This window comes from Pseudomonas sp. FW305-70 (assembly GCF_058783925.1).
Genome location: NZ_JBYSYZ010000033.1, coordinates 1 through 55,661 on the forward strand (window position 1 = coordinate 1; position 55,661 = coordinate 55,661).

Here is a 55,661-nt window from a genome sequence, read left to right on the forward strand (position 1 = left end):
CGCAGCGGACGGGACTCGAACCCGCGACCCCCGGCGTGACAGGCCGGTATTCTAACCGACTGAACTACCGCTGCGCGAAACGCTTGAAACGAATGGTGGGTGATGACGGGATCGAACCGCCGACATTCTGCTTGTAAGGCAGACGCTCTCCCAGCTGAGCTAATCACCCTTCGCTTCGGTGTGGCGCGCATTCTACGGAGCGACCCAACCTCTGGCAAGCACTTTTTTAAATAATTTTCTCAGGCCTTCCAAAGGCTTAGAGAAAGGTTGGCCTATGGCACGGCGAAGACAATAATGCCCCCCTTTGTATAAAGGAGAGACTCACCCCATGTGGTTCAAAAACCTGCTTATCTATCGCCTGACCCAAGATCTGCCTGTTGATGCCGAGGCGTTGGAAACTGCACTGGCCACCAAACTGGCGCGCCCATGTGCAAGCCAGGAGTTGACCACCTACGGTTTCGTCGCGCCATTCGGCAAAGGCGAAGATGCGCCACTGGTGCACGTCAGCGGTGACTTCCTGCTGGTGTCCGCGCGCAAGGAAGAACGTATTTTGCCAGGCAGCGTCGTGCGTGACGCGGTCAAGGAAAAGGTCGAAGAGATCGAAGCCGAGCAAATGCGCAAGGTCTACAAGAAGGAACGCGATCAGATCAAGGATGAAATCATCCAGGCCTTCCTGCCCCGCGCCTTTATCCGCCGCTCGTCAACCTTCGCCGCCATCGCGCCGAAACAGGGCCTGATCCTGGTCAACTCGGCCAGCCCGAAACGCGCCGAAGACTTGCTATCGACCTTGCGTGAAGTGATCGGCACGCTGCCGGTGCGTCCGCTGACCGTGAAAATGTCGCCGACCGCGACCATGACCGAGTGGGTCACCACGCAGAAAGCCGCGGACGATTTCTTTGTGCTGGACGAGTGCGAACTGCGCGACACCCACGAAGACGGCGGCATTGTGCGTTGCAAGCGCCAGGACCTGACCAGCGAAGAAATCCAGCTGCACCTGAGCACCGGCAAAGTGGTCACTCAACTGTCCCTGGCCTGGCAGGACAAACTGTCATTCGTCCTCGACGACAAAATGGTGGTCAAGCGCCTGAAGTTCGAAGACCTGCTGCAAGACCAGGCGGAACAGGACGGCGGCGACGAAGCCCTGGGCCAACTGGACGCCAGTTTCACCCTGATGATGCTGACCTTCGGCGACTTCCTGCCGGCGCTGGTTGAAGCGCTGGGTGGTGAAGAGACTCCGCAGGGGATCTAAAGGCTAGCGATCTCTTCTGTAGGAGCGAGCTTGCTCGCGATGGTGTGTCAGTCGCCCCTCTTTGTCTGACACACCATCGCGAGCAAGCTCGCTCCTACAGGGGTTTTGTAGCGTCACTTAAAACAAGGATCAGGCCATGCGCGCACTGGCTGCATTGAGTCGTTTTGTCGGCAACACCTTCGCCTACTGGGTACTGATTTTCGCTGTCGTGGCGTTCCTGCAACCGGCATGGTTCCTCGGCCTCAAAGGCGCCATCGTGCCACTGCTGGGGCTGGTGATGTTCGGCATGGGCCTGACCCTCAAGCTCGAAGACTTCGCCGAAGTCGCTCGCCATCCCTGGCGCGTGGCCCTGGGCGTGGTTGCCCATTTCGTGATCATGCCGGGCGTGGCGTGGTTGCTCTGCCAGGCGTTCCACTTGCCGCCGGAAATCGCCGTCGGTGTGATTCTGGTCGGCTGCTGCCCAAGCGGCACCTCGTCGAACGTGATGACCTGGCTGGCCCGTGGCGATCTGGCGCTGTCGGTGGCCATCGCAGCCGTCACCACCCTCCTCGCCCCCCTGCTGACGCCGGCGCTGATCTGGTTGCTGGCCTCGGCCTGGTTGCCGGTGTCGTTCATGGAGTTGTTCTGGTCGATCCTGCAAGTGGTGCTGTTGCCGATCGTGCTGGGCGTGGTTGCCCAACGGGTGCTCGGCGACAAGGTTCGCCACGCTGTGGACGTGTTGCCGCTGGTGTCGGTGGTCAGCATCGTGATCATTGTCACGGCAGTGGTGGCCGCCAGCCAGGCGAAGATTGCCGAGTCCGGCCTGCTGATCATGGCCGTGGTCATGCTGCACAACAGCTTTGGCTACCTGCTGGGTTACTTCACCGGGCGCCTGTTCAAGCTGCCTCTGGCCCAGCGCAAGTCCCTGGCCCTGGAAGTCGGCATGCAGAACTCCGGCTTGGGCGCCGCGTTGGCCAGTGCGCACTTCTCGCCGCTGGCGGCAGTGCCCAGTGCATTGTTCAGTGTCTGGCACAACATTTCCGGGGCATTGCTCTCGACGTACTTCCGCCGCATGAGTGAAAAGCAGGATCGGGAAATGACGGCGCAACAGGTCAGCGACTGACTGGAAAACTTGATCCCCGGGTTAATGCTGGGCACTATATTGCCCATCGCGAGGACGACCTCGCGGCTCGATCGAGTCATTAATCAGGGGACGACCCCGTCAGACGATGGAGGTCTTCATGTCCTGGATCATTCTGTTTTTCGCCGGCCTTTTCGAAGTGGGCTGGGCCGTCGGCCTCAAGTACACCGACGGTTTCACCCGCCCGCTCCCCACTGTATTGACCGTTGCGGCCATGGCTATCAGCCTTGGCCTGCTCGGCCTGGCAATGAAGGAATTGCCGCTGGGCACAGCCTATGCGATCTGGACCGGTGTCGGCGCCGTTGGCACAGTGATCGCCGGGATCATTCTGTTTGGCGAGTCGATGGCGCTGGTGCGGCTGGCGAGTGTGGCGTTGATCATTAGCGGGCTCGTTGGGCTCAAGGTCAGCGCTTAGGCCACTACCGCTTTCGCGAGCAAGCCCGCTCCCACATTCGATCGCATTCCAATGTGGGAGCGGGCTTGCTCGCGAAGAGGCCCGAACTGTCGCCGACTATTTAACTGCCCCGCGCAACGTCCCCACCAACTGCTGCAACCTGGCCGGCTCCGCCACCTCAACCGCCGGCCCGGCCACCAACGTCACCCGCGACCACAACCGGCGAAACAGCCCTTTATTCGGATCGCGACTGAAGAAACTCCCCCACAACCCCTGCAAGGCCAACGGAATCACCGGCACCGGTGTCTCCTCGAGAATCCGCGTCAAGCCGCCCTTGAACTCGTTGATCTCGCCATCGGCGGTCAATTTGCCCTCGGGGAAGATGCACACCAGTTCACCGTCCTTCAGATACCGGGCAATGCGCGTGAAAGCTTGTTCATATATCTGGATGTCCTCCTGGCGCCCGGCAATCGGAATCGTCCCCGCGGTACGGAAGATGAAGTTCAGTACCGGCAGGTTGTAGATCTTGTAATACATCACAAAGCGAATCGGCCGACGTACCGCGCCGCCAATCAGCAAGGCATCGACGAACGACACGTGATTGCACACCAGCAGCGCCGCGCCTTCGTCGGGGATCAGGTCCAGATTGCGGTGCTCCACGCGATACATGGAATGGCTGAGCAGCCAGATCATGAAACGCATGGTGAACTCGGGGACAATCCTGAAGATGTAGGCGTTGACACCGATGTTCAGCAACGACACGACCAGGAACAACTGTGGAATCGACAGCTTGACCACGCTCAGCAGGACGATCGAGACAATCGCCGACACCACCATGAACAGCGCGTTGAGGATGTTGTTGGCGGCAATCACCCGCGCCCGCTCGTTCTCCGCTGTGCGCGACTGGATCAGCGCGTACAGCGGCACAATGTAGAAACCGCCGAAGACGCCCAGGCCGAGGATGTCGAGCAACACCAGCCAGGTGTGGCCGAAACCGAGGATGTCGATCCAGCCATGGCCGGCGGTGCTGTCCGGAATTCCACCGGAATGCCACCACAGCAGCAGACCGAAGACGGTCAGGCCGAACGATCCGAACGGCACCAGGCCAATCTCCACTTTGCGTCCGGAAAGCTTCTCGCACAGCATCGAACCCAATGCGATGCCGACCGAGAACACCGTCAGAATCAGCGTCACCACGGTTTCGTCGCCGTGCATCCATTCCTTGGCATAAGCCGGGATCTGCGTCAGATAGATCGCCCCGACAAACCAGAACCATGAGTTGCCGACAATCGAGCGTGACACCGCCGGTGTTTGCCCCAGGCCCAGTTTCAATGTGGCCCAGGACTGGCTGAAAATGTTCCAGTTCAGGCGCATTTGCGGCGTGGCGGCCGCCGCCCGGGGAATGCTGCGGCTGGCCAGGTAGCCGAGCACGGCAATGCCGATGATCGCCGTGGATACCACCGGTGCGTAATGCGCCGAAGACATCATGATTCCGGCGCCAATGGTGCCGGCGAGGATCGCCAGGAAGGTGCCCATCTCCACCAGGCCGTTGCCACCGACCAGTTCTTCCTCACGCAGGGCCTGCGGCAGGATCGAATACTTCACCGGCCCGAACAGCGCCGAATGGGTGCCCATGGCGAACAGCGCCAGCAGCATCAACGACAGGTGATCGAACAGAAAACCGACGGCGCCGACCGCCATGATGGCAATTTCCCCAAGCTTGATCAGGCGGATCAACGCGTCCTTGGCGAACTTTTCCCCGAATTGCCCGGCCAGGGCCGAGAACAGGAAAAACGGCAGGATAAACAGCAGCGCACACAGGTTGACCCAGACAGAGCGGTCACCCTCGATGGTCAGCTTGTACAAAATCGCCAGGATCAACGACTGCTTGAACACATTGTCGTTGAATGCCCCAAGGGACTGGGTAATGAAGAACGGCAGGAAGCGCCGGGTACGCAACAAGGTGAACTGTGAGGGGTGACTCATCTTCCATGTGTCCCTGATTATGTAGAGAGTGGCCTGGATACTGTAATTGGAGTATCGAAACTCGATCCAGGCCACACCTTACCTAATCTTTGCCGGTTATTTCTTCAAACCGGCAATGCATGGCGAGACAAACAGTTCACCACGCCAGGCGCCCAGCACCGTGCGCTTGCCGACGATCAGCCACATCACCGCCAGCAACGCCACCAGCACACAACCAGACACACTGAAAAACGTCAGATTCAAGGTACTGGCCAGCTTCAACGTCGCCAGAGAATAGACGCCCAACGGGAAGGTGAAGCCCCACCAGCCCAGATTGAAGGGGATGCCGGCACGCAGGTAGCGCACAGTGATCAACAACGCCATCAGCATCCACCACAGGCCCAAGCCCCACAGGGTGATGCCAGCCACCAGGCCCAGTCCCGCCGCAATCTCACCGACTCCCGGCAAACCGTTGGCCGCGAAAATCAGCGGTGCATCGCCGCCCAGTACCAGCATGCCCAACGCGCCGGTGCCGATCGGGCCAAGGGCCAACCAGCTCGAGGCGGCCATGTTTTCATGGGGCAATTTATGCAGGGCCATGCGCAGCAACAGAATGGTCAGGATGCTGAAGGCCACCGGCAAGGAAAATGCCCAGAGTACATAGCTGGTCACCAGCACCACCAGTTGCGAGTGAGCGTCGGCCAAATGCGGCGCCAACAGGCCACCACTGGCGGCCGCCACTTCTGCCGCGACCACCGGCAACAACCAGACGGCGGTCATCTGGTCGATGCTGTGCTCCTGACGCGTGAACATCATGTAGGGAATCAGCACGCCGCAGGCCAGCGACATCGCCACATCCAGCCACCACAGCACTTCGGCGAGGTGAATCACACCGTCGCCCCAGCGCGGCAGTCCGAACACCAGGAAGCCGTTGATGATGGTTGCCAGGCCCATCGGGATGGTGCCGAAGAACATCGAGACCGTAGAGTGGCCGAAGATCCGTCGTGCCTCGTCGAAAAACAGCAGCCAACGCGCGGCGTACAACGCCGTAAACAGCAGGAACAACGCGATATTGAACAGCCACAGGGCTTCGGCAAAGGCGCGCAAGGCGGGCATGGCGACCGGCAATTGCGCCAGTGCCAGCGCCAGCACACCGGTGCCCATGGTGGCCGCGAACCAGTTGGGCGTGAACTGGCGGATCACTTCGCGTGGGTGCTGCAGGTGACTGAACGGTTTGATTCCGGGCTTGATGCTATTGGCGCATGTCATGGCGAACTCCTGTCCTCTCGTGAGGTGGAGTCCATGTTAGATCCGAATAGAATATCTATATAACGGGTAATATCTCTATATCTTATCGATATTACTTATATATGGTCAGACACTCCCCTCCGATTCGACCACCAATATCCGAGCCGGCCCTACCGGATGCGCCACATGCTCAGTACCGACCGAGGCATGAAAAATGTCACCGACTTCCAGCAACGCTTCCCGCTCCACCCCGTCTTCGCGATAAAGCATCCGCACCTGGCCATCGAGCACCACGAATACTTCCTCGCCGTCGTTGACGTGCCATTTGTAGGGTTGATCGGTCCAATGCAGCCGCGTGGTGATGCCGTTCATGCTGGCAATGTCCCGCGCGGCCCAGGCACGCTCGCCAGTGAACGATTTGCTGCGGATGATCTTCATGGTCCGATCCTTCGAGTGAGCTGAGAAGAGGCCAAGGCTAACCCGGATACAAGCGCTGGTGGAATGTGGCAAGGCCAGTCCAGACACTGCAAATCCCCCTGCGACACCCCGCCACGCCACGACCTTGGTCGACACTGACTAACGCTGGCGGTCGTGCGAGACTGTCTGTCCGGGCGGGAGGTCCGGGTGTCTTTGTCTGGAGTCCCCATGTCGCTGTCCACCGGGCTGATTGCCGTCGTCGCCCTGGCCTATATGGCCATCATGTTCGCCATCGCCTTCTATGGCGACCGTCGTAGCGCGCCCTTGCCGCCGCGTGTGCGCGCCTGGGTGTACAGCCTGTCGCTGGCGGTCTATTGCACCAGCTGGACGTTCTTCGGCGCCGTGGGCCAGGCCGCCGAACAGCTCTGGTCGTTCCTGCCGATCTACCTCGGGCCGATCCTGTTGCTGGTCGGCGCACCGTGGGTCCTGCAGAAAATGGTGATGATCAGCAAACAGGAGAACATCACCTCGATCGCCGACTTCATCGCCGCGCGCTATGGCAAATCCCAGTCGCTGGCGGTGGTGGTGGCACTGATTTGCCTGGTCGGCGTGCTGCCCTATATCGCGTTGCAGCTCAAAGGCATTGTGCTCGGCGTGAACCTGCTGATCGGTGCTGGCGCCGATGCCATGGGCACCCGGGCCCAGGACACGGCGCTGATCGTGTCGCTGGTGCTGGCGCTGTTCACCATCGTCTTCGGTACCCGCAACCTCGACGCCACGGAGCACCACCGGGGCATGGTGCTGGCCATTGCCTTCGAATCACTGGTCAAGCTGTTCGCGTTTCTCGCGGTCGGCGCGTTCGTGACCTACGGCCTGTACGACGGTTTCGACGACCTGTTCGACCAGGCCATGCTGGCGCCGCGTCTGGAACAGTACTGGAAGGAAACCATCAACTGGCCGTCAATGGTGGTGCAGACCGGTGTGGCGATGATGGCGATCATTTGCCTGCCACGGCAGTTCCACGTGACCGTTGTCGAGAACATCGATCCCCAGGATCTGCGCCTGGCCAAGTGGGTATTCCCGGCCTACCTCGCCCTGGCTGCATTGTTTGTCGTGCCGATCGCCCTGGCCGGCCAGATGCTGCTGCCCAGCTCGGTATTGCCGGACTCGTTCGTCATCAGCCTGCCCCTGGCGCAGGCGCATCCGGCGCTGGCCCTGCTGGCGTTTATCGGTGGCGCTTCGGCGGCCACCGGCATGGTGATCGTGGCCAGCGTGGCACTGTCGACCATGGTGTCCAACGACATGCTGCTGCCCTGGCTGCTGCGTCGCAACAACGCCGAGCGCCCGTTCGAAGTGTTCCGCCAGTGGATGTTGTCGGTGCGCCGCGTCAGCATCGTGGTCATTCTGCTGCTGGCCTATGTCAGTTATCGCCTGCTGGGCTCGACCGCCAGCCTGGCGACCATCGGCCAGATCGCCTTCGCCGCCGTGACCCAACTGGCCCCCGCCATGCTCGGTGCGCTGTACTGGAAACAGGCCAACCGCCGCGGCGTTTTCGCCGGCCTCGCCGCAGGTACCTTCCTGTGGTTCTACACCCTGATCCTGCCGATTGCCGCCCTCAGCCTCGGCCTTTCCTTGAGCTCATTCCCGGGGCTGGCCTGGTTGCACAGCAATCCACTGAACCTGCCGATCACCCCGCTGACCCAAGGCGTGGTGCTGTCGCTGGCTGGCAACTTCACGCTGTTCGCCTGGGTCTCGGTGCTGTCGCGCACCCGGGTTTCCGAGCACTGGCAGGCAGGCCGCTTCATCGGCCAGGAAATCAGTGCCCGCCCCAGCGCACGCTCGATGCTGGCGGTGCAGATCGACGACCTGCTGCAGCTGGCGGCGCGCTTCGTCGGCGAAGAACGCGCCCGTCAAAGCTTCATCCGCTTTGCCTATCGCCAGGGCAAAGGCTTCAACCCGAGCCAGAACGCTGACGGGGAATGGATCGCCCATACCGAACGCCTGCTGGCCGGTGTGCTGGGTGCCTCTTCGACCCGCGCGGTGGTAAAAGCCGCCATTGAGGGCCGGGAGATGCAATTGGAAGACGTCGTGCGCATCGCCGACGAAGCCTCGGAGGTGCTGCAATTCAACCGCGCCTTGCTGCAAGGCGCCATCGAGAACATCACCCAGGGCATCAGCGTGGTCGACCAGTCGCTGAAACTGGTGGCCTGGAACCGTCGCTACCTGGAGTTGTTCAACTACCCGGACGGCCTGATCAGTGTCGGTCGGCCGATCGCCGACATCATTCGCCACAATGCCGAGCGCGGCCTGTGCGGCCCCGGCGAAGCCGAAGTTCACGTCGCGCGTCGCCTTCACTGGATGCGCCAGGGCCGCGCGCATACCTCCGAGCGCCTGTTCCCCAACGGCCGGGTCATCGAGTTGATCGGCAACCCGATGCCGGGCGGCGGCTTCGTCATGAGTTTCACCGACATCACCGCATTCCGCGAAGCCGAACAGGCGCTGACCGAAGCCAACGAAGGCCTGGAGCAACGGGTCACCGAACGGACCCACGAACTGTCGCAGCTCAACGTCGCCCTGACCGAAGCCAAGGGCACCGCCGAGGCGGCCAACCAGTCCAAGACCCGCTTTCTCGCGGCCGTCAGCCATGACTTGATGCAACCGTTGAATGCGGCACGCCTGTTCTCCGCCGCCCTCTCCCATCAGCACGATGGACTCTCCGGCGAAGCGCAGAAACTGGTCGGACACCTGGACAGCTCGCTGCGCTCGGCCGAGGACCTGATCAGCGACCTTTTGGACATTTCCCGCCTGGAGAACCGCAAGATCAACCCGAATCGCCAGCCGTTCGCGCTCAACGAACTGTTCGACACCCTCGGTGCAGAGTTCAAGGTGCTGGCGCAGGAACAAGACCTGGAGTTCCGCGTTCGTGGCAGCACGCTGCGAGTCGACAGCGACATCAAGCTGCTGCGGCGAATTTTGCAGAACTTCCTGACCAATGCGTTTCGCTACGGCAAAGGGCCGGTACTACTGGGCGTTCGCCGGCACAAGGAAGCATTGAGTCTGGAAGTCTGGGACCGTGGGCCGGGTATTCCGGAAGATAAACAACAGGTGATTTTCGAAGAGTTCAAGCGCCTCGACAGCCACCAGACACGGGCCGAAAAAGGCCTCGGCCTGGGGCTGGCCATTGCCGACGGGCTATGTCGCGTGCTCGGTCATACCTTGCGCGTGCGCTCCTGGCCGGGACGTGGCAGCGTGTTCAGCGTCAGCGTACCGCTGGCCCGGGCACAAACCGCAGCGCCGGTCAAAGTCGCCGAGCTCAATGGCAAATTGCTCAATGGCGCACAGGTGCTGTGCATCGATAACGAGGACAGCATCCTGATCGGCATGAACAGCTTGCTCAGCCGCTGGGGTTGCCAGGTCTGGACCGCACGCAATCGCGAGGAATGCGCAACACTGCTGGGCGAAGGCATGCGCCCGCAATTGGCGCTGGTGGATTACCACCTCGATCATGGCGAAACCGGAACCGATCTGATGGCCTGGTTGCGCACGCAAATGGGCGAGCCGGTTCCTGGTGTGGTGATCAGCGCCGATGGCCGGCCGGAGACGGTCGACAAGGTGCATGCAGCAGGGCTGGATTACCTGGCCAAACCGGTGAAACCGGCGGCTTTGCGGGCGTTGTTGAGTCGGTATTTGCCGTTGTAACGCAGATTGACTCAAAACCCTGTGGCGAGGGAGCTTGCTCCCGCTGGGCTGCGCAGCAGCCCCAATACCATTCAATGAGTCTCATCAGGTTAAGCGCGCTGCCTGATGGACGACTGCTGCGCAGCCGGACGGGAGCAAGCTCCCTCGCCACAGGGTCCACGCTCGACCGGGGGTTACTCCGGCAATTCGACCAACCCATCGACATCGGTCATCGCCCGCTCCAGCAAATCCGCCGGCAGGCTCTTGCTCGCCCGTGCCCCCAGCAGCTTGAGTTGTTCACTGCGACTGACCAGGTTGCCACGCCCCTCTGTCAGCTTGTTGCGTGCCGAACTGTAAGCCTTGTCCAGTTGCTGCAGGCGATTGCCGACCTCGTCCAGATCCTGAATGAACAGCACGAACTTGTCGTACAGCCACCCGGCCCGCTCGGCGATTTCCCGGGCGTTCTGGCTCTGGCGCTCCTGTTTCCACAGGCTGTCGATGACACGCAGGGTCGCCAACAACGTGGTGGGGCTGACGATCACGATGTTGCGGTCGAATGCCTCCTGAAACAGCGTCGGCTCAGCCTGCAACGCAGCAGAGAACGCCGCCTCGATCGGCACGAAGAGCAACACGAAATCCAGGCTGTGCAAGCCATCGAGGCGCTTGTAATCCTTGCCGGCCAGGCCTTTGACGTGACTGCGCAATGAAAGCACATGCTGCTTGATGGCGATCTGGCCGATGGCCTCGTCCTCAGCCGCCACGTATTGCTGATAGGCCGTCAGGCTGACCTTGGAGTCGACCACCACCTGCTTGTCGCCCGGCAAGTAAATGATCACGTCCGGCTGGAAGCGTTCACCGTCCGGTCCCTTGAGATTGACCTGAGTCTGGTACTCGCGGCCCTTCTCCAGCCCGGCATGCTCGAGCACGCGCTCAAGGATCAGTTCGCCCCAATTGCCTTGGGTCTTCTGCCCTTTCAAGGCGCGGGTCAGGTTGGTGGCTTCGTCGCTCAAGCGCAAATTCAGCTGTTGCAGGCGCTCCAGTTCCTTGGCCAGGGAGAAACGCTCACGAGCTTCGTTCTGATAGCTTTCCTCGACGCGCTTTTCGAAGGACTGGATGCGCTCCTTGAGCGGATCGAGCAACTGTCCCAGGCGCTGCTGGCTGGTTTCGGCAAAACGCTGCTCGCGCTCATCGAAAATCTTCCCCGCCAGCTCGGCAAACTGCGCGCGCAATTCGTCCCGCGAACCTTGCAGGTCGTCAAGGCGTTGCTGATGGCTGTCCTGTTGCTCGCGCAATTCGGCGTTGAGCGACGCGGCCTGAGCATCCAGACGGCGCAGTTCGGCTTCCTTGCCAGCGCGTTCGATATTCCACGCATGGGCGGCGTCCCGGGCGTCGTCGCGCTCGATCTGCAGCAGTTCGACTTCACGACGCAGCGCAGCCAGATCAGCCTGCTTGGCGGAGTTGGCCTGGGTCAGATCAGCGATTTCATCGCGGCTGGATTCGAGTTGTGCATTCAAGCCGTCCTGCGCCAGTTGCGCCATGGCCAGGCGCTCCTGCAGCAGTGCAACGTCTGCCTGCGTGGTGCTGGCCCGACGCTGAAGTTGCCAGGCCAATACCAGCAACGGCAACCCTGCCGCTGCCAGACCCAGCAATACGCTGGTCAAGTCCATTGCCATAGCCACTCCTGCCATTCGGATAAAGCCTGAAGGTTAACCAAGGCGTCCGGTCTTGGACAGCTCAGTCTTCGATCAGCCCCAGTTCCTGTTGAGCGCGGCGATCGCCTGCCCGAGCGGCCTGACGCAGCAGCTCCTGACCGATACGGCGGTCCCGGGCATTCCCGCATTCACGGCACATCAACTGGCCAAGGCGACTTTGCGCAGCCACCACGCCCTCACGGGCCGGTTGCTTGAGCAGACGTCCGGCGATGTGTTTGACGTTAGGGTTTTCGCCCAGGTGCGGACTGTCCAGCAGCCACTCTGCCACGCGCATGGAAAAGCGCTTGGTAGGGGCAACAGAGGGTGGTGTGGAGGTAGAGGAAACAGGGGCTGAGCGAAACTTCATAAAGCACTGTGGGGCAGATCGGAAGGCGCGCAACTTTACTCTCTTTTTCTTACAGGTAAAGCTGAAAATGTCCCGGCACGCCCGTCCTAGAGCAAGCGCTCGGGACAATCCACAGAAGCTGTGGATAACTCAGTGGACAACCGTCTCTGAACCCGCTCAAAGCCCTGTGGAATGGGGTTCGCAGTCAAACTGACGATTTTTTCACCAGTAAAAAAAAGCGATGTTTTTCATTGACTTAAATTTTGGTTACAGGCAGCGATTGCGCTTGAACGTGAGATGACAGCGCAGTGACAGACGCTGCAACTAATGTGCACAAGTGCCTTTGCGACGGTTATATCAATGCACTTTTTCGGCGCGTTTTTTTGTCATGCCTGGGGATAAGCCCCGGCAAACCCGGTATTTAGGCAGCTGCGTTACTACCCACATCGATGACCGATGGTCGGATTTTGCTCTGCTACAGGGCGTATCAATTGGCGGCAGCGTCGCTTCATACGCTTATCTACAAGGCAAAACAGCCCGATCGAGCACCCGCTGGGAAATTCTTTTTGCTACCACACTTCCCTTGGCCGGTTCAATCCGTTAGTATCCGCGGCGTTAGTACCAAGCTGAAAGTCAATTCTGGTCGAACAAATCCCCCCGGTCAGCCTTCCCGAAGGAAGCCTCCACCGAACAAGCGGGATCGACCACCTCGATGGTTTCCAGGTAAATCTTGCGCCGACACAACCTTTGAATCGAAAGCGAAGGGTGTTGCTCCGCCTGCCTACTCTGCTCGAACCAACCTGCAAATTGATCAGGATCTTCACCCCGGGCCCAGAACCTTTGCCCTCGATGTGTTGCCTGCCCTCCTAAGTACCTACCTGCCAGCCCAAGCGCGCCAACTTATCAGCGCTTCAAACTGGCTGCTTTGTTCCAGTCGGGTTCTTCGTTCGATCAATGGTGATCGACGTTACTGGAACGTTTTAACGTTGCACGGTTCTTATCCGTGTCATTTGTAGGAACACCCAATAATGTCTACTCAAATCCACACTCAGGATGCCATTCGCACCCTAACCAACGCTTTTGCACCAATGAACTGCCTGATCATGGCCGCCCGCAAAGGCTGCTTCAGCTTCACCCTGGTCAACGAACACGGCATCGCTCGTCACAGCGAACGCCTGTACCCCGATCAATACTCCAGCGCCGAGCCGCTGCAGGCCGTGATCGAGCGTACCCGTCAGGCCCTGGTTGCCTGAAACGCCAGAAAGGCTGAAAAACCCGAAAGCCCTGCCCGAAAAGCAGGGCTTTTTATTGCCCGATGTTTCCCCGCACTCGAACCACGACTAAGCACGATCCGATATAAGGGTTATAACTGGTCGCTGGAAATATTTTAAAAACAGTCCTTTACAGCGCGAATATGACACTACACTTCAACTCAAGCGGCTTGACCCGCTTGCGGCGAGCCTGAACCGATTCACAGCTGCCAAGCCCCCTTCAGGTATCGCCGTCCAATTCATGCTTCGAGGGTTTTATGGGTATCGCTGCCAGCGAACTGTGCCGCTATGTGATTCGTCCGACATTGATCTACCTCGGACGCCATAGCGCTACTGCCGAATCCCTGCTGCTGGGCATTGCCGCCAGCCAGTCAGCCCTTGGTTCCGCCCTGCATGACCGCCGTGGGCACGGCCTGTACCGCATCGCCGAACCCCGCCACCAGGCACTTTGGGACCATTACCTGGCCCTTGATCCGGAGCGTGCAAGCCTGGTCCGCGGCCTGGCCAGCCAGCATGCATTTCTGAGCGGGCCGCACCTCGAGTTGACCGTCAACCTGCGTTACGCCACAGCCATCGCCTGGCTGCTGGTGGAAGAACAGAATACCCCCCTCCCCTCCCCTGATGATCTGTTGGGCATGGCCAGGATCTGGCGCCAGACATTTCACCCCCAGGGGCGTCTGCGTGATTTCACCAGTGCCTGGCAAACCTGTGTTTCACCCCTGAATCAGGTAGCCTGCTGATACTTCTGGATCCAAACATCGCGCAACATGTGGTGATTTTGGTCGGATTGTCCTACAAAACCGCTCTAAATCAAGGCATACCGCCTATGGCGCCGGGACGAAAATGTTGGTAATTTTCGCCCCGGTGATCACCAGGAGTTCTAATAATGAAAAAAGTAATGCTCAAAACCACCCTCAGTCTCGCCGTTGCCATGGCATCCACCCAGCTCTTTGCAAGTGGCTTTGCCCTGAACGAACAAAGCATCAGCGGGATGGGGACAGGTTTTGCCGGGCGATCTTCCTCTGCCGACGACGCATCCACCATTGCTGGCAACCCTGCCGGCATGTCCCGCATCAAGCGCGAACAAGTGACCGGCGGTGTTGCATTCATCGACGCGCACACTGACATCAGTGACGCCAGCTCCCGTCCGAACGGCGGTACCAACAAAGGTGACATGGTCCCTTTCATGGGCGTGCCGATGGGTTACTACGTCAAACCAATCGACGACCACTGGGCATTCGGTATCGGCGTGTACGCACCATTCGGCCTGGTCACCGACTACGAGAACAACTTTGCCGGCCGTTACTTCGGCAGCAAGAGTGAAGTTAGAATCGTCACCCTGCAACCGACTGTCAGCTACGCCTTCAACGACAAGGTCTCCATCGGTTTCGGCCCGACCATCAACCGCATCGACGGCACCCTGGAATCGAATCTGTCGATCACCCAGGCCGCGCCAGACGGCAAGGTCAAGATCGAAGGTGACGACACTGCGCTGGGCTACAACATCGGCGTTCTGGTTCAAGCCACCGACAGCACGCGTGTCGGCCTGACCTACCACTCGAAAGTGAAGTACAAGCTCGAAGGCAACACCAAGGTCAACTACGGCTTGCTGGGCCTGATCGGCCAGAACCCGAATCAGAAGTACGACGCTTCGCTGGACCTGACCACACCTGAATCGGTGGACTTCTCGGTCACTCACCAGCTCGACGACAAGTGGACTCTGTACGCAGGCAGCACCTGGACCCGCTGGAGCCGCCTGAAAGAAATCACCGTTGAAAACACAGGTGTTCCAGCCGTTCTGAATGGCCAGTTCGGTACCATCACCGAAGAACAGAACTGGCACGACACCTGGGCTCACGCCATCGGCGCGTCCTACCAGCTGAACAAGCAGTGGGTACTGCGTACCGGTCTGTCCGTTGACCAGGCACCGACCAACAACGTTGACCGTTCCCCTCGCATCCCGACGGGCGATCGCAAGATTTTCAGCGTGGGCGCCGGCTGGAGCCCGACCGACGACCTGACCATCGACCTGGCGTATTCGTACCTGCGCGAAGAATCGGTCAAGGTCAACAACAGCAACGACCGTGGCCAGAGCTACAACGCCAAGTATGAAAACTACGCGAACGGTTTCGGACTCGGTGCAACCTACCGCTTCTGATGACTCCCGGCGAGCCTGAACCACTCGCCATCGGAATCAAAAAAAGCCCCGCTCTCTTTATAGAGGCGGGGCTTTTCAGTGGGCATCGATCAGGGGGTCGAAGCGAGCGGTGGCGAGGCCAGGGCCTTTTCTACCGCGGCGATGAACTCGGGATCATCCGGCTTGGTCAGGCTGGAGAAACTGGCGATCACCTTGCCCTGGCGATCGACCACATACTTGTAGAAATTCCACTTCGGCGCACTGGTTTGACGGGCGAGGACTTTGAACAAGTGCGTTGCGTCTTCGCCGCGAACCTTCTGCGGCTCAGTCATGGTGAAGGTCACGCCGTAGTTGGCATAGCAGACTTTCGCAGTCTCGGCGCTGTCTTTGGACTCCTGCTTGAAGTCGTTTGACGGCACGCCGAGTATTTCCAGCCCTTGCCCTTTGTAGCGCTGATTGAGTGCCTCAAGGCCCTCGAACTGCGGTGCGAAGCCGCAGAAACTGGCGGTATTGACCACCACCAGCGGCTTGTCGGCGTAACGCTGGCACAGGTCGATGGACTCCTTGGCCCGCAACTTCGGCAGCGAGCCCTGCAGCACCTCCGGACAGTCAGCGGCCCAAGCCGGCCCGGACAACGCCATCAGCAACGCGGGAACAGCACACCAGCGCTTGAGCATCTCGAGCCTCCTTGATAATTCGTCAAAAGCGACGTTACTCGCCCTCGCCGCTCACTAGCAAGCCCCCATGCCCAACTGCATCAGCGCCAGCCCGCCCTGATGCCAGCCCCACCACGACAACGCCAGCACCAAGGCGCAGACGGCGGCTACAGCGATCCGGGGCCAAAGGCTGTTCATGTCGCACTCATCTGTGTTTGCAGGCGCGCCACCGGCCGTTCACGCACCGGCCAGTTGAGGGCAGCGGCCAACAGGCTCAAGAGAATTGCCACTTGCCAGATCAAGTCATAACTCCCGGTTCGGTCATACACCACCCCGCCCAGCCAGCCGCCCAGGAACGAACCGAGCTGGTGAAACAGGAAAACAATCCCGCCGAGCATGGACAGGTTTCGCACACCGAACAAGGTCGCCACCGTACCGTTGGTCAATGGCACCGTCGACAGCCACAGGAAGCCCATGGCCATGCCGAACAGGTAGGCCGTGGTGGTGGTCACCGGTGCCCACAGGAACAACGCAATGACCACCGCCCGCAGCAAATACAACCCCGTAAGCAAACGCGGCTTGGACATGCGCCCGCCGAGCCACCCGGCGGTATAGGTGCCGAAAATGTTGAACAGGCCGATCAGCGCCAGCACCGTGGTGCCAACCGTGGCCGGTAAATGCTGATCCACCAGATAGGCCGGCAAGTGCACACCGATGAACACCACCTGGAATCCGCAGACAAAAAAGCCGAACGCCAGCAGCCAGAATCCGGAATGCGAGCAGGCTTCGCGCAGTGCTTCGCCAAGGGTTTGTTCGTGGCCCAGGACGGGTAATGGCTTGTCCTTGAGCATGCTCACCAGCGGTACGATCAGCGCCACCAGCAAGCCCAGCGCGAGCAACGCTGCGGACCAGCCAAGCCATCCGATCAAACCAAGCGTACCGGGCAACATCGCGAACTGGCCGAACGAGCCGGCAGCACTGGCGATCCCCATGCCCATGCTGCGTTTTTCCGGTGGTACTGCGCGGCCGACCACCCCCAGAATCACCGAGAACGACGTCCCGGACAGCCCGATGCCGATCAGCAGGCCGGCGCTCAGGGACAGGGTCACTGCCGAGTCGGAGAGCCCCATGCAAATCAGCCCGGCCGCGTACAGGACGCCACCGATCAGCACCACTTTCGCCGCGCCGAAGCGATCGGCCAGCGCACCGGTGAATGGCTGGGCGAGGCCCCAGATCAGGTTCTGCAAGGCGATCGCGAAGGCAAAGACTTCACGACCCCAGCCGAACTCGGCACTCATCGGCGCCAGAAACAGCCCGAAGCCATGTCGAACCCCCAGAGACAACGCAAGGATCAGCGCACTCCCCAACAGAACCCAACCGCACGTACGCCACATCGATGTCATTGTTGTTCTCCGGTAGCGGGTATATACCCGCTTATGATCGGAAAAACCGGCGTCACGCCAGTTCGTCCAGCAGCTTCAATAAGGTTTCGCGCTTCTCGGCCCCCAGGCGATCGATCAAGCGCTGCTGTGCGGCCTCCCAGGCCGGCAAGGCAGCCTTGAGACGCTCTGCCCCGGCCTCGGTCAGCAGGACGATGCGGTTACGCATGTCTTCGCCCTCAACCAGTGTCACCAGGCCCTCCCCCTCCAGCACCCGCAAATTGCGTCCCAAGGTGCTGCGATCCAAGCCCATGGCCTCGGCCAGGGTTGAAATGCTCGGCTGATCCAGACGCTGCAGATTGCACAGCAAAGAATACTGCGCAACGTTGATCCCGAAGCCGTCGAGAGCGCCGTCGTAATGCCTGCTGACGCCACGGGCGGCGCGACGCAGGTTGATGCATAAACATTGGGAATCGAGCATGGTGCGTGTATATACCCGTGAGCGTGTTAAATCAAGTTACATGGTTTTTTCAGTGACTGAGCGGCGCCTGGTAGGCCGCCTTCGCGAGCAAGCCCGCTCCCACAGAGATTTTCGGTGTGCCCACTATTTTGCCAACAAAACAGAAACCCTGTGGGAGCGGGCTTGCCCGCGAAGGGGCCAGAACAGGTCACCATCACTGTGCTCAGACTAATGCCAATCCAACCAACACCCCTACCTCCAGCAACTCCAGCATTGCCCCTGCCGTATCGCCAGTCGTTCCACCGAGCCGCCGCAGCATCACCAGCCGCAACCAGACAAACCCGAGAACCGCCAACACCACCGCCAGCACACCACTCAAACCGGCAATCAGCACACAGGCCAGTGCACTGACCGCCAACACCTGCCTGCCCGCCGAGCGCGGAAGATGATCGGCCAATGCCTGCCCCAGGCCACCGGCACGCACATAGGGTGTGGTCAGAAACAAGCCGAGCAAGGCGCTGCGACCGATCAACGGCACGATGATCAATGCCAACGAATCCGGTTGCCCGATCAACGCCAGCAGCGCAGTGAACTTGAGCAACAACACCAGCACCAGCGTCACCACGGCGATCGGCCCGCTGCGCGGGTCTTTCATGATGGTCAGTGTACGCTCACGGTCGCCAAAACCGCCGAGCCAGGCGTCGGCGCTGTCCGCCAGGCCATCGAGATGCAACCCGCCGCTGAGCAGTACCCAGACGCTCAGCAATAACGCCGCGTGCAACAACGCCGGCGTCCCCTGCAACAGCCAACTCAATGCCCACAGAATCACGCCAAAGAGCAATCCCACCAGCGGATAAAACAGCAGTGACCGCCCCAGTTCCCCAGGCTCAGGCATGCCCGGCAGGCGAATCGGCAGGCTGCTGAGAAATTGCAGGGCGATCCAGAATGGCAACATGGTCAGCGCACTTCCTTCAACATACCAGCGGACTCCATCGTCAGCGAAAACAGCGCGCCATGCCCGACCTCAACGTTGAGCAGTTGCTCTCGCGGCAGCCCGCGAGCGTGTGCCAGCAACAGGCGCATCACCCCGCCGTGGCTGATCAGCAGAATGCGCTCACCGGCACAGGTCGCGTGCAAACGCTGCAGCGCTGCCAGCACCCGTGTCGAAAAGTCCGCAACCGGCTCGCCCTGAGGCGGCGTGAACGAGTAAGGATCGGCCCAGAACAAGCCCAGCGCCTGCGCGTCGGTTTCCATCAGCGCCGCCGCGCTCTGCCCTTCCCAGGCGCCGAAATGCAACTCTTGCAGGTCTTTATCCAATTGCACCGGCACACCCAGTTGTGCACCGAGTTCCTCGGCAAACCGCGCACAACGCTGCAACGGCGAACTGACCAACCGATCCCATGGCCCCTGCCCGACCACGGCGGCACGCATCTGCGCCCAGCCCGTGTCGGTCAACGCATCATCGATGCTGCCGCGCAGGCCACCGCCAAATTCGGTTTCACCGTGTCGCAACAGATCCAGGCGCAGGGTCATGCCGGACGATCTGCCACGGCGGCTTCGGCGAAGGTCGCCATTTGCCCGTGCAGGTCGCACGCCAGACGCAACAGCGGCACAGCCAATGCCGCGCCACTGCCTTCACCGAGCCGCAGGCCCAGATCGAGCAAGGGTTGCGCATCCAGGGTTTCCAGCACATGACGATGCCCCGGCTCGGCACCGCGATGACCGAACATCAGCCACTGACGGCATTCAGGATTCAAGCGCACCGCAACCAGCGCAGCGACACTGCAGATGAAGCCGTCCACCAGTACCGCGACACCTTCTTGAGCACAGGCGAGATAGGCACCGACCAGCGCGGCAATCTCGAAGCCACCGAGGTTGAACAGGGTCTGCAAGGCATCGCCACGCTGTGCACCATGCAATGCCAGGGCACGCTCGATCACCTGGGCTTTGTGGCTGACACCTTCGGCGTTGAGCCCGGTGCCAGGACCGGTCAAGTGGCCCACCGGGCAATCGAGCAAGGCACAGGCCAGGGCGCTGGCAGCGGTGGTGTTGCCAATGCCCATTTCGCCACCGATGAACAACTGCGCACCGCTGGCCATCGCCCGCTGCACGCTGTCACGGCCGGCCTGCAAAGCGAGTTGTCCCTGGGCTTCGGTCATGGCCGGTCCCTGTACGAAATTCGCCGTGCCCGGGCCGACGTTCAGGTGACGCACACCCGGCAGGTTCAGCGACGGCGTCACCGTGCCAAGGTCAACCACCTCGAGGGAAGCGCCCAGTTGCCGCGCCAGTACGCTGATCGCGGCACCACCGCTGACGAAGTTGAGCAGCATCTGCCCGGTCACTTCCTGGGGAAACGCCGACACGCCCTCGGCGACCACGCCGTGGTCGCCGGCAAATATCGCGATCCACACCTGTTCCAGACTCGGCTTGACCCGCCCCTGCAATCCCGCCAGTTGCACCGCCACCGATTCCAGCTGACCAAGGGAGCCGGCCGGTTTTGTCAGTTGCTGTTGCCGCGCCCGGGCCTGTTCGAGCGCTTGGGTATCCACTGGCCTGCACGGGTTCAGCCACCAGGATTGAGTCATAACGCAGTTCCTTTCAGAGTCAGGGGCAGGCCGGCGACGGTCAGGACGACACGCTGACAACGCTCAGCCAGAGCTTGATGCAGCCAACCGGCTTCATCGACATAGCGGCGAGTCAATTCGCCCAGCGGCACGACACCCATTCCGGTCTCGTTGCTGACAAAAATGATTTCACCCGGCAACGCTGCCAGGCAGTCCAGCAGGGCATCACGCTCGGCTTGCAAGCGCTCGGCATCGTCGAGCATCAGCAGGTTGGTCAACCACAGGGTCAGGCAATCCACCAGCAGACAGCGGTCGGCACGGGCGCTTTCACGCAGTACCCGAGCCAGTTCCAGGGGTTCTTCAATCAGTGCCCACTCGGCAGGACGACGGGCACGGTGATGAGCCACCCGCTCGCTCATTTCGCCATCCAATGGCTGGCTGGTGGCGATGTAGGTGACGGTCAGGGCGCTGTCGATGGCGAGTTTTTCAGCCAGGCGACTCTTGCCGGAGCGGGCGCCGCCGAGGATCAGTTGGAGCATGGTTACATCCTTTCAAATGGGCGGTGTGGCCACTTCAGTCTTCGCGAGCAAGCCCGCTCCCACATTAGAACGCGATCAACTGTGGGAGCGGGCTTGCTCGCGAAGAGGCCAGAGCTTTCACCTCAGATTCCACAGAGCTGCCGCAACAGCCCGGTATCCAGATGCTTCTCCACCAGATCCGCCAGCCGCTCGATATCGCGCTCGCGCAAGCCGTGATAATCCACGTCCTGCACCTCCTCCAGACCGGCCCAGCGCAACAGCGCACTGCACGCCGCCGGCGATTCGAACAGCCCGTGCAGGTAGGTGCCGAAAATCTGCCCGTCAGCACTTTGCGCACCATCGCAGCGGCCGTCATCCAGATGCACGGCGGCATTTTCCAGAGCGGGTCCGGTGGTCACGCCGGCATGGATTTCATAGCCTGATACCGGCGCATCTTCCAGCGCCAGGCGACCGCACACATTGCGCAGCTGCTTCTCTTGTTCGAGCCGGGTCTGGAACGCCAGCAGTCCCAAACCGGCACTGGAACCCGGCGCGCCCTCGAGGCCCAGCGGGTCATGCACCTGCTCACCGAGCATCTGCAGGCCGCCACAGATCCCCAGCAGCTTTCCGCCGTAACGCAGATGCCGGGCAATCGCGGTTTCCCAACCATTGGCCCGCAGGTGCGCGAGGTCGCTGCGCACACTTTTCGAGCCAGGAAGAATGATCAGGTCGGCGGTCGGAATCGCCTGGCCGGGGCCAATGAATTGCAGGTCTACCTGCGGATGCAGGCGCAGCGGATCGAAATCGGTGTGATTGCTGATGCGCGGCAGCACCGGCACCACGACTTTCAGCACCCGCTCGGCTTTATCGGTCTGGCGCTGATCGATGCCGTCTTCAGCCTCCAGGTGCAGGTCCATCACGTACGGCAGCACACCCATCACCGGTTTGCCGGTGCGTTCTTCAAGCCAGTCGAGACCGGGTTGCAGCAACGCGAGGTCACCGCGAAAACGATTGATGATGAAGCCTTTGACCCGCGCCTGTTCGCTCGGCGACAGCAGTTCGAGGGTACCCACCAGATGGGCGAAAACCCCGCCGCGATTGATATCGGCAATCAGCAGCACCGGACAATCCACCGCTTCGGCGAAGCCCATGTTGGCGATGTCGCCGGCGCGCAAATTGATTTCCGCCGGCGAGCCTGCGCCTTCGACCATCACCAGCGGATACGCCGCGCTCAAGCGCTCGTGGGAGGCCAGTACCGCTTGCATGGCGATGCTTTTGTAGTCGTGATAGGCGACGGCGTTCATGGTCGTGACGGCGCGGCCATGGATGATCACCTGGGCACCGGTGTCACTGTTGGGCTTGAGCAATACCGGATTCATGTCGGTGTGCGGTGCGAGGTGCGCGGCCTGGGCCTGAACCGCCTGGGCACGGCCAATCTCGCCGCCGTCGGCGGTCACCGCACTGTTGAGTGCCATGTTCTGCGGCTTGAACGGCACCACCCTGACGCCCTGACGCGTGGCCCAACGGCACAACGCAGTCACCAGCGTGCTTTTACCGGCATCCGACGTGGTGCCCTGCACCATCAGCGTGGTCATTGGTTTTCCTTGGCGAAATCTTCGAAGGCCTGAGCCAGTCGCACCCAGGCGGCTTCGTCACCGGGCAGGCCGAATCGCAGGCTGCTGTTGTGCGTGAACAACCGCAGGAGAATGCCGCGCCGGGCCATGAATTCATGCAGTGCTTCGGCGCGCTCGGTGATCAGCCACTGGAACAGCGCACAGCCGCCCTGGGGCTCGAAGCCGTGCTGCTGCAGCAACGACGCCAGGCGCTCGCTGGCCTCTTCGGTGCGCAGCCGTTGCCGCGTTTGCCCCTGCGTATCGCGCAGGCAGGCCTGCCCCACTACCCGGGTTGCTCCGCTCACGGCCCAGGGCCCCACTTGTTCTGCCAGCAACTTGAGCAACTTGCGCTCGGCCAGCACAAACCCCAGGCGCACACCGGCCAGGCCAAAAAACTTGCCGAAGGAGCGCAAGACGATCAGTCCGACCTGATGGGCAAACGGCGCCAGGCTCAGTTGCGGCGTGTTATCCATGAACGCTTCGTCCACCACCAGCCAGCCACCGCGCTGGGCCAGTCGCGTGTGCCAGTCGAGCAGGCGACTGGGGGTGAGGCTCAGACCCGTTGGATTATTCGGATTGACCACCACCAGCACGTCGAAACTGTCGATGAAGAAGTCGACTTCCTGCTCCAGCACTTCGCGCACGATGTAGCCATTGCGACGCCAGGCTTCGGCGTGCTCGGCGTAGCACGGCGACAACACACCCACCTTGCCTGCCCGCCGCAATCGCGGCAGCAGCTGGATCGCCATTTGCGAACCGGCCACCGGCAATGCCTGCAAGGTGCCGTAGTAATCACAGGCGGCCTGTTCCAGACCATCGTCCGCCTCCGGCAAACGGGCCCAGGCCCGCAGCGGAATATCCGGCACCGGGAACGGCCAGGGCGCAAGGCCCGTCGACAGGTCCAGCCAGTCGGCTTCATCTATGCCGTATTCGAGCGCCGCCTTGCGCAATCGTCCACCGTGCTCAAGCATAAAATTCGGCCCCCAGGCAGAGAATCAGCAGCCATAACCATACCCCGCGCTGGACCAGTTGCCAGCCCTGGTCAATGGAGTCGGCGTCCGCCGGCACGCCTTCGCCCAGTTGCGGACGCTGGTGCAGTTCGCCGTGATAAATCGCCGCGCCGCCCAATTCGACGCCAAGGGCCCCTGCCCCTGCCGCCATGACCGGGCCGGCGTTCGGGCTGTCCCAGGTCGGGCCCTGGGTGCGCCAGCATTTCAACGCCAGCCGGGTTTTGCCCAGCAGCGCGTAAGTCAGCGCCACCAGACGCGCAGGAATGTAATTGAGCACGTCGTCGATCTTCGCCGCCGCCCAGCCGAACCGTTCGAAGCGCTCATTGCGATAGCCCCACATCGCATCCAGCGTATTGCTCAGGCGATAGAGCACCACGCCCGGCGCACCGGCCACGGCAAACCAGAACAACGCGGCGAACACCGCGTCACTACCGTTTTCCAGCACCGACTCGGTGGCAGCACGGGCGACTTCGGTTTTATCCAGGTCACTGGTTTTACGGCTGACCAGATAACTCACACGCTTGCGTGCTTCATCAAGATCATCGCCGCGCAAGGCCTTGGCCACCGGCGTGACGTGTTCACCGAGGCTGCGCATGCCGAGGGCGCAATAGAGCGCGAGAATCTCGACGATCCAGCCAACGTAAGGCGCCCAGGAGAATGCCGTGACCAGCAGCACCAGCGGCAGCACGGCGATCACCCACGCGGTGACGCCATGGCTGCGCCAGCCGCGACCGCCGCCGTTGAAACGTTGCTCGATGCGATCGGCAAAACGGCCGAACGCCACCAGCGGATGCCAGCGTTTGGGTTCACCCAGCAGCGCATCCAGCGCAACCGCGGCGACACTCAACAACGCCACACTCATTGACTCACTCCCCAATAGTTCTCATACAGCAATTCATGCAGCGGACGCGCCTGCGCCCAGCCTTCGAGCACCAGCATCGGCGCCGGGTAGAACGCCTTCACCGGTCCCAGGCACAGCACCGCCAGCGGTTTGGCTCCCGGCGGCAGCCTCAGCAGATCCGCCAGCGCCTGGGGGTCGAACAGCGACACCCAGCCCATACCCAACCCTTCGGCGCGAGACGCGAGCCACAGGTTCTGGATGGCACAGGACAGCGAGGCCATGTCCATTTCCGGCAAGGTGCGGCGACCGAAGATATGCTGCTCGCGGTCGTCCATCAGTGCGGCGACCAGTACCTCGGCGCAATCGTTGATGCCTTCCACCTTGAGTTTCATGAATTCGTCGCTGCGCTCGCCGAGGGCTTCGGCGGTGCGCACGCGCTCCTCTTCCACCAGGGCCTGGATTTGCCCGCGCAAGGCGCGATCACTGATGCGGATGAAGCGCCAGGGCTGCATCAGGCCGACGCTCGGCGCCTGATGTGCGGCTTCGAGCAGGCGCTGGAGCAACTCGGGCTCGACGGTGCCGCCGCTGAAGTGGCGCATGTCGCGGCGTTCGCCGATGGCGCGGTAGACCGCTGCGCGTTCGGCTTCGGTGAATGCGTTGTCTGTCATGGCCTCTTCGCGGGCAAGCCCGCTCCCACATTTAAAGGTGAGCGGCCTGAAGAAATGCATTCCCCTGTGGGAGCGGGCTTGCTCGCGAAGGCGGCTTCAAGGTCCGGCGCAAACAGCGCGGCAATCGCCGAGGGATTCGACGGAAAATAAAAGTGCACGTAGGAGGCCGTCATCCGCCCCTCGCGATAAACCGCTTCCGCGCCGCGCCCGCCGTTAGGGCTCACGCCCCGGGCAATCGGCGCCAGTTCAGTGCTGGTCAGCGAATGGTGATAGGTGTGCCCACGCAGCGAACCTTCCGGCAGTTCCACCGCTTGCAGCGCCAGCGCCGCCAGACGCTTTTGCATGACCGCATCACCGGCCAGCAATCCCGCCAGTTCGGCACGAGTGCCCTCGACATCGGTCAGGGAGTCGAGCAGATACAGCATGCCGCCACACTCGGCGAGCAAGGGTTTGCCCGCCCGGTGGTGGGCGCGGATCGCCTCGAGCATCGCCGTGTTTTGCGCCAGCGCGACATGGTGCAGCTCCGGGTAACCGCCCGGCAGATACAGGCTGTCCGCCTGCGGCAATTGGCGGTCGCGGATCGGCGAGAAGAACGACAACTCGGCACCCATCGCCCGCAGCAAATCAAGGCTCGCACCGTAGGTGAACGCAAAGGCTTCATCACGGGCCACAGCAATGCGCACACCGGCCAGTAGCGGTTCGGCGACGATGACATCGGGGGCGGCGAACTCGACTGCCGGTGGCAGCGCGACCTCGCAACTGCTGGCCAGGGCATCGGCTGCCGCATCGAGGCGCAGGTCGAGATCGTTCAGTTCACTGGCTTGAACCAGCCCCAGGTGTCGGCTCGGCAGTTCAATCCCGGTTTCCCGGGACAGCGCACCGTACCAGCGCAACCCTTCAGTCAGGCTGCCCTCGAGCAGTTGCGCGTGACGCAGCGTGCCGACGCGGTTGGCCAGCACGCCGGCGAACGGCAGGTCCGGCTGATAACGCGCCAGCCCCAGGGCCAGTGCGCCGAAGGTCTGGGCCATGGCGGTGCCGTCGATCACACCCAGCACCGGCACACCGAAATGCCGCGCCAGATCGGCGCTCGACGGCGTACCGTCGAACAGCCCCATGACACCTTCGATCAGGATCAGGTCGGCTTCAGCGGCGGCTTCCCACAGCAACCGGCGACTCTCCTGCTCGCCGACCATCCACATGTCCAGTTGATACACCGGCGCACCGCTGGCGCGTTCGAGGATCATCGGATCGAGAAAGTCGGGGCCGCACTTGAACACACGGACCTTGCGCCCCTGATTGCGATGCAACCGGGCCAGCGCCGCGGTGACGGTGGTCTTGCCCTGGCCGGAGGCCGGCGCGGCAATCAGTACCGCCGGGCAATGACGAGGCTGGTTCACAGCTCGACGCCTTTCTGCGCTTTGATCCCGGCCTGAAAGGCGTGTTTGATCATGCCCATTTCGGTGACCGTGTCGGCCATCTCGATCATTTCCGGCTTGGCGGCACGCCCGGTGACCACCACGTGTTGCATCGGCGGCCGCGCCTGCAAGTCGCTGAGCACCTGATCGAGATCGAGGTAGCCGTGCTTGAGGGCGATGTTCAGCTCATCCAGCACCACCAGGCCGATGGACGGATCGCGCAGCAGTTCCCGGGACACCGCCCACGCCGCTTCGGCGGCAGCGATGTCGCGCTGACGGTCCTGGGTTTCCCAGGTAAACCCTTCGCCCATCACATGAAAACGCACCTGCTCGGGAAAGCGCCGGAAGAACAACTCTTCGCCGGTACTGTTGCGGCCCTTGATGAACTGCACCACTCCGCATTGCATGCCGTGCCCCATGGCGCGGGCGAGCATGCCGAAGGCCGAACTGCTCTTGCCCTTGCCGTTGCCGGTCAGCACCAGCAACAGACCACACTCGTTCGGGGAATTGGCGATGCGCTCGTCGATCACGGCTTTTTTGCGCTGCATGCGCGCCAGGTGGCGTTCGTCACGATCGGGGGTATCAGTCATGGGGGAGCTCTCCGTTGAGACAGGAATAACGGCGGGCAGGCACAGCAATAGGAGGCAACAAGCCTGGCATCGCCCACCGTGATGCCGCTGGATGAATCAGGCCGGTCTCCGGGCTCATGAGTGGCGCGTAGCCAGACTGCGCGCCTTCCCGCATCGAATCGACACAGTGGCATCAGACACAGTTTTCACTCATTTACCGTTGCGGGGGCAGCGCCGGAATGGCGGGTCTTCGACCAACAGAAGAACGCGTTCACCGGCTTCCCTGTTTCACTCTGTCGACCCAAGTCACAGAGCACCTGAAACAAGCCGCGAAGGTTAGAGGGTTGGGGGTGGAGCGTCAATTAAAGCCGGGAGGCCAGCTGCCGAATAACTGTCGTCGATCAAAAAACTGACGTCAATCTTGTGCCTCCTTCCCAGCAGTGATATCAAAGAGCCATAACCTCACAACACAAAAACAAGGGTGAGCCCATGCAAGGCATGATCATCAGCAATCCAAAGCTGGAATTCCTGCGCCCCGTGCTCGAGCGCTGGTTCGAATGCATCGACCGCTACAACGCCGTCCGCGGTGATGGCGACACACCCTACTGGCACGACGAAAAAGCCAATCTCGGAATACTGTCGGCCGCCGCCTGGATGGCCGAGATGGTCACACTGCAACAGACACCCACCCGCAAGCAGACCGAAGAAGGCGAACGCAACAGCCGCGCCGACCTGTTCCTCGCCTCGCCCGAAACCCGCGCCTACATCCAGACCAGCCAGCGCTGGCCACGGGTCAACAGCCTCAATCTGAGCCAGGCCCTGCTCGACATCGCCAGCGATGCAAAGCGCCTGAGCCACGCCAGCGACCTGAAACTCGGCTGCCTGTTCGTCGCCCCGCAAAAAGCCCAGCAAGGCGCGACACCGGAAGAACTCCAGGACATGGTCGACGACCTGCAAAAGGAACACACCTGCGCGGTCGCCTGGTATTTCCCGTATGCCTACCGCAAGTTGCGCAATGAAGCCGGCAACTATCACCCCGGCATTGCGGTGCTGTTCAAGGAAGCACGTGGCTAGGGGTTGAACCATTGGACGACAACGCGTCTCTATGATTAGAACAAGGCATTCATAGGGAACACCCGTATGCGCACGCCCCCGCTCGTTCTCGTTATCGCGATCTGCGGAGGGCTCGCCGGTTGCAGTGAGACCGCCGGCCTGCAAGTCTCCGACGGCACCGGCCCTTCACCCCAACTGCCGCCCCCCAACAAAACCCTGATCCCGACTGTGAACATCGCCCCGGCCATCGGCTGGCCACAGGGCGCCAAACCCGTCGCCGCCGCGGGCACTCAAGTGGCCGCTTTTGCCGAAGACCTGGATCATCCCCGCTGGCTTTATGTACTGCCCAACGGCGACGTACTGGTGGCGGAAACCAACGCGCCACCCAAACCCGAAGACGGCAAAGGCATTCGCGGCTGGGTCATGAAGCAAGTCATGGGACGCGCCGGGGCCAGGGTGCCCAGCGCGAACCGCATCACCTTGCTGCGCGACAAGGACCACGATGGCGTCGCGGAAACCCGCACGGTGTTTCTGCAAAACCTCAACTCGCCCTTCGGCATGACCCTGGTCGGCAAGGACTTGTATGTGGCCGACACTGATCGCCTGCTGCGCTTTCACTATGAAAGTGGCGATACGCAGATCAAGTCGCCACCGGTCAAAGTGGTCGACCTGCCGGGTGGCCCGCTGAACCACCACTGGACCAAAAACGTCATCGCCAGCAAGGACGGCCGCAAGCTCTACGTCACCGTGGGCTCCAACAGCAACGTCGCGGAAAACGGCATGGACAAGGAAGAAGGTCGCGCAGCGATCTGGGAAGTGGACCGAGCCACCGGCCAGCAGCGGATCTTCGCCTCCGGCCTGCGCAACCCCAACGGCATGGCCTGGGAGCCGCGCAGTGGCGCGCTGTGGACCGCGGTCAACGAACGGGATGAAATCGGCAGCGACCTGGTCCCGGACTACATCACCTCGGTCAAGGACGGCGCATTCTATGGCTGGCCTTACAGCTATTACGGCCAGCATGTCGATAGCCGCGTCGAGCCGCAAAACCCCGATCTGGTGGCCAAGGCCATCGCTCCGGACTATGCCGTCGGCCCGCACACGGCATCACTGGGCCTGACCTTCGCTGAAAACAGCAAACTGCCGCCGCCGTTCACCCAAGGGGCCTTCATCGGGCAGCACGGCTCCTGGAACCGTAACCCCCACAGTGGCTACAAAGTGATTTTCGTGCCGTTCAGCGCAGGCAAACCTGCGGGACAACCGATTGAAGTGCTCAGCGGCTTTCTCAACGAAAAGGAAGAAGCCATGGGCCGCCCGGTGGGCGTGGTGATCGATCGGCAGGGCGATCTGCTGGTGGCCGATGATGTGGGGAATAAAGTGTGGCGGGTGTCGGCGCTCAGGTAATTCGCTCCCACAGGGTTCTAGCGTTTGCGACAGAGTGTGAGCCCGTCACCCAACGGCAACAACGACAGATCCACCCGCACATCATTCTTCAACGCCAGGTTGAGCGCCTGGATCGCCCGGGTGTCCGCGCTCTCGGGGCTGCTCTCAAGCACGCGCCCGCTCCACAGGGTGTTGTCGAACAGCGCCAGCCCGCCGACCCGCAGCAAACGCAGGGCATGCTCCAGATAACTCGGGTAGTTGGCCTTGTCGGCATCGATGAACACCAGGTCGAACTGCTCGCCCTGACCTTGCCGCTCAAGCTCGCGGAGGGTTTCCAGTGCGGGTGCCAGGCGCAGGTCGATCCGCCCGATGAGTCCCGCTTCCTGCCAGTAGCGTCGTGCGATGGCGTTGTAGTCGCCGGGGATATCACAGCAAATCAGCGAACCGTCAGCCGGCAATGCCGCCGCCATGCACAGCGCGCTGTATCCGGTGAACGTACCGACTTCGAGCAAGCGCCTGGCGCCTGTCAGCTTTACCAGCAAGGCGAGAAACTGTCCCTGCTCCGGCGCCACCTGCCAGCGCGCCATCGGCAGCGCCTGGGTCTCATCGCGCAAGCGCTTGAGCAGTGGTGTTTCGCGCAGGGAAACATCGAGCAGGTATTGGTACAGGGCGTCGTCGAGATTCAGCGTGCGAGCAGTCATGAGCAGCAGCTCCGGACGTTACGGGTTGCGCGCCAGATGTTCAGGCTGCAGAACACGCTTGGCGCTCAGGTAAGCCTTTTGCCAATACGCCTTGGACAGGCTGTCGAGCTTCACGGTGCCGCCAGTGGCCGGCGCGTGGACGAAACGCCCTTCTCCCACGTAGATGCCGGCATGACTGACCTGGGAACCGCCATTGGTAGCGAAGAAAAGCAGGTCACCCGTCTGCAGGCCTTCCTTGCCGACATTCGCCGCTTGCATGGAGATCATCTCGCGAGTCGTGCGCGGCAAGGCAATGCCGGTGACATCGCGGTACACGTACGCGATCAGGCCGCTGCAATCAAATCCGGAATCCGGCGTGTTGCCACCCCAGCGATAAGGCGTACCCACCAGGCCGAGCGCGCGAAACAGCACGTCCTCCGCTTCGGGCGAAAACGCTTGTGGGGAACCAAATACGATGGGCGCGCGAACCACCGGCGCAGGAGGCGGTGTGCGGCTGGCGCAGGCACTGAGCAGTGCTGCGAAGAACATGATTGCGAGGCGGGCCGACGTCGTCATAAGCAGAACATCCTGATCTGGCTGCGGCTTTTTCTGCGGGGAGCGCAGAAAAGAAAACCGCCTGCGTAGGACGCAGGCGGTTTGCCATCATTTGTAGATCAAGATTCTAGCGGCTACACGACAAACTTCAAGTAAGACTTTAAGTTCGCCTTACAAAATGTCCGCTTATTTACGTGCAGTGACGATTGGCGACGCGTTAGGTGCCATCGCCAGGGCGCGCTTGGCCTCGATGAAGGTCTTGCTCCAGTAGCTGTCGCCCAGGCTATCGATGCGCACACCACCGCTGCGGCGGCTGCTGGAGTGGATGAACTGGTTGTCACCCAGGTAGATCCCGGCGTGACTGACGCGACCACGACGACCGTTGGTTGCGAAGAACAGCAGATCGCCCGGCTCAAGCTTGCTGCGCGAGACCAGCGGAGCGTCCACGTTGATCATTTCGCGGGTGGAGCGCGGCAGGTTCATGCCCGCTTCTTCGCGGAACAGGTAGCCGATGAAACCACTGCAATCGAAGCCGGCTTCAGAAGTGCCGCCGAAACGGTAACGGGTACCGATCAGGGACATGCCGCGTTCGAGGATGCTGTCGGCCAGGACCGGAAGCTGGTAGGACTTGCCGCCAGCGAAGTCTGCGAGTTCTTTTTCGGTGGCCTTCTCTTCCTGGTAGAGAGCTTCCTGATAAAGAGCGGAAGACTGGGCAGTGGCCGGGTTTTGAACCTGCTGCTGCTGGACCACTGGAGTGTGGGCAGCGCAACCGAACAACAGGGTGACGAGTGCGAGAGGCACGAGGGGTGCGAAGCGATTTAGCATGGGCACGACCGTGGCTGAAGTTGTAAAGAAGTCGAGACTATGCCCGCTATCGACCTCATTTGCAAATTCAATCAATCTTTTTGTGACTTATTGGTTTCTCGTTTACATCTAAGCGCTTAAGCCCATTTTAAACATGCACGCGGCCTGCAACCTTGCAGGAAAGCGGAATTTCTGGCGCCTGAAATATGCCGAAACGGCTATAAGCCCCGGTTCCAGCGGGTCTACCAGCCGAGGGTTTCTTTCAAAAACGGGATTGTCAGCTTGCGCTGAGCCTGGAGGGAAGCCTGATCGAGACGCTCAAGCAGCTCGAACAACGCGCTCATGCTGCGGGTGCCGCGAGTCAGGATGAAATGCCCGACCTCATCGGTCAGGTGCAGTCCGCGACGGGAGGCGCGCAATTGCAGGGCACGCAATTTGTCCTCGTCGGACAGTGGGCGCATCTGGAAGATCAAGGCCAGGGTCAGGCGCGACTTGAGGTCCGCCAGCTTCACCGGCAACTCGCGCGGGGATGTCGACGCGGCAATCAGCAGGCGCCGGCCGCTGTCGCGCAGGCGATTGAACAGATGGAACAGCGCCTCTTCCCAGTCCGCCTTGCCGGCAACCGCCTGCAGGTCATCGAGACAGACCAGTTCGTACTGCTCAAGGTTATCGAGAATTTCGATACCGCGATCGAGCAGCTCGGCCAGCGGCAGATACACCGCAGGCTCTCCCAATTGCTCGAAGCGCAGGCAGGCAGCCTGCAACAGGTGCGTACGCCCTACCCCGTCCTTGCCCCAAAGGTAGATCAGGCTTTCGGTCCAGCCGGCGTCGGCTTCGCATAGCCGCTCGACATAGCCGAGTGCAGCGGCATTGGCGCCTGGGTAGTAGTTGATAAAGGTGGCGTCATCACGCAGACGCACACCTAGGGGCAGCTGAATCGGTTTCATGCTGACTGAACAGTTCCAAAGGAACCGTTAGTGGCCTCTGTGTAAAGTTTGCGAAGTTTATACCCGTGAAGCGGGCCGCACAATGCGATAGACCACAAGCAAAATCAAAGGTTTGCGTTAACGCATCGGTTTTATGACAGTTTCTTTGGCGGTGCATGTAGCAGTCGCGCTGTGTAATCAGGCTGACCCGGCACGAACCCGGGCAGCCCGCCATCGCCCATCGACACCTTTTACCCCTGCGGTTCGTCGACGCCCCCGTAGATATCGGAATCCTTATACAAATCTTGCACATGGCGCACCAGCACCATGATCACCGCGGCAACCGGCAATGCCAGCAGCACACCGGTAAAGCCGAACAGCTCACCCCCGGCCAGAATCGAGAAAATCACCGCCACCGGGTGCAAACCAATCCGGTCACCGACCAGCAACGGCGTCAGCACCATACCCTCCAGCGCCTGGCCGACCATGAACACCGCGACAATGCCCAGCATCGGGTATAGATCGCCACCGAACTGGAACAGCCCTGCAATCAGCGCCGCACCGATGCCGATGATAAATCCCATGTACGGCACGATCGCTGCCAGACCGGCAATCACGCCAATCAGCAAGCCCAGCTCCAGCCCGACCAGCATCAGGCCTGCTGCATAGATCACCCCCAGGGCCACCATGACCAGCAACTGACCACGAACGAACGCTCCGAGTACTTCATGGCATTCACCCGCCAGCGACATCGCGCGCGCTTCACGATCTCGAGGCAGCAGGCTGCGGACCTTGGCCATCATCAGGTCCCAATCGCGCAACAGATAGAAGCTCACCACCGGGATCAACACCAGATTCGCCAACCAGCCAATCAACGCCAGACCCGAGGCAGTGGCATGACTCAGTACCACGCCGACCACATCGGAGGTCTGACTCATATGCTCGCCGATGGCGGCCTTGAGCCTGTCGAACTTCCAGAAGCCCTCCGACAGGCCGAACTTCGATTGCGCCCAGGGCAACGCCGTGTGCTGCAGCCAGTCGAGCATCTGCGGGGCCAGCTCATACAAACGAAACAGTTGCCGGGCGAGCAACGGCACCAGGACCAACAGCAGCGCGGTGAGGATCAATGTAAACAGGGCAAACACCGCCACTACACCCCAGGTTCGAGACAGCCCCGCCTTCTCCAGTCGATCCACCAGCGGGTCGAACAGATAGGCCAACAGCAGGGCCACCAGGAACGGCGTCAGGATCGGATGCAACAACCAGACAAAAACACAAAGCAGGAGCACCCCGCCGAGCCAGAACCAACGCCGCGTATCGGCCATAAACCACTCCATTGCTTCTATATAAAGAGAGAAAAACTACCAGCGAAACCGCAGTTGCGGAGTCGGGGCTGGCGCAGGCGCCGGGGCGGGCACCGCACCACCGGCGGCCGGCTGAACCGGCACTGCCGGAGTCGGCGCCTGAGCCGCCGGCGCTTCCTGCAACCGTGCCAGCGACAGTTGTGCACGCAACTGCTCGGCGCTGCCATTGACCCGGTAGACGATCCGGTCGCCGTCGACGCTTTGCACGCGCCCGCCAAATGGCTCCAGCAAGCGTCCCAGGGACGCGTAGTGCTCAAGATTCATGCCTTGCACTTCCAGCAATTGCGCGCTCGAAGCACCGGGCTTGGCGACAAACCGCGGCGCCAGCCGCTCATTGACCGCCAGCATCACCGCATCGGCCACGGCGGCCTGATCGGCACCCTGCACGCTGCCTGCCTCTTTTTTATCCCCCAGCCACAATTGCCACTTGGCTTGCCACTGCCCGCCCTCCTCTTTGGCGTGTACCGCGAGCAGGGCGTCGGCGTTGTAGCGTTCCGATGCCGCAAGCAAAGGGCCGGAATCTGCGCCTTCAAGATTCGGCGCGGTCGCGACGATCTGTTCGTTCAGGTCCGCCAATGGCAAGCGCAATGGCAACCCCCGGTGCTGGGCAGCCCGACGCAGCGGTGCCGCGCTGGCCTGGCCGTCGCCCACCAGGCTTGAACCCTCGGTGGAATCGTTGAGCCACCAGCCGAGGATCGACGGCCGATTGGCCCCCCACATGGCCAGGCCGGCGCGGCGCAAGGCCTGCTCAGTGGTTCCCGGGTCGAAATCGACTTTCAGGACTTCCGGCGGACCGGCTTCAAAGCCGTATTGGCTGATGATCTGTTGCGGATCTTTGCGAATCGCCGCCAGCCCCGGATTTTGAGCGGCCTTGGGGTCGCCGGTCAGGCGCAACACCAACGTGTCCAATGCACGTTGAGTCGCCTGGTCCCGCTCCTCGGGCGACTGGCCATTCACCGGCTCGCGCACCTGATACAGGCCTTTGACGGTTTCGGCATGACTGACCAGGCTGACCACTGACAAACAACTCACAAGCAAGAATTTACAAAAACGCATGGAAGATTCCTGACGACAAGAGCGGCTGGAACAGACCGCATGAAGACGATCGAGCAAGGCTGTGACCATTGCCCGATGCAAAACATTCACACGTTCCGGGTAAGTTTTCGCACTGTCATAACGATAGACGGTTAATCGCGACACCTTATACAGCCAGGCAGGATGCCACCGACACCGTGCATCAACGGTTTTTTTTAACGGATATGGCCCTGCTGTCGGCCTGAGGATGGCCGCTGCGGCTCAAGCCTGATAAAATCGCGCGCCTTCGCAGACCGGCAACAGCCGGGCACTTTCGAAATTCGCGTGAGGCAATCGCCTTCGTCGATTTCGGCGGCCCCGCTGGACTCGGTCGTTACCCCTGAATCCCCCCTAAAGGCCTGGATCATGAGCAAGCAACCCTCCCTGAGCTACAAGGACGCCGGTGTAGACATCGACGCCGGTGAAGCATTGGTCGAACGCATCAAGAGCGTCGCCAAGCGCACTGCGCGCCCGGAAGTCATGGGCGGCCTGGGCGGTTTCGGCGCCCTCTGCGAAATCCCGGCCGGCTACAAGCAGCCTGTGCTGGTTTCCGGTACTGACGGCGTCGGCACCAAGCTGCGCCTGGCATTGAACCTGAACAAGCACGACAGCATCGGCATCGACCTGGTTGCCATGTGCGTCAACGACCTGGTGGTGTGCGGCGCAGAACCACTGTTCTTCCTCGACTACTACGCCACCGGCAAACTGAACGTCGACACCGCTGCCCAGGTTGTTACCGGCATCGGCGCTGGCTGCGAACTGTCGGGCTGCTCGCTGGTTGGCGGTGAAACCGCTGAAATGCCGGGCATGTACGAAGGCGAAGACTACGACCTGGCCGGCTTCTGCGTCGGCGTCGTGGAAAAATCCGAAATCATCGACGGCTCCAAGGTTGCTGCCGGCGACGCCCTGCTCGCCCTGCCGTCTTCCGGCCCGCACTCCAACGGCTACTCGCTGATCCGCAAGATCATCGAAGTGTCCGGCGCCGACATCGAAAACACCCAGCTCGACGGCAAACCACTGACCGACCTGCTGATGGCACCGACCCGCATCTACGTGAAGCCGCTGCTCAAGCTGATCAAGGAAACCGGCGCGGTCAAAGCCATGGCCCACATCACCGGTGGCGGCCTGCTGGACAACATCCCGCGCGTCCTGCCAAAAGGCGCGCAGGCTGTGGTTGACGTGGCGAGCTGGACCCGTCCGGCCGTGTTCGACTGGCTGCAAGAGAAAGGCAACGTCGACGAGAACGAAATGCACCGCGTGCTGAACTGCGGCGTGGGCATGGTCATCTGCGTGGCTCAGGAGCACGTTGAAGTCGCCCTGAACGTTCTGCGCGAAGCGGGCGAGCAGCCTTGGGTCATCGGCCAGATCTCCACCGCTGCCGAAGGCGCGGCTCAGGTAGAACTGAAGAACCTCAAGGCTCACTGATGCCTAAGACCTGTGATGTCGTGGTGCTGTTGTCCGGCACCGGCAGTAACTTGCAGGCCCTGATCGACAGCACGCGGACCGGCGACAGCCCGGTCCGCATCGCTGCGGTGATTTCCAACCGCGCCGACGCCTACGGCCTGCAACGCGCCAGCGACGCGGGTATCGACACCCGCAGCCTGGATCACAAGGCTTTCGAAGGTCGCGAGGCCTTCGATGCCGCGCTGATCGAACTGATCGACGCCTTCAATCCCAAACTCGTGGTACTGGCCGGATTCATGCGCATTCTCAGCGCGGGTTTCGTACGCCACTATCAGGGTCGCCTGCTCAATATCCATCCCTCGCTGCTACCCAAATACAAAGGGTTACACACTCATCAGCGCGCGCTGGAGGCTGGCGACGCCGAGCACGGCTGCTCCGTGCACTTCGTCACCGAGGAACTCGATGGCGGACCACTGGTCGTACAAGCTGTAATACCGGTAGAGTTACAGGATTCGCCGCAGAGTCTGGCGCAGCGGGTCCATGTTCAGGAACACCTGATCTACCCGATGGCCGTACGCTGGTTTGCCGAAGGTCGTCTGGCCCTCGGCGAGCAAGGTGCTTTACTGGATGGACAGCTACTCGCGGCCAGCGGCCACTTGATTCGAAACTAGGAGATTTTATGCGTCGCGCCCTGCTCTTCGCTTGCGCTCTGCTCGCTATGCCCTTCGCTCAGGCGGCAGAACTTCAACCCTTCTCCGCCAGCTACACCGCCGACTGGAAACAGTTGCCCATGAGCGGCACGGCTGAACGCAGCCTGACCAAGGAAGCAAACGGTGTCTGGAAGCTCAACTTCAAGGCATCGATGATGATTGCCAGCCTGTCCGAAGAAAGCACCCTGACCGTCGACAAGGACACCCTGCTGCCACAGTCCTACCATTTCGAACGGGGTGGCCTGGGCAAAGCCAAGAAGGCTGACCTGGACTTCGACTGGACTGCCAAGAAAGTCACCGGTACCGATCGAGGCGACGCAGTCAATATTGCGCTCAACCGCGGCATGCTCGACAAATCCACCTACCAGCTGGCGCTGCAGCATGACGTGGCCGCCGGCAAGAAAAGCATGAGCTATCAGGTGGTCGATGATGGCGAAGTCGATACCTATGACTTCCGCGTGCTGGGTTCGGAAAAAGTCGAAACCAAGGCTGGCCAGATCGATGCGATCAAGGTCGAACGCGTGCGCGACCCGACGCAAAGCAAGCGCATCACCGTGCTGTGGTTCGCCAAGGATTGGGATTACCTGCTGGTTCGCCTGCAACAGGTCGAGACCGACGGCAAGGAGTACAACATCATGCTCCTGGACGGCAAGGTCAACGGCAAGACTGTCAAAGGCAGCTAATCCGTATCGACACGAAAAGCCCCGCCATCGCGGGGCTTTTTTTTATCAAAAATTCAGACCGAGAAGCGTGCCACCAAGGTATTGAGGTCTACCGACAACCGCGACAACGCCTGACTCGCCGCACTGACCTGGTCCGCTCCGGGCGGGCTCTGTTGCGCCAGATCTTCGACCTGAGCAACGTTGGTGGTGACATCCTCAGCCAGCGACTCGATCGACAGCACTGTCTGGTGCACTTGTTCACGGCCGTGTTGGGCAATGCGGTCGGACTCGCCCGAAGCTTGCGACGTTGCTGCGTGCAAAATACCATCACGGCTACGGTAACGATTCAGCAAAAAGCCCCACCTGTACAAGAAAACCGGAACGCACATCCGGCACCATGCTCTATACCTTCAAGGTCTTTTTGATCGAACAAACATCTGTTGCTTGCGAGGTTTCCCATGACCGTTACCGTCAACACCGTTTCTGCCGAAGGCTTTCGCCACAGCGTACAAATCGATGACCATGAACTCTTCGCCGACGCGCCCGTCACGGCGGGCGGTGAAGGCACTGCGCCGGAACCGCACGATTATTTCGATGCCGCGCTCGGCGCCTGCAAAGCCCTGACCCTCAAGCTCTATGCAAAGAAGAAGGACATCCCGTTGACCGGCGTCGGCGTCGAGGTCAAGCGCGACAACAGCCTGGAACAGAAAGGCCAATACACGCTGCACGTCAAACTGACCCTCAAGGGTGTACTCACCGACGCCCAGCGCGACGAGCTGCACCGCGTGGCCGATCGCTGCCCGATCCACAAGCTGATGACCACGTCTGAAGTCAGCATCGAAACGCACTTGTCCGAAGGCGCCTTCAGCCAATAGCGGCAAGGGCTGCGCAAGCGGGTTATGCTCGAACGCATCACCCGCTCAGCCTGGAACGCACCATGAACACTCCGCTCGTGATACGCCCCCGCACCGAAGACGTCGAAGGTCAGCCGATCCTGCGTCCACTGCCATCCGCCAAGTGCCGCAGCGTCGGGCCATTCGTGTTTTTCGATCACATGCTGGAAACCCGTTATCCGCCGGGCAAAGGCATGAATATCCGCCAGCACCCACACATCGGCCTGTCCACCCTGACCTATTTGTTCCAGGGGCAAATCCAGCACAAGGACAGCCTGGGTTCCGATCAGGTTGTTGATACCGGCGATGTCAGCTGGATGACGGCCGGCAGCGCCATTGCCCACGTCGAACGCACGCCCGAGGCACTCAAGGAGAGCGGCTTCACGATGCACGGTTTGCAGATCTGGCTGGCATCGCCCAAGGAAAAAGAACAGGGTCCGGGGCATTACAGCCACCATCCGGCGTCCACCTTGCCAGTCAGCGAAAACCTGGGGGTGAAGATCCGCATGATTGCCGGGTCGGGCTTTTGCCTGGAGTCACCGGTGCCGGTGCTTTCTCCTACGTTGTACGCAGAATTGCACCTGCAAACGGCGACGACATTGCTGATTCCCACCGAGCATGAAGAACGTGCGCTGTATGTGTTGAGCGGCGAGGTGCAACTGGATGGCGAGCTGATAGAACCGTATTCGCTGGTTGTGTTGCCGACCGGGGAAGAAATGACACTTTTCGCTGAAAGCGACAGTCACGCCGTGTTGTTTGGCGGCGCGCCGCTGGACGGGCCACGGCGGATCAACTGGAATTTTGTCGCGAGCGATCCGGCGGCGATTGATGAAGCGCGCCGGCGCTGGGCGGCCGGGGACTGGCCGACGGTGCCGGGGGAAAGTGAGAGGATCGAATTGCCTTAAAGTTTTCGGCGCCAGTTACACCGCCATCGCGGGCAAGCCCGCTCCCACAGTTGATCGTCTCGATCACAAAAATTGCAAACAACGCGAGTTCCTGTGGGAGCGGGCTTGCCCGCGAAGGGGCCGGCACTCACACCGACCCAATCATGGTCAGCCCCTGAACACTTCATCCAGCAAGTTATGCATCGATGTGAACGCGCGGGAAGCCACCTTGGCGTCATACATCATCATCCCCGGCACATTCGCATGCGGATCGGTGAACGAGTGAAACGCACCGCCGTAGCTCAGCAACTGCCAGTCCACACCGGCCGCGTTCATTTCATCTTCGAACGCCGGCAACTGCTCCTTCGGCACCAGTGGATCGGAAGCACCGTGCAGGACCAGGACCTTACCCTTGATGTTTTTCGCGTCGGCCGGATTCGGTGTATCCAGCGTGCCGTGGAAGGATACCGCGGCCTTCACCGGCGCACCGGTACGGGCAAACTCCAGGGCACAGCAACCGCCGAAACAGAAACCGTAGGTCGCCAGCTTCGACGTATCGACTGCCGCCTCGCCCTGGCTCTGCAACTGCTCGAACGCCACCTGCATGCGCTTGCGCAGTAACCCACGGTCATTCTTCAGCGGCATCATTGCCGCCCCGGCCTCGTCATTGTTCGACGGACGAACCGATTGCCCGTAAAGGTCAGCGATCAGCACCACGTAGCCCTTGGCCGCCACGGACCTGGCGATCTCCTCGGCACCGGCGCTGACGCCCATCCAGTTCGGCGCCATCAACAAGCCCGGACGCGGGCCTTTATGGTCGGCATCGAAGGCCAGACGGCTTTCGTAGGCCTGGCCATCAATCTGATAGGCAACGGAACGTACAGTGATTTGGCTCATTTCTGACTCCTGATTGTTGAACACCAGAATGAAAAAACCCGCCGAAGCGGGTTTTTCTACAACACAGTCAAGCCGATAGCTCGACCAACAGTTTGTTCAGACGGCGCACATAGGCCGCCGGATCTTTCAAGCTGTCGCCGGCCGCCAGGGCCGCCTGATCGAAGAGGATGTGCGACAGATCGCCAAAGCGCTCGTCACTCTGCTCGTTGTCGAGCTTCTCGATCAGCGGGTGAGCCGGGTTGAATTCGAAGATCGGCTTCGAATCCGGAACCTTCTGCCCGCTAGCCTCCAGAATCTGGCGCATCTGCAGGCCCAGGTCCTGCTCACCGATGGCCAGGATCGCCGGCGAATCGGTCAGGCGATGGGACACCCGAACTTGCGCAACGGATTCGCCCAGTGCGGTTTTCAGACGCTCAACCAGACCTTCTTTAGACTTCGCGACTTCTTCCGCGGCCTTCTTGTCCTCTTCCGAGTCCAGGTTGCCGAGGTCCAGGTCACCGCGCGCCACGTCGACGAAGCTCTTGCCGTCGAAGTCGCTGAGGTAGCTCATCAGCCACTCGTCGATGCGGTCGGTCAACAGCAGCACTTCGATGCCTTTCTTGCGGAAGACTTCCAGGTGCGGGCTGTTCTTGACCTGTGCGTAGGTTTCGCCGGTCAGGTAGTAGATCTTGTCCTGACCTTCCTTGGCGCGCGCCAGGTACTCGGCCAGGCCGACAACCTGCTCGCCATCGTCACCATGGGTCGATGCGAAACGCAGCAGACCGGCGATTTTTTCCTTGTTGGCGAAATCTTCTGCCGGGCCTTCCTTCATGACCTGACCGAAGTTTTTCCAGAAGCCCTTGTATTGCTCAGGCTCGTTCTTCGCCAGTTTTTCCAGCATGTCCAGCACGCGCTTGGTCAGCGCCGACTTCATGGAGTCGATGATCGGGTCTTTCTGCAGGATTTCCCGCGACACGTTCAGCGACAGGTCGTTGGAGTCGACCACACCCTTGATGAAGCGCAGGTACAGCGGCAGGAAGGACTCGGCCTGATCCATGACGAACACGCGCTGCACGTACAGCTTCAGGCCTTTTGGCGCTTCACGCTGGTACAGGTCGAACGGAGCGCGGGTCGGCACGTACAGCAGCGAGCTGTATTCCAGCTTGCCTTCGACCTTGTTGTGGCTCCAGCTCAGCGGGTTTTCGAAATCGTGAGCGATGTGCTTGTAGAACTCCTGGTATTCCTCGTCCTTGATCTCGGTACGCGGACGGGTCCACAGAGCGCTGGCGCGGTTGACGGTTTCCCATTCAACGGCAGGCTTCTCTTCGCCTTCGGTGGCTGCCACTTCTTTGGGCAACTCGATGGGCAAGGCGATGTGGTCGGAGTATTTCTTGATGATGTTGCGCAGGCGCCAGCCATCGGCGAATTCGTCTTCACCGGATTTCAGGTGCAGGACAATGCGAGTGCCGCGCTCGGCCTTGTCGATGGTCGCGACTTCGAAATCACCTTCGCCCCTGGACGACCAGTGCACGCCTTCGCTGGCAGCGCTGCCGGCACGACGGCTGTACACATCGACCTTGTCGGCGACGATGAAGGCGGAGTAGAAACCGACACCGAACTGGCCGATCAGGTGCGAGTCTTTCTTCTGGTCGCCGGTCAGGTGCTTCATGAAATCGGCGGTGCCGGACTTGGCGATGGTACCCAGGTGGGTGATCGCATCTTCGCGGCTCATGCCGATACCGTTGTCTTCGAGGGTGACGGTTTTAGCGTCCTTGTCGAAGCTCACGCGGATTTTCAGTTCGGCGCCGCCTTCCAGCAGCTCTGGCTTGGCCAGGGCTTCGAAACGTAATTTGTCGACAGCGTCAGAGGCGTTCGAGATCAATTCGCGAAGGAAAATTTCCTTGTTGGAATACAACGAATGGATCATGAGATGCAGCAGCTGCTTCACCTCGGTCTGGAAGCCCAGGGTTTCCTTTTGAGTTTCCACACTCATGGTCATCAAACTCCAATCAGATGGCATAAGCCGCGACCTTGAGGGTCGGCGGCGGGTTGTCATCAGAGTTTGGGGCTGAGTTCAGGATTTCAAGGGCTCTTCGAGTTTGAAATGTGCACGGGCCGTGGCGATGGGTTCGGCCTCAGTGCTTTGCCAGGCGGTAATCGCCACGTTGGCAACCCGACGACCCTGGCGGCAAACCTGGCATCGGGCCCAGGTGTCGCGAAACTGCCCGGCTCGCAGGTAATCCAGGGAGAAGTCGATGATCTTCGGCACCCCGGGTGATCCGGTAAACACCAGCAGGTGCAGCGCCGCTGCCAATTCCATGAACCCGGCGATCACACCGCCATGAATCGCCGGCAGCAAAGGGTTGCCGATGTTGTCCTTGTTCGCCGGCAGCTTGAACAGCAGCTCATCGCCCACCCGTGAACATTCGACGCCGATCAGCCGGGCATAGGGAATCAAGCCCAGCAGCGCGGCGTAATCGCCTTGCTCATGGGCCTTTTGCAATTGATCCTTCAGCGAATCGCTCATTGCGCACCTCCGGCGACGGCGCTACCAAAGCCCTTGGTGCCTTTAATGTTCTTGCCCATGCGCATGAATGTGCCCATCACATGGGCAATGGGTTGCCCGGGATCATCCTGATAGGCGAAGCCACGGGCAAAAATCACGTCGGTGGTGACCCGGTAGCACTGGGCGAAGCCATAGACGTCCTTGTGCGGTTCGGCGGCGTGCATGTAGTCGATGCGCAGGTCGAGGGTCGGGCAGACTTCGAACTCCGGGAGCACACAGAGCGTCGCCATGCCACAGGCCGTGTCCATCAGCGAGGTCAGTGCCCCGCCATGAATCACACCGGTTTCGGGATTGCCAACGATCTGCGGGCTGTACGGCAGCACAATTGTCAGCCCTTCGCTGCTGGCGCTGTGAACGCTTAGTCCAAGTACCTGACAATGTCGCAGCGCCGACAGAAAGCGCTTTGCTTGCTCAAAAACGGGGTTTTCAGCCATTTGATAAACACTCTTGTTTACGTTCGTGCAATGCGGTGGCAGTCCGGGTAAAAGTTCCGCATTAGAACAAAACTTATATATCTGAAAGAATTAAGGAACTTAACCCTGATGTGTGAGCTCTTAATGCCAGTACATGCTTTTCATCAGGAGAAACACCCCATGCGTAAGACTTTAGCTATTGCCTTGATGTTGACCGCTTCCCTCGGTCTCGCTGCCTGCGATAAAAAATCCGAGGACAAAGCTCAAGATGCTAACCAACATGCTGAGCAAGCCCAGCAAAAAATGAACGAAGCTCAGGATAAAGTGAACGACGCGGCGAAGGAAAACGCCGAAGCCGCCAAAGCTCAGGCTGAATCGAACGCGGAAGCGGCAAAAGAGGCTGCTCCGGCTGCTCCGGCCACTCCAGCCGCTCCGGAAGCGCCTAAGAACTAATCCGGTTTTTAGCGTGACAAAAGAAAACCCGCCAAGTGCGGGTTTTCTTTTGCCTTCAAAAAAATGCTTAGAGCAAAATCGTTCGAAAAGTCGGACTAATCATCAGCAACAGCGAGCAGATTAATCCCACCAGCCAGACCAGACTGCGTTGCCAGGCCAGGTCCTTCCAGTAACACACCAGATAAATAACCCGAGTGACCACAAAGATGATCGCGAGCAAATCGATGAGCCAGCCTGCCGTCTGCGTTGTATGCGCCATCAACACACCCACCGCAAACAATATGAAGGCTTCAAAACTATTCTGATGCGCCGCCAGCGCACGGGCACCGAAACCTGTGAGTTGGCCCTGCTGCTGGCGCGGCAGGTGATTGTTGTAACCGCCCTGCTCTTTCATGGCCTTGGTCACAGGCATACGCGCCACGTAAATCAGCACGGCACTGATAAACACACACCAGAACGGAATACTCATCAAGCAGCCTCTTTGTTCACCTCGGGCAATGGCGCCTCTGTAGGGGTATAGACCATCACGTCGAGAACGTCAGAGTGAAACTCGCGACGGTACAACACAAATACCACGCCGGCACTCATCAACATGAACAACCAGGGACTGACAAACCAGGCCAGCATGGTCATTCCAAAGTAGTAGGAACGCAGCCCGAAGTTGAACTGGTTGGCGGCCATGGATATGACGCGAGCCGCGCGGGAAGCAAACGCTTTGCGCTCTTGTTCCGACACAAGACGCTCGCCGACCATTGGCGCCGATCCCACCAGTACCGCCGCAAAGTTGTACTGGCGCATGCACCAGCTGAACGTGAAGAACGCATAGACAAACACCAGCGCCAGGCACAGCAACTTGATTTCCGACATGCCCTGGGACGCCTGTTGCACCATCGGGATATCCGCCAGCAACGACACCGCCCTTTCCGAAGCCCCCAGCACCGTGAGAATACCGGCCAGGATAATCAACGTACTGGAGGCGAAGAACGAAGCGTTGCGTTCCAGGTTGCCGATCACGCTGGCATCGGCGATGCGGTTGTCGCGCAGCAGCATGCGGCGCATCCAGTCTTCACGATAGAGGTGCAGCACACTGGCCAGGCACGCGGTGTCACGGCCTTTCCAGGTGGCATAGCGGGTGTACCCACCCCAACAGATGACGAACCAGATGGCGGCAAGTATGTGGATCAGGTTGGCTTGGATGAACGACATGCAGGTCCTTGTGATGTGCAAGAGGAGTACCGAATCCCTGTGGGAGCGGGCTTGCTCGCGAAGGCGGCTTATCATTCAACATTGATGTTGACTGACCCACCGTCTTCGCGAGCAAGCCCGCTCCCACATCAGGATTTGCAATGCTTCGACGTTAGCTCAACGCAAAAGACACCGCATCACCCCATAAAAAAATGCCCCGTATCGATTGATACGGGGCATTTCTGTTTTGTGACGGGCCGGTAAAGCTTAAGCCAGCGCTTCTTCGCGCTTGCCCAGCAGACGGTCGCAGACCACGGCAACCACCAGCGTCATCACCGAAGGCACCAGCCAGGCCAGGCCCTGCTCGCTCAGCGGCAGGTGGGCCATTTGCGTCGGCATCCAGTCCGCCAGGCCTGCACCCTTGAGGGCGTCGATCAGGCCGAAGAGGAACGACACCAGCATGACCGGGCCGAGGATACGACCCTGCTCATGCCAGAAGTCCTTGCAGAAGCTCAACGCCACCAGAACGATGCACGGTGGGTAGATCGCGGTGAGCACCGGGATCGAGAACGCAATCAGCTTGGTCAGTCCCAGGTTGGACACCAGCAGCGAGAACACCGCGAGGATGATCACCAGTGTCTTGTAGGACAGCGGCAGCACTCGGCTGAAGTACTCGGCGCAGGCACAGGTCAGGCCGACCGCGGTCACCAGGCACGCCAGGGAAATCAGCACGGCCAGGAAACCACTGCCCAGCGAACCGAAGGTGTGCTGCACGTAAGCGTGCAGCACCGCCGCGCCATTGGTAGCACCAGCGGCCACTTCATGGCTGCCCGAACCGAGACGGAACAGGCTGACGTAAACCAGCGCCAGGCCGACGCCGGCGATCAGACCGGCGATGATCGCATAACGGGTGATCAGTGCTGGCGACTCGACGCCGCGGGAGCGAATGGCGTTGACGATGACGATGCCGAACACCAGCGCGCCCAAGGTATCCATGGTCAGGTAACCATTGATGAAGCCTTGGGAAAACGGTGCCGCCACGTATTCAGGCGTGGCCTGGCCAATGTCTCCGGCCGGCAGGGCGAATGCTGCAATGCCCAGCACGGCCAGGGCGATGATCTTCAGCGGAGCGAGGAAGCGCCCTACGGTATCCAGCAAACGGCCTGGGTACAGCGAGATGAAGAACACCAGCAGGAAGTAAACCGAGCTGTACAGGAACAATGCCAGCGGGCTCTCGCCGGTCAGCGGCGCCAGGCCCACTTCGAAGGATACCGTCGCGGTACGTGGCGTCGCGAACAGCGGGCCAACAGCGAGGTAGCAGGCCGCTGCCAACAGGCCACCGGCGATTTTACCGATCGGGCTGCTCAAGGCATCCATTGCGCCGCCGACCTTCGCCAGCGCCACAACGGTGATCACCGGCAGCCCAACGGCCGTGACCAGGAAACCCAGCGCCGCCATCCAGACATTAGGCCCGGACTGCAAACCGACGATAGGCGGGAAGATGATGTTGCCAGCCCCGACGAACAGGGCAAACGTCATAAAACCAAGTGCCAGGATGTCCTGGCCTTTCAACACTTTCATTAAGGAAATACCACACTACTGAATCGGAATTTAGAGAGGGATTTCCCTATGGGTGAGGGAAATGCTGTCAGTCCGTATAAGACCGACCCTTTTAGCGCGTTGATGCCTTGTGGGCCGCAGACGCAAAAATGGCGCGTAGCCTAACGAATTTGGATGATAAACGCACTGTTAGAGGGCGAACTATCCGATCTACGACATTTTCGTGTCGCGTTTTTGCATATAAATGGTTGTCGTCTGTAAGTCAGCCTTCGCGGGCAAGCCCGCTCCCACATTGGAACGCGTACAAAATGTGGGAGCGGGCTTGCCCGCGAAGGGGCCAGCAGAGCCAACACAAATGCCGGAAACGACAAAGGCCACCCGAAGGTGGCCTTTGTCTGGTAAAGCGTCAGCCAAGCGCGAGGCTTACTTGACAGCCCAACCAGTCAGCTCGGCCAGGGCCTTGCCGATGTCTGCCAGCGAACGCACGGTTTTAACGCCTGCGTCTTGCAGAGCAGCGAATTTCTCGTCTGCAGTGCCTTTGCCGCCAGAGATGATTGCGCCAGCATGGCCCATGCGCTTGCCCGGAGGAGCAGTCACACCAGCGATGTAGGAAACAACCGGCTTGGTCACGTGTGCCTTGATGTAGGCAGCCGCTTCTTCTTCAGCCGAACCGCCGATCTCACCGATCATCACGATCGCTTCGGTCTTCGGGTCTTCCTGGAACAGCTTCAGGATGTCGATGAAGTTCGAACCCGGGATCGGGTCACCACCGATGCCGACGCAAGTCGACTGACCGAAACCGGCGTCAGTAGTCTGCTTCACAGCTTCGTAGGTCAGGGTGCCGGAACGGGAAACGATACCGACCTTGCCTGGCAAGTGAATGTGACCTGGCATGATGCCGATCTTGCATTCGCCTGGAGTGATCACGCCTGGGCAGTTAGGGCCGATCAGGGTAACACCCAGCTCGTCGCACTTAACTTTAGCGTCCAGCATGTCCAGGGTAGGAATGCCTTCGGTGATGCAGACGATCAGCTTGATGCCGCCGAAAGCAGCTTCCAGGATCGAGTCCTTGCAGAAAGGAGCCGGAACGTAGATCACGCTGGCGGTGGCGCCAGTGGCCGCTACGGCGTCTTTCACGGTGTTGAACACTGGCAGACCCAGGTGCTCGGTGCCGCCTTTGCCTGGAGTTACACCACCAACCATCTTGGTGCCGTACTCGATGGCTTGCTGGGTGTGGAAACTACCTTGCGAACCGGTAATACCCTGGCAGATAACTTTGGTGTCTTTATTGATCAGGACGCTCATTATTTGCCCTCCGCAGCTTTGACAACTTGTTGAGCAGCGTCGGTCAGGCTGGTAGCAGCGATGATGTTCAAACCGCTTTCTGCCAGTACTTTAGCGCCCAGCTCAGCGTTGTTGCCTTCAAGGCGAACAACAACCGGGATTTTCACGCCGACTTCTTTCACTGCACCGATGATGCCTTCGGCAATCATGTCGCAACGAACGATGCCGCCGAAGATGTTGACCAGTACTGCAGCGACGTTAGTGTCGGACAGGATGATCTTGAACGCTTCGGTAACGCGTTCCTTGGTAGCACCGCCACCCACGTCGAGGAAGTTGGCTGGCTTGCCGCCATGCAGGTTGACGATGTCCATGGTACCCATGGCCAGGCCAGCACCGTTGACCATGCAACCGATGTTGCCTTCCAGCGCTACGTAGTTCAGTTCGAACTTGGCAGCGTGCGCTTCGCGCGGATCGTCTTGCGACGGATCGTGGAAAGTCTTCAGCTTAGGCTGACGGTACATGGCGTTGGCGTCGATGTTGATCTTGGCGTCCAGGCAGTGCAGATCGCCGTCAGCCTTGATCACCAGCGGGTTCACTTCCAGCAGGGCCAGATCGTGATCCTGGAACAGTTTGGCCAGACCTACGAAGATCTTGGCGAACTGGGCAACTTGCTTGCCTTCCAGACCCAGCTGGAAAGCCAGTTCGCGACCCTGGAATGGCTGAGCGCCAACCAGTGGATCGATAGTGGCTTTCAGAATTTTTTCTGGAGTGTCGTGAGCGATTTTCTCGATGTCCACGCCACCTTCGGTGGAAGCCATGAACACGATGCGACGGCTCGAACGGTCAACGACAGCGCCCAGGTACAGCTCTTTAGCGATATCAGTGCACGATTCAACCAGGATCTTGGTGACTGGCTGACCATTGGCGTCAGTCTGGTAAGTCACCAGACGCTTGCCCAGCCACTGCTGTGCGAAGGCTTTGGCGTCTTCTTTGTTGCGAACCAGCTTTACGCCGCCCGCTTTACCGCGACCACCGGCGTGGACCTGGGCTTTGACAACCCACTCGCTGCCGCCGATTTTGTCGCAAGCTTCTGCTGCTGCTTCCGGGGTGTCTACCGCGTAACCGGTGGATACTGGCAGGCCGTACTCAGCGAACAGCTGCTTACCCTGATACTCGTGAAGATTCATGCTTATTACCGTCTTCGTTAGGTACTGCGCATTCGGTGCTGCACTCGTTCAAGTGCCGCACCACCTGTGACTGCTGCTTGCATAGCTGAGCTATGCAAGACTGCGTCCAGCGGATATTCCGCGGTGAGTCTTGCATGCAAGGCTCACGACGGGCCAAACCGCCGTGGTTTCTTATTATCTCTTAACGCTTCTTGCGGTTGGCGATGTGGATGGCGCCGCCATTCACTGCCAAAGCAGCTTCGTGCAAGGCTTCAGACAGGGTCGGATGGGAGAAAACCATCATGCCCAGGTCTTCAGCGCTGGTGCCGAATTCCATACCGATCGCGCCCTGCTGAACCAGTTCGGCAGCGCTTGGGCCAATCACGTGGACGCCCAGTACGCGGTCTGTCTTGGCATCTGCGATGACCTTGACGAAACCACCGGTGTCGTTGGCAGCCATGGCACGGCCGGAGGCTGCGAACGGGAAGGTGCCGACGTTAACTTCAACGCCTTCAGCTTTCAAGGCCTGCTCGGTTTTACCAACCCACGCGATTTCCGGGTGAGTATAAATAACCGACGGGATCAAATCATAGTTCATCTGGGCCTTGTGGCCCTTGATGCGCTCGACAACCATGATGCCTTCTTCGGACGCCTTGTGCGCCAGCATCATGCCGCGAACCACGTCGCCAATAGCGTAAACGCCCGGTACGGTGGTGGCGCAGTGATCGTCAACGTGCACGAAACCACGCTCGTCCAGGGTCACGCCGCAGTCGGCAGCCAACAGATCAGTGGTCACCGGACGGCGACCAACGGCTACGATCAGCTTGTCGAAAGTGATGTTCTGTTCGCCGTTGGCATCGGTGTAGTTCACCACGACTTCGTCGCCGTTCACTTTGGAACCGGTGACGCGAGCGCCCAGCTTGATGTCCAGACCTTGCTTGGTCAGGGTTTTCAGCGCTTCCTTGGAAACAGCGGTGTCAGCTGCCATCAGGAAGGTGTCCAGGGCTTCCAGGACAGTCACTTGCGCACCCAGGCGCGACCAGACCGAACCCAGTTCCAGACCGATCACGCCAGCGCCGATCACGCCCAGACGTTTTGGAACGGATTGGAATTCCAGGGCGCCGGTGGAGTCGACGATCACATTCTGGTCAACCGGAGCTGGCGGAATGTCGATCGGACGCGAACCTGGTGCCAGGATGACGTTTTCGGCTTCGATGATTTCTACCGAGCCATCCGGCTTGGTGACTTCGACTTTCTTGCCGGCCAGCAGCTTGCCGTGACCCTGGATGGAGGTCACACCGTTGGCTTTGAACAGGGTCGCAACGCCGGAGGTCAGGCCTTTGACGATGTTGGCTTTACGGCCGACCATCGCTGGCACGTCCATGGTCACGCCAGCGTGATTGATACCGTGGATCGCGAAACCGTCCTGGGCTTCGTGGAATTTCCACGAGCTGTCCAGCAGGGCCTTGGATGGAATGCAGCCGACGTTCAGGCAAGTACCGCCCAGAGCCAGTTTGCCTTCCTTGTCGGTGTACTTCTCGATGCAGGCAGTGGAGAGACCCAACTGCGCGGCCTTGATGGCAGCGACGTAACCGCCAGGGCCCGCACCGATCACTACTACGTCAAATTTCTGCGACATGTAAAAGAATCCTCTTTTAGCTTCAAGCTACAAGCAATAAGCCACAAGCTCGAAGCCCCCACTCGTTCGCCTTGAGCTTGGGGCTTGTCACTTGCAGCTTGTCGCTGTTTTTTAAATATCCAGCAACAGACGAGCCGGATCTTCCAGCAGGTTCTTGATGGTCACCAGGAAGGTCACAGCTTCTTTGCCATCGATCAGGCGGTGATCGTAGGACAGTGCCAGGTACATCATCGGACGGATAACGACCTGACCATTGATGGCCATAGGACGCTGGATGATGTTGTGCATGCCCAGGATGGCGGCTTGTGGCGGGTTGACGATCGGGGTCGACATCATCGAACCGAAAGTACCGCCGTTGGTGATGGTGAACGTACCACCGGTCATTTCGTCCATCGACAGTTTGCCGTCGCGGGCTTTCTTGCCGAAGGTGGCGATGCCGCCTTCGATTTCAGCCAGGCTCATCAGTTCGGCGTTACGCAGAACCGGTACAACCAGGCCGCGATCGCTGGAAACTGCAACGCCGACGTCAGCGTAGCCGTGGTAAACGATGTCACCGCCGTCGATCGAGGCGTTGACAGCCGGGAAGCGCTTCAGTGCTTCGGTAGCCGCTTTCACGAAGAAGGACATGAAGCCCAGGCGCACGCCGTTGTGGGACTTCTCGAACAGGTCCTTGTACTTCGAACGCAGCGCCATGACTTCGGTCATGTCGACTTCGTTGAAAGTGGTCAGCATCGCCATGTTCGACTGGGCTTCAACCAGACGCTTGGCCACGGTGGCACGAACGCGGGTCATCGGCACGCGCTTCTCGATGCGGTCGCCAGCAGCGAACACAGGAGCAGCGGCAGCCGGAGCAGCAGCCTTGGCAGGTGCGGCAGCCGGAGCGGCTTTCTTGGCTTCGACAGCGGCAACCACGTCTTCCTTGGTGACACGACCATCTTTGCCGGTGCCTTTGACGGAAGCCAGGTTGATGCCGTTTTCTTCGGCCAGCTTGCGAGCGGCTGGAGCGGCGATAGCGTCTTCGTCAGCGCCGGCAGCCGGAGCGGCGGCAGCAGCGGCAGCAGCGGCCGGAGCAGCAGCGGCAGCCGGAGCGGCAGCAGCAGCGCCGCCTTCAACGATGGAGCCCAGGACTTCGTCGGACAGAACGGTGTCGCCTTCGTTCTTGACGATAGCGCCCAGCACGCCGTCAGCGGTAGCCAGCACTTCCAGCACGACTTTGTCGGTTTCGATGTCGACGATCAGTTCGTCGCGCTTGACCGCATCGCCCGGTTGTTTGTGCCAGGTGGCAACGGTGCCATCGGCAACCGATTCCGGGAAAGTGGGGGCTTTGATCTCGATAGCCATTGTCTGTGGTTCCTTAAATTCGGTTTCAGGTGCGCGAAGGCGTTAAACAGTAAAGGCGTCTTGCAGCAGTTTTTCCTGCTGTTCGGCGTGCATCGATGCGTAACCGCATGCTGGTGCAGCAGAAGCCTCACGGCCCGCGTACTCGAGTACGAGAGACTTGTTGAGGTTGCTGATGCTGCGACGCATGTGGTGTTGGCTGCAGTACCACGCACCCTGGTTCATCGGCTCTTCCTGACACCAGACGGCATGTTTGGCGTTGGTATAAGGAGCCAGGACTTCTTTCAAGTCGTCCTCAGGGAATGGGTACAGCTGCTCGATACGCACGATGGCGATGTCGTCACGACCTTCGGCACGGCGTTTTTCCAGCAGGTCGTAGTAGACCTTGCCGCTACACAGAACAACGCGCTCGACCTTTTTCGGATCTTGGGCATCGATTTCCGGGATGACGGTCTGGAACGAACCTTCGGCCAGATCTTCCAGCGTCGAGATGGCCAGCTTGTGGCGCAGCAGCGACTTCGGAGTCAGGACTACCAATGGTTTGCGCAGCGGGCGAATCACCTGACGGCGCAGCAAGTGGTAGATCTGAGCCGGCGTCGTCGGCATGCACACCTGAATGTTGTGCTCGGCGCACAGCTGCAGGTAACGCTCCAGACGAGCCGAGGAGTGCTCCGGACCCTGACCTTCATAACCGTGCGGCAGCAGCATGGTCAGACCGCACAGACGGCCCCACTTGTGCTCGCCACTGGTGATGAACTGGTCGATTACGACCTGGGCGCCGTTGGCGAAGTCGCCGAACTGGGCTTCCCAGATAACCAGGGCATTCGGCGTGGTGGTCGAGTAACCGTACTCGAACGCCAATACCGCTTCTTCGGACAGGAACGAGTCGTACAGGTCAAAACGCGGCTGACCGTCGTACAGGTTCTGCAGCGGGATGTAGGTGCCCGCGTCTTTCTGGTTGTGCAGGACAGCGTGACGGTGCGAGAACGTACCGCGGCCGATGTCCTGGCCAGTCATGCGAATCGGGTGACCTTCGAACGCCAGGGTCGCGTACGCCATGGTTTCGGCGTAGCCCCAGTTGATCGGCAGGCCACCGGCTTGCATCTTCTGGCGGTCTTCGTAGATCTTGGCAACCTGGCGCTGAACCACGAAGCCTTCCGGGATTTCCAGCAGCTTGGCGGACAGTTCCTGCAAGGTCTTCAGATCGAAGCGAGTGTCGTGACGCGCGGTCCAGGTGTGACCCAGGTACGGACGCCAGTCCACGAACAGTTCCTTGTTCGGTTCTTTGACCAGGCTCTTCACAACGTGCAGACCGTTGTCCAGCGCGTTGCGGTATTCGTCGACTTTCGCCTGAACACGCTCTGCATCCAGCACACCGGCCTGAGTCAGGCGATCGGCATACAGCTCACGGGTGGTGCGCTGCTTGGTGATCTGCTGATACATCAGAGGCTGGGTGCCGCTTGGCTCGTCGGCCTCGTTGTGGCCGCGACGACGGTAGCAGACCAGGTCGATCACCACGTCACGCTTGAACTGCATGCGGTAGTCGATGGCCAGCTGGGTCACGAACAATACGGCTTCCGGATCATCACCATTCACATGGAGGATCGGTGCCTGGATCATTTTCGCAACGTCGGTCGCGTACTCGGTGGAACGCGAGTCCAGCGGGTTGCTGATGGTGAAACCGACCTGGTTGTTGATCACGATGTGCACGGTACCGCCGGTCTTGAAACCGCGGGTCTGCGACATCTGGAAGGTTTCCATGACCACGCCCTGACCTGCGAAAGCAGCGTCACCGTGGATGGAGATCGGCAGAACCTTCTCACCGGTTGGATCGTTGCGACGGTCCTGACGGGCGCGAACCGAACCCTCGACCACCGGGGAAACGATTTCCAGGTGGGACGGGTTGAACGCCATGGCCAGGTGAACTTCACCGCCGGTGGTCATCACGTTGGACGAGAAGCCCTGGTGATATTTCACGTCACCGGAACCGAGCTCGACCTTCTTCTTGCCTTCGAACTCGTCGAACAGCTCGCGCGGGTTCTTGCCGAAGGTATTGACCAGCACGTTCAGACGGCCACGGTGGGCCATGCCGATGACGATTTCCTTGGTGCCGTAGGAACCGGAACGCTGGATCAGCTCGTCGAGCATCGGAATCAGGCTTTCGCCGCCTTCCAGACCGAAACGCTTGGTACCCGGGTATTTGGTGCCCAGGTATTTTTCCAGGCCTTCACCGGCGGTCACGCGCTCAAGCAGGTGGCTCTTGATGTCAGCGGAGTACGTCGGACGGCCGCGCACGCTTTCCAGACGCTGCTGGAACCACTGGCGCTGCTCGGAATCGGTGATATGCGTGAATTCAGCGCCGATGGTGCGGCAATATGTCTGCTGCAACGCTTCGTGAATTTCGCGTAGGCTCGCTTCCTCTTTGCCGATGAACAGGTCGCCGGCACGGAAGGTCGTATCAAGATCGGCATTGGTCAAGCCGTAATGATTGATCGACAGGTCTGCAGGTGCAGGACGCTGCCACAGTCCCAGCGGGTCAAGCTGGGCTGCCTGGTGGCCACGCATACGGTAGGCCTGGATCAATCGCAGCACTTCAACTTGCTTCTTCTCGTGCTCACTGCTCACGCTGCCGGCGGAAACCGGTTGGGCGCGGCGCTGGTTCTTTGCCAGCAAGACGAAATGATCGCGAATTGTGGAGTGCGAAACATCGGTGGCAGAGTTGCCGTCAGCAGGCAACTTCTGGAAGTAGGTGCGCCACTCTTCTGGCACAGCGTTAGGGTCGTGCAGGTAGAGCTCATAAAGCTCTTCCACATAGGCAGCGTTACTACCGGATAGGTAGGCACTGTTCCACATGCGCTGCATCACGCTTTCTTGCATGCTTGGTCACCCTCGGTTAGGGGAACACCACCGGTGTCGACACCGAGCAAACTTGCAGAAGTCCGAATGCAGCGACCAAAACAAGCCACTAGGATCACACTGATAGTCCGGGTACCAGCCCGGATGCCCCTGCTTGTCTCATTTCTTCAAAATAAGAGCCGCAGCCTTTTAAGCTGCTGCTCAGGTTAAAACTACGGCGCCGGTTGAAGCCTGCGCCGCAGCATCTACGGGTACAGCGGGTACAGCAGCTGAATCACACGCCGCTCGAGAGCAACATGTTACGGATGTGACCGATGGCCTTAGTCGGGTTCAGGCCTTTCGGACATACGTTGACGCAGTTCATGATCCCGCGGCAGCGGAATACGCTGAACGGGTCATCCAGCGAAGCCAGACGCTCGGACGTCTTGGTGTCACGGCTGTCTGCCAGGAAGCGGTACGCTTGCAGCAGGGCAGCCGGGCCCAGGAACTTGTCCGGGTTCCACCAGAAGGACGGGCAGGAAGTCGAGCAGCAAGCGCACAGGATGCACTCGTACAGACCGTCCAGCTTTTCACGCTCTTCAGGGGACTGCAGACGCTCGATGGCCGGAGCCGGCGTGTCGTTCTGCAGGTATGGCTTAACCTTCTCGTATTGCTTGTAGAAGATGCTCATATCGACGACCAGGTCACGGATAACCGGCAAACCTGGCAGAGGACGAACGATCAACTT

The 55,661-nt window shown here is 60.4% G+C and carries 54 protein-coding genes, 2 tRNA genes and 1 riboswitch (1 of these 57 running past the window's edge); of the genes, 15 read left to right on the forward strand and 41 right to left on the reverse strand.

Annotated features, from left to right (window positions below; genetic code table 11):
* Positions 1-74, reverse strand: a tRNA-Asp gene (locus AC3WN7_RS21155).
* 19 nt (positions 75-93) lie between these two features.
* Positions 94-169 (reverse strand) — tRNA-Val (locus AC3WN7_RS21160).
* 159 nt (positions 170-328) lie between these two features.
* Between AC3WN7_RS21160 and rdgC the strand changes: the two genes are divergently transcribed.
* The 3 genes from rdgC (at position 329) to sugE (ending at position 2,784) form a co-directional block, all read left to right on the forward strand.
* Positions 329-1,249, forward strand: coding sequence for a recombination-associated protein RdgC (rdgC, locus tag AC3WN7_RS21165; RefSeq protein WP_007969735.1), 921 nt, complete (start codon positions 329-331; stop codon positions 1,247-1,249).
* Positions 1,250-1,385: 136 nt separating this feature from the next.
* Positions 1,386-2,351, forward strand: a complete 966-nt coding sequence (locus AC3WN7_RS21170; protein WP_095963926.1) for a bile acid:sodium symporter family protein — start codon at positions 1,386-1,388, stop codon at positions 2,349-2,351.
* A 118-nt stretch (positions 2,352-2,469) separates the two neighbouring features.
* Positions 2,470-2,784, forward strand: a complete 315-nt coding sequence (sugE, locus tag AC3WN7_RS21175; RefSeq protein ID WP_007977599.1) for a quaternary ammonium compound efflux SMR transporter SugE — start codon at positions 2,470-2,472, stop codon at positions 2,782-2,784.
* Between the two features lie 96 nt (positions 2,785-2,880).
* Here sugE and AC3WN7_RS21180 read toward each other — a convergent pair whose 3' ends face one another.
* From AC3WN7_RS21180 to AC3WN7_RS21190, 3 genes are all read right to left on the reverse strand, one after another.
* The gene (locus AC3WN7_RS21180; protein WP_102673314.1) at positions 2,881-4,749 is read right to left on the reverse strand and encodes an MFS transporter; all 1,869 of its coding nucleotides are present in this window, start codon (positions 4,747-4,749) and stop codon (positions 2,881-2,883) included.
* Positions 4,750-4,845: 96 nt separating this feature from the next.
* Positions 4,846-5,997: a TDT family transporter gene (locus tag AC3WN7_RS21185; RefSeq protein WP_015096147.1), complete on the reverse strand. Its 1,152-nt coding sequence runs from the start codon at positions 5,995-5,997 to the stop codon at positions 4,846-4,848.
* 105 nt (positions 5,998-6,102) lie between these two features.
* Positions 6,103-6,414, reverse strand: a complete 312-nt coding sequence (locus AC3WN7_RS21190) for a cupin domain-containing protein (RefSeq protein ID WP_102673315.1) — start codon at positions 6,412-6,414, stop codon at positions 6,103-6,105.
* Positions 6,415-6,621: 207 nt separating this feature from the next.
* Here AC3WN7_RS21190 and AC3WN7_RS21195 point away from each other — a divergent pair, with 207 nt between their 5' ends.
* Positions 6,622-10,092 carry a hybrid sensor histidine kinase/response regulator gene (locus tag AC3WN7_RS21195; RefSeq protein WP_095963923.1) on the forward strand — a complete coding sequence of 1,157 codons (3,471 nt, stop codon included), beginning with the start codon at positions 6,622-6,624 and terminating at the stop codon, positions 10,090-10,092.
* Between the two features lie 173 nt (positions 10,093-10,265).
* Here AC3WN7_RS21195 and AC3WN7_RS21200 read toward each other — a convergent pair whose 3' ends face one another.
* Positions 10,266-11,630, reverse strand: coding sequence for a DNA recombination protein RmuC (locus AC3WN7_RS21200; RefSeq protein WP_172435666.1), 1,365 nt, complete (start codon positions 11,628-11,630; stop codon positions 10,266-10,268).
* Positions 11,631-11,805: 175 nt separating this feature from the next.
* Positions 11,806-12,129, reverse strand: a complete 324-nt coding sequence (locus AC3WN7_RS21205) for an SEL1-like repeat protein (protein ID WP_095963921.1) — start codon at positions 12,127-12,129, stop codon at positions 11,806-11,808.
* Positions 12,130-13,136: 1,007 nt separating this feature from the next.
* Between AC3WN7_RS21205 and AC3WN7_RS21210 the strand changes: the two genes are divergently transcribed.
* The 3 genes from AC3WN7_RS21210 (at position 13,137) to AC3WN7_RS21220 (ending at position 15,537) form a co-directional block, all read left to right on the forward strand.
* Positions 13,137-13,361 (forward strand): hypothetical protein, encoded by a 225-nt coding sequence (locus tag AC3WN7_RS21210; RefSeq protein ID WP_007898912.1) that lies wholly within the window; start codon positions 13,137-13,139, stop codon positions 13,359-13,361.
* Between the two features lie 275 nt (positions 13,362-13,636).
* A complete protein-coding gene (locus AC3WN7_RS21215) occupies positions 13,637-14,119 on the forward strand; it encodes a hypothetical protein (RefSeq protein WP_007977587.1) in 483 nt (160 codons plus the stop codon).
* 146 nt (positions 14,120-14,265) lie between these two features.
* Positions 14,266-15,537: an OmpP1/FadL family transporter gene (locus AC3WN7_RS21220; RefSeq protein ID WP_095963919.1), complete on the forward strand. Its 1,272-nt coding sequence runs from the start codon at positions 14,266-14,268 to the stop codon at positions 15,535-15,537.
* 89 nt (positions 15,538-15,626) lie between these two features.
* Here AC3WN7_RS21220 and AC3WN7_RS21225 read toward each other — a convergent pair whose 3' ends face one another.
* The 14 genes from AC3WN7_RS21225 to cobO all read right to left on the reverse strand — a co-directional run bounded on the left by AC3WN7_RS21225 (position 15,627) and on the right by cobO (position 27,230).
* Entirely contained in the window at positions 15,627-16,193 is a 567-nt protein-coding gene (locus AC3WN7_RS21225) for a glutathione peroxidase (RefSeq protein WP_015096154.1), read from the reverse strand.
* Between the two features lie 54 nt (positions 16,194-16,247).
* Positions 16,248-16,370 (reverse strand): DUF4175 domain-containing protein, encoded by a 123-nt coding sequence (locus AC3WN7_RS21230; RefSeq protein ID WP_141249693.1) that lies wholly within the window; start codon positions 16,368-16,370, stop codon positions 16,248-16,250.
* Positions 16,367-17,575, reverse strand: coding sequence for an MFS transporter (locus AC3WN7_RS21235; RefSeq protein ID WP_015096156.1), 1,209 nt, complete (start codon positions 17,573-17,575; stop codon positions 16,367-16,369). The genes AC3WN7_RS21230 and AC3WN7_RS21235 overlap by 4 nt, the downstream gene beginning before the upstream one ends.
* Positions 17,576-17,627: 52 nt before the next feature.
* A complete protein-coding gene (locus tag AC3WN7_RS21240; RefSeq protein WP_095963918.1) occupies positions 17,628-18,032 on the reverse strand; it encodes a MarR family winged helix-turn-helix transcriptional regulator in 405 nt (134 codons plus the stop codon).
* A 202-nt stretch (positions 18,033-18,234) separates the two neighbouring features.
* A complete protein-coding gene (locus AC3WN7_RS21245) occupies positions 18,235-18,966 on the reverse strand; it encodes an adenosylcobinamide-GDP ribazoletransferase (protein WP_102673316.1) in 732 nt (243 codons plus the stop codon).
* A 2-nt stretch (positions 18,967-18,968) separates the two neighbouring features.
* On the reverse strand, positions 18,969-19,544 hold the full coding sequence (gene cobC, locus AC3WN7_RS21250; protein ID WP_102673317.1) for an alpha-ribazole phosphatase family protein: 576 nt from the start codon (positions 19,542-19,544) through the stop codon (positions 18,969-18,971).
* Positions 19,541-20,596, reverse strand: coding sequence for a nicotinate-nucleotide--dimethylbenzimidazole phosphoribosyltransferase (gene cobT, locus AC3WN7_RS21255; RefSeq protein ID WP_102673318.1), 1,056 nt, complete (start codon positions 20,594-20,596; stop codon positions 19,541-19,543). The genes cobC and cobT overlap by 4 nt, the downstream gene beginning before the upstream one ends.
* A complete protein-coding gene (cobU, locus tag AC3WN7_RS21260) occupies positions 20,593-21,114 on the reverse strand; it encodes a bifunctional adenosylcobinamide kinase/adenosylcobinamide-phosphate guanylyltransferase (protein WP_095963914.1) in 522 nt (173 codons plus the stop codon). The genes cobT and cobU overlap by 4 nt, the downstream gene beginning before the upstream one ends.
* 122 nt (positions 21,115-21,236) lie before the next feature.
* A complete protein-coding gene (locus AC3WN7_RS21265) occupies positions 21,237-22,688 on the reverse strand; it encodes a cobyric acid synthase (protein WP_102673319.1) in 1,452 nt (483 codons plus the stop codon).
* Positions 22,685-23,677, reverse strand: coding sequence for a threonine-phosphate decarboxylase CobD (gene cobD / locus AC3WN7_RS21270; protein ID WP_095963912.1), 993 nt, complete (start codon positions 23,675-23,677; stop codon positions 22,685-22,687). The genes AC3WN7_RS21265 and cobD overlap by 4 nt, the downstream gene beginning before the upstream one ends.
* Positions 23,670-24,578 (reverse strand): adenosylcobinamide-phosphate synthase CbiB, encoded by a 909-nt coding sequence (gene cbiB / locus AC3WN7_RS21275; protein WP_007977557.1) that lies wholly within the window; start codon positions 24,576-24,578, stop codon positions 23,670-23,672. Before cbiB ends, cobD begins: the two co-directional genes overlap by 8 nt.
* The gene (gene bluB / locus AC3WN7_RS21280) at positions 24,575-25,225 is read right to left on the reverse strand and encodes a 5,6-dimethylbenzimidazole synthase (RefSeq protein ID WP_095963911.1); all 651 of its coding nucleotides are present in this window, start codon (positions 25,223-25,225) and stop codon (positions 24,575-24,577) included. The genes cbiB and bluB overlap by 4 nt, the downstream gene beginning before the upstream one ends.
* Positions 25,222-26,622 carry a cobyrinic acid a,c-diamide synthase CobB gene (locus AC3WN7_RS21285; protein ID WP_102673320.1) on the reverse strand — a complete coding sequence of 467 codons (1,401 nt, stop codon included), beginning with the start codon at positions 26,620-26,622 and terminating at the stop codon, positions 25,222-25,224. Before AC3WN7_RS21285 ends, bluB begins: the two co-directional genes overlap by 4 nt.
* A complete protein-coding gene (gene cobO, locus AC3WN7_RS21290; RefSeq protein WP_007984541.1) occupies positions 26,619-27,230 on the reverse strand; it encodes a cob(I)yrinic acid a,c-diamide adenosyltransferase in 612 nt (203 codons plus the stop codon). The genes AC3WN7_RS21285 and cobO overlap by 4 nt, the downstream gene beginning before the upstream one ends.
* A gap of 82 nt (positions 27,231-27,312) precedes the next feature.
* Positions 27,313-27,545: riboswitch (cobalamin riboswitch) on the reverse strand.
* Positions 27,546-27,698: 153 nt separating this feature from the next.
* On the opposite strand from cobO, the gene AC3WN7_RS21295 reads away from it, so the two are divergent.
* Both AC3WN7_RS21295 and AC3WN7_RS21300 read left to right on the forward strand, forming a co-directional pair.
* A complete protein-coding gene (locus AC3WN7_RS21295; protein WP_095963909.1) occupies positions 27,699-28,283 on the forward strand; it encodes a hypothetical protein in 585 nt (194 codons plus the stop codon).
* A gap of 66 nt (positions 28,284-28,349) precedes the next feature.
* Positions 28,350-29,663 (forward strand): PQQ-dependent sugar dehydrogenase, encoded by a 1,314-nt coding sequence (locus AC3WN7_RS21300; protein ID WP_102673321.1) that lies wholly within the window; start codon positions 28,350-28,352, stop codon positions 29,661-29,663.
* Positions 29,664-29,680: 17 nt separating this feature from the next.
* Here AC3WN7_RS21300 and AC3WN7_RS21305 read toward each other — a convergent pair whose 3' ends face one another.
* From AC3WN7_RS21305 to AC3WN7_RS21330, 6 genes are all read right to left on the reverse strand, one after another.
* Entirely contained in the window at positions 29,681-30,343 is a 663-nt protein-coding gene (locus tag AC3WN7_RS21305; RefSeq protein WP_102673322.1) for an O-methyltransferase, read from the reverse strand.
* A gap of 18 nt (positions 30,344-30,361) precedes the next feature.
* Positions 30,362-30,898, reverse strand: a complete 537-nt coding sequence (locus AC3WN7_RS21310; protein ID WP_046037633.1) for a C40 family peptidase — start codon at positions 30,896-30,898, stop codon at positions 30,362-30,364.
* Between the two features lie 165 nt (positions 30,899-31,063).
* Positions 31,064-31,702, reverse strand: coding sequence for a C40 family peptidase (locus AC3WN7_RS21315; protein WP_102673323.1), 639 nt, complete (start codon positions 31,700-31,702; stop codon positions 31,064-31,066).
* 221 nt (positions 31,703-31,923) lie between these two features.
* Positions 31,924-32,628: a DnaA regulatory inactivator Hda gene (gene hda / locus AC3WN7_RS21320; RefSeq protein WP_007898944.1), complete on the reverse strand. Its 705-nt coding sequence runs from the start codon at positions 32,626-32,628 to the stop codon at positions 31,924-31,926.
* Positions 32,629-32,858: 230 nt separating this feature from the next.
* Positions 32,859-33,932: an AI-2E family transporter gene (locus AC3WN7_RS21325; RefSeq protein WP_095963905.1), complete on the reverse strand. Its 1,074-nt coding sequence runs from the start codon at positions 33,930-33,932 to the stop codon at positions 32,859-32,861.
* Positions 33,933-33,968: 36 nt separating this feature from the next.
* A complete protein-coding gene (locus AC3WN7_RS21330; protein WP_102673324.1) occupies positions 33,969-35,027 on the reverse strand; it encodes a DUF2066 domain-containing protein in 1,059 nt (352 codons plus the stop codon).
* Positions 35,028-35,411: 384 nt separating this feature from the next.
* Here AC3WN7_RS21330 and purM point away from each other — a divergent pair, with 384 nt between their 5' ends.
* Genes purM through AC3WN7_RS21345 form a run of 3 tightly spaced genes read left to right on the forward strand, consistent with a single transcriptional unit; the run spans position 35,412 to position 37,842 of the window.
* A complete protein-coding gene (gene purM, locus AC3WN7_RS21335) occupies positions 35,412-36,470 on the forward strand; it encodes a phosphoribosylformylglycinamidine cyclo-ligase (RefSeq protein ID WP_102673325.1) in 1,059 nt (352 codons plus the stop codon).
* Positions 36,470-37,120: a phosphoribosylglycinamide formyltransferase gene (purN, locus tag AC3WN7_RS21340; RefSeq protein WP_102673326.1), complete on the forward strand. Its 651-nt coding sequence runs from the start codon at positions 36,470-36,472 to the stop codon at positions 37,118-37,120. Before purM ends, purN begins: the two co-directional genes overlap by 1 nt.
* Before the next feature lie 8 nt (positions 37,121-37,128).
* Positions 37,129-37,842, forward strand: a complete 714-nt coding sequence (locus AC3WN7_RS21345) for a DUF3108 domain-containing protein (protein ID WP_095963902.1) — start codon at positions 37,129-37,131, stop codon at positions 37,840-37,842.
* 53 nt (positions 37,843-37,895) lie between these two features.
* On the opposite strand, the gene AC3WN7_RS21350 is transcribed toward AC3WN7_RS21345, so the two are convergent.
* Positions 37,896-38,174, reverse strand: coding sequence for a hypothetical protein (locus tag AC3WN7_RS21350; RefSeq protein WP_102673327.1), 279 nt, complete (start codon positions 38,172-38,174; stop codon positions 37,896-37,898).
* A 105-nt stretch (positions 38,175-38,279) separates the two neighbouring features.
* Between AC3WN7_RS21350 and AC3WN7_RS21355 the strand changes: the two genes are divergently transcribed.
* Entirely contained in the window at positions 38,280-38,696 is a 417-nt protein-coding gene (locus tag AC3WN7_RS21355; protein WP_095963900.1) for an OsmC family protein, read from the forward strand.
* A gap of 62 nt (positions 38,697-38,758) precedes the next feature.
* Positions 38,759-39,619, forward strand: coding sequence for a pirin family protein (locus tag AC3WN7_RS21360; RefSeq protein WP_095963899.1), 861 nt, complete (start codon positions 38,759-38,761; stop codon positions 39,617-39,619).
* A 147-nt stretch (positions 39,620-39,766) separates the two neighbouring features.
* On the opposite strand, the gene AC3WN7_RS21365 is transcribed toward AC3WN7_RS21360, so the two are convergent.
* The 4 genes from AC3WN7_RS21365 to AC3WN7_RS21380 form a co-directional block, all read right to left on the reverse strand.
* Positions 39,767-40,495: a dienelactone hydrolase family protein gene (locus AC3WN7_RS21365; RefSeq protein WP_095963898.1), complete on the reverse strand. Its 729-nt coding sequence runs from the start codon at positions 40,493-40,495 to the stop codon at positions 39,767-39,769.
* A gap of 67 nt (positions 40,496-40,562) precedes the next feature.
* The gene (gene htpG, locus AC3WN7_RS21370; RefSeq protein WP_102673342.1) at positions 40,563-42,467 is read right to left on the reverse strand and encodes a molecular chaperone HtpG; all 1,905 of its coding nucleotides are present in this window, start codon (positions 42,465-42,467) and stop codon (positions 40,563-40,565) included.
* Between the two features lie 81 nt (positions 42,468-42,548).
* The gene (locus AC3WN7_RS21375; protein ID WP_102673328.1) at positions 42,549-43,001 is read right to left on the reverse strand and encodes a PaaI family thioesterase; all 453 of its coding nucleotides are present in this window, start codon (positions 42,999-43,001) and stop codon (positions 42,549-42,551) included.
* Positions 42,998-43,474 carry a PaaI family thioesterase gene (locus tag AC3WN7_RS21380; RefSeq protein WP_095963896.1) on the reverse strand — a complete coding sequence of 159 codons (477 nt, stop codon included), beginning with the start codon at positions 43,472-43,474 and terminating at the stop codon, positions 42,998-43,000. Before AC3WN7_RS21380 ends, AC3WN7_RS21375 begins: the two co-directional genes overlap by 4 nt.
* A 159-nt stretch (positions 43,475-43,633) precedes the next feature.
* Here AC3WN7_RS21380 and AC3WN7_RS21385 point away from each other — a divergent pair, with 159 nt between their 5' ends.
* Positions 43,634-43,906: a hypothetical protein gene (locus AC3WN7_RS21385; protein ID WP_095964056.1), complete on the forward strand. Its 273-nt coding sequence runs from the start codon at positions 43,634-43,636 to the stop codon at positions 43,904-43,906.
* 67 nt (positions 43,907-43,973) lie between these two features.
* Here the strand turns inward: AC3WN7_RS21385 and AC3WN7_RS21390 are convergent, their stop codons facing one another.
* The 9 genes from AC3WN7_RS21390 to AC3WN7_RS21430 form a co-directional block, all read right to left on the reverse strand.
* Complete coding sequence (locus AC3WN7_RS21390; protein WP_102673329.1) at positions 43,974-44,375, reverse strand: MAPEG family protein; 402 nt, start codon at positions 44,373-44,375, stop codon at positions 43,974-43,976.
* A complete protein-coding gene (locus AC3WN7_RS21395) occupies positions 44,375-45,112 on the reverse strand; it encodes a DUF599 domain-containing protein (RefSeq protein ID WP_095963894.1) in 738 nt (245 codons plus the stop codon). The genes AC3WN7_RS21390 and AC3WN7_RS21395 overlap by 1 nt, the downstream gene beginning before the upstream one ends.
* Before the next feature lie 246 nt (positions 45,113-45,358).
* Positions 45,359-46,672, reverse strand: a complete 1,314-nt coding sequence (gene brnQ, locus AC3WN7_RS21400; protein WP_095963893.1) for a branched-chain amino acid transport system II carrier protein — start codon at positions 46,670-46,672, stop codon at positions 45,359-45,361.
* 402 nt (positions 46,673-47,074) lie between these two features.
* A complete protein-coding gene (gene sucD, locus AC3WN7_RS21405; RefSeq protein WP_003223019.1) occupies positions 47,075-47,956 on the reverse strand; it encodes a succinate--CoA ligase subunit alpha in 882 nt (293 codons plus the stop codon).
* On the reverse strand, positions 47,956-49,122 hold the full coding sequence (sucC, locus tag AC3WN7_RS21410) for an ADP-forming succinate--CoA ligase subunit beta (protein ID WP_003223015.1): 1,167 nt from the start codon (positions 49,120-49,122) through the stop codon (positions 47,956-47,958). The genes sucD and sucC overlap by 1 nt, the downstream gene beginning before the upstream one ends.
* Positions 49,123-49,303: 181 nt before the next feature.
* A complete protein-coding gene (gene lpdA / locus AC3WN7_RS21415) occupies positions 49,304-50,740 on the reverse strand; it encodes a dihydrolipoyl dehydrogenase (RefSeq protein ID WP_008017863.1) in 1,437 nt (478 codons plus the stop codon).
* A gap of 111 nt (positions 50,741-50,851) precedes the next feature.
* Positions 50,852-52,081 (reverse strand): 2-oxoglutarate dehydrogenase complex dihydrolipoyllysine-residue succinyltransferase, encoded by a 1,230-nt coding sequence (gene odhB / locus AC3WN7_RS21420; protein WP_102673331.1) that lies wholly within the window; start codon positions 52,079-52,081, stop codon positions 50,852-50,854.
* Between the two features lie 42 nt (positions 52,082-52,123).
* Positions 52,124-54,955: a 2-oxoglutarate dehydrogenase E1 component gene (locus AC3WN7_RS21425; RefSeq protein ID WP_095963892.1), complete on the reverse strand. Its 2,832-nt coding sequence runs from the start codon at positions 54,953-54,955 to the stop codon at positions 52,124-52,126.
* Positions 54,956-55,208: 253 nt separating this feature from the next.
* Positions 55,209-55,661: the 3' portion of a succinate dehydrogenase iron-sulfur subunit gene (locus tag AC3WN7_RS21430; RefSeq protein WP_003223007.1), read on the reverse strand. Its footprint extends 252 nt past the window's final position; only the last 453 of its 705 coding nucleotides appear in the window; the start codon falls outside the window, past its right edge — the gene reads right to left on this strand; its stop codon occupies positions 55,209-55,211.

What these genes read in the sequence shown, in the direction of transcription:
- AC3WN7_RS21240 (WP_095963918.1), bottom strand. Translation starts at nt 18,032, where the DNA reads ATGCTCGATTCCCAATGTTTATGCATCAACCTGCGTCGCGCCGCCCGT.
- hda (WP_007898944.1), bottom strand. Translation starts at nt 32,628, where the DNA reads ATGAAACCGATTCAGCTGCCCCTAGGTGTGCGTCTGCGTGATGACGCC.
- cobT (WP_102673318.1), bottom strand. Translation starts at nt 20,596, where the DNA reads ATGACTCAATCCTGGTGGCTGAACCCGTGCAGGCCAGTGGATACCCAA.
- AC3WN7_RS21170 (WP_095963926.1), top strand. Translation starts at nt 1,386, where the DNA reads ATGCGCGCACTGGCTGCATTGAGTCGTTTTGTCGGCAACACCTTCGCC.
- odhB (WP_102673331.1), bottom strand. Translation starts at nt 52,081, where the DNA reads ATGGCTATCGAGATCAAAGCCCCCACTTTCCCGGAATCGGTTGCCGAT.
- AC3WN7_RS21365 (WP_095963898.1), bottom strand. Translation starts at nt 40,495, where the DNA reads ATGAGCCAAATCACTGTACGTTCCGTTGCCTATCAGATTGATGGCCAG.
- cobU (WP_095963914.1), bottom strand. Translation starts at nt 21,114, where the DNA reads ATGCTCCAACTGATCCTCGGCGGCGCCCGCTCCGGCAAGAGTCGCCTG.
- AC3WN7_RS21390 (WP_102673329.1), bottom strand. Translation starts at nt 44,375, where the DNA reads ATGAGTATTCCGTTCTGGTGTGTGTTTATCAGTGCCGTGCTGATTTAC.
- purM (WP_102673325.1), top strand. Translation starts at nt 35,412, where the DNA reads ATGAGCAAGCAACCCTCCCTGAGCTACAAGGACGCCGGTGTAGACATC.
- sucD (WP_003223019.1), bottom strand. Translation starts at nt 47,956, where the DNA reads ATGAGCGTCCTGATCAATAAAGACACCAAAGTTATCTGCCAGGGTATT.
- AC3WN7_RS21330 (WP_102673324.1), bottom strand. Translation starts at nt 35,027, where the DNA reads ATGCGTTTTTGTAAATTCTTGCTTGTGAGTTGTTTGTCAGTGGTCAGC.
- AC3WN7_RS21230 (WP_141249693.1), bottom strand. Translation starts at nt 16,370, where the DNA reads ATGAACAGCCTTTGGCCCCGGATCGCTGTAGCCGCCGTCTGCGCCTTG.
- lpdA (WP_008017863.1), bottom strand. Translation starts at nt 50,740, where the DNA reads ATGTCGCAGAAATTTGACGTAGTAGTGATCGGTGCGGGCCCTGGCGGT.
- AC3WN7_RS21190 (WP_102673315.1), bottom strand. Translation starts at nt 6,414, where the DNA reads ATGAAGATCATCCGCAGCAAATCGTTCACTGGCGAGCGTGCCTGGGCC.
- AC3WN7_RS21375 (WP_102673328.1), bottom strand. Translation starts at nt 43,001, where the DNA reads ATGAGCGATTCGCTGAAGGATCAATTGCAAAAGGCCCATGAGCAAGGC.
- brnQ (WP_095963893.1), bottom strand. Translation starts at nt 46,672, where the DNA reads ATGAAAGTGTTGAAAGGCCAGGACATCCTGGCACTTGGTTTTATGACG.
- AC3WN7_RS21265 (WP_102673319.1), bottom strand. Translation starts at nt 22,688, where the DNA reads ATGACCACGCTGATGGTGCAGGGCACCACGTCGGATGCCGGTAAAAGC.
- sucC (WP_003223015.1), bottom strand. Translation starts at nt 49,122, where the DNA reads ATGAATCTTCACGAGTATCAGGGTAAGCAGCTGTTCGCTGAGTACGGC.
- htpG (WP_102673342.1), bottom strand. Translation starts at nt 42,467, where the DNA reads ATGAGTGTGGAAACTCAAAAGGAAACCCTGGGCTTCCAGACCGAGGTG.
- AC3WN7_RS21300 (WP_102673321.1), top strand. Translation starts at nt 28,350, where the DNA reads ATGCGCACGCCCCCGCTCGTTCTCGTTATCGCGATCTGCGGAGGGCTC.
- AC3WN7_RS21305 (WP_102673322.1), bottom strand. Translation starts at nt 30,343, where the DNA reads ATGACTGCTCGCACGCTGAATCTCGACGACGCCCTGTACCAATACCTG.
- cbiB (WP_007977557.1), bottom strand. Translation starts at nt 24,578, where the DNA reads ATGAGTGTGGCGTTGTTGAGTGTCGCCGCGGTTGCGCTGGATGCGCTG.
- cobO (WP_007984541.1), bottom strand. Translation starts at nt 27,230, where the DNA reads ATGACTGATACCCCCGATCGTGACGAACGCCACCTGGCGCGCATGCAG.
- AC3WN7_RS21205 (WP_095963921.1), bottom strand. Translation starts at nt 12,129, where the DNA reads ATGAAGTTTCGCTCAGCCCCTGTTTCCTCTACCTCCACACCACCCTCT.
- AC3WN7_RS21385 (WP_095964056.1), top strand. Translation starts at nt 43,634, where the DNA reads ATGCGTAAGACTTTAGCTATTGCCTTGATGTTGACCGCTTCCCTCGGT.
- AC3WN7_RS21235 (WP_015096156.1), bottom strand. Translation starts at nt 17,575, where the DNA reads ATGACATCGATGTGGCGTACGTGCGGTTGGGTTCTGTTGGGGAGTGCG.
- AC3WN7_RS21395 (WP_095963894.1), bottom strand. Translation starts at nt 45,112, where the DNA reads ATGTCGTTCATCCAAGCCAACCTGATCCACATACTTGCCGCCATCTGG.
- AC3WN7_RS21245 (WP_102673316.1), bottom strand. Translation starts at nt 18,966, where the DNA reads ATGTTGCCATTCTGGATCGCCCTGCAATTTCTCAGCAGCCTGCCGATT.
- cobD (WP_095963912.1), bottom strand. Translation starts at nt 23,677, where the DNA reads ATGCTTGAGCACGGTGGACGATTGCGCAAGGCGGCGCTCGAATACGGC.
- AC3WN7_RS21355 (WP_095963900.1), top strand. Translation starts at nt 38,280, where the DNA reads ATGACCGTTACCGTCAACACCGTTTCTGCCGAAGGCTTTCGCCACAGC.
- AC3WN7_RS21215 (WP_007977587.1), top strand. Translation starts at nt 13,637, where the DNA reads ATGGGTATCGCTGCCAGCGAACTGTGCCGCTATGTGATTCGTCCGACA.
- purN (WP_102673326.1), top strand. Translation starts at nt 36,470, where the DNA reads ATGCCTAAGACCTGTGATGTCGTGGTGCTGTTGTCCGGCACCGGCAGT.
- AC3WN7_RS21210 (WP_007898912.1), top strand. Translation starts at nt 13,137, where the DNA reads ATGTCTACTCAAATCCACACTCAGGATGCCATTCGCACCCTAACCAAC.
- AC3WN7_RS21315 (WP_102673323.1), bottom strand. Translation starts at nt 31,702, where the DNA reads ATGCTAAATCGCTTCGCACCCCTCGTGCCTCTCGCACTCGTCACCCTG.
- AC3WN7_RS21220 (WP_095963919.1), top strand. Translation starts at nt 14,266, where the DNA reads ATGAAAAAAGTAATGCTCAAAACCACCCTCAGTCTCGCCGTTGCCATG.
- AC3WN7_RS21380 (WP_095963896.1), bottom strand. Translation starts at nt 43,474, where the DNA reads ATGGCTGAAAACCCCGTTTTTGAGCAAGCAAAGCGCTTTCTGTCGGCG.
- AC3WN7_RS21225 (WP_015096154.1), bottom strand. Translation starts at nt 16,193, where the DNA reads ATGCTCAAGCGCTGGTGTGCTGTTCCCGCGTTGCTGATGGCGTTGTCC.
- AC3WN7_RS21310 (WP_046037633.1), bottom strand. Translation starts at nt 30,898, where the DNA reads ATGACGACGTCGGCCCGCCTCGCAATCATGTTCTTCGCAGCACTGCTC.
- sugE (WP_007977599.1), top strand. Translation starts at nt 2,470, where the DNA reads ATGTCCTGGATCATTCTGTTTTTCGCCGGCCTTTTCGAAGTGGGCTGG.
- AC3WN7_RS21325 (WP_095963905.1), bottom strand. Translation starts at nt 33,932, where the DNA reads ATGGCCGATACGCGGCGTTGGTTCTGGCTCGGCGGGGTGCTCCTGCTT.
- AC3WN7_RS21360 (WP_095963899.1), top strand. Translation starts at nt 38,759, where the DNA reads ATGAACACTCCGCTCGTGATACGCCCCCGCACCGAAGACGTCGAAGGT.
- AC3WN7_RS21345 (WP_095963902.1), top strand. Translation starts at nt 37,129, where the DNA reads ATGCGTCGCGCCCTGCTCTTCGCTTGCGCTCTGCTCGCTATGCCCTTC.
- AC3WN7_RS21180 (WP_102673314.1), bottom strand. Translation starts at nt 4,749, where the DNA reads ATGAGTCACCCCTCACAGTTCACCTTGTTGCGTACCCGGCGCTTCCTG.
- AC3WN7_RS21185 (WP_015096147.1), bottom strand. Translation starts at nt 5,997, where the DNA reads ATGACATGCGCCAATAGCATCAAGCCCGGAATCAAACCGTTCAGTCAC.
- rdgC (WP_007969735.1), top strand. Translation starts at nt 329, where the DNA reads ATGTGGTTCAAAAACCTGCTTATCTATCGCCTGACCCAAGATCTGCCT.
- cobC (WP_102673317.1), bottom strand. Translation starts at nt 19,544, where the DNA reads ATGACCCTGCGCCTGGATCTGTTGCGACACGGTGAAACCGAATTTGGC.
- AC3WN7_RS21195 (WP_095963923.1), top strand. Translation starts at nt 6,622, where the DNA reads ATGTCGCTGTCCACCGGGCTGATTGCCGTCGTCGCCCTGGCCTATATG.
- bluB (WP_095963911.1), bottom strand. Translation starts at nt 25,225, where the DNA reads ATGACAGACAACGCATTCACCGAAGCCGAACGCGCAGCGGTCTACCGC.
- AC3WN7_RS21425 (WP_095963892.1), bottom strand. Translation starts at nt 54,955, where the DNA reads ATGCAAGAAAGCGTGATGCAGCGCATGTGGAACAGTGCCTACCTATCC.
- AC3WN7_RS21295 (WP_095963909.1), top strand. Translation starts at nt 27,699, where the DNA reads ATGCAAGGCATGATCATCAGCAATCCAAAGCTGGAATTCCTGCGCCCC.